The sequence below is a fragment of the Massilia violaceinigra genome, from assembly GCF_002752675.1.
In the GTDB taxonomy this organism is placed as follows: Bacteria; Pseudomonadota; Gammaproteobacteria; order Burkholderiales; family Burkholderiaceae_D; genus Telluria_A; species Telluria_A violaceinigra.
Map to the genome: position 1 here is coordinate 4,136,844 of NZ_CP024608.1, position 57,671 is coordinate 4,194,514.

At 64.5% G+C, this 57,671-nt stretch carries 44 protein-coding genes, 6 tRNA genes and 1 pseudogene (1 of these 51 only partly in view); 26 read left to right on the plus strand and 25 right to left on the minus strand.

What is annotated here, in order from left to right; all coding sequences use genetic code 11:
* The first annotated feature begins 289 nt into the window (after positions 1–289).
* Together CR152_RS18520 and CR152_RS18525 are read left to right on the plus strand one after the other, a co-directional pair.
* Positions 290–1,552, plus strand: coding sequence for a metallophosphoesterase family protein (locus CR152_RS18520; protein WP_099876923.1), 1,263 nt, complete (start codon positions 290–292; stop codon positions 1,550–1,552).
* Positions 1,549–5,004, plus strand: a complete 3,456-nt coding sequence (locus CR152_RS18525) for an ATP-binding protein (protein WP_099876926.1) — start codon at positions 1,549–1,551, stop codon at positions 5,002–5,004. The genes CR152_RS18520 and CR152_RS18525 overlap by 4 nt, the downstream gene beginning before the upstream one ends.
* A 170-nt stretch (positions 5,005–5,174) precedes the next feature.
* Here CR152_RS18525 and CR152_RS18530 read toward each other — a convergent pair whose 3' ends face one another.
* A complete protein-coding gene (locus CR152_RS18530; protein WP_099875410.1) occupies positions 5,175–6,485 on the minus strand; it encodes an IS1380 family transposase in 1,311 nt (436 codons plus the stop codon).
* A gap of 186 nt (positions 6,486–6,671) precedes the next feature.
* On the opposite strand from CR152_RS18530, the gene gltX reads away from it, so the two are divergent.
* From gltX to CR152_RS18570, 8 genes are all read left to right on the plus strand, one after another.
* Complete coding sequence (gene gltX, locus CR152_RS18535; protein WP_099876929.1) at positions 6,672–8,066, plus strand: glutamate--tRNA ligase; 1,395 nt, start codon at positions 6,672–6,674, stop codon at positions 8,064–8,066.
* Between the two features lie 64 nt (positions 8,067–8,130).
* Positions 8,131–8,206, plus strand: a tRNA-Ala gene (locus CR152_RS18540).
* A gap of 62 nt (positions 8,207–8,268) precedes the next feature.
* Positions 8,269–8,344 (plus strand) — tRNA-Glu (locus tag CR152_RS18545).
* 139 nt (positions 8,345–8,483) lie between these two features.
* Positions 8,484–8,559 (plus strand) — tRNA-Glu (locus CR152_RS18550).
* 65 nt (positions 8,560–8,624) lie between these two features.
* A tRNA-Ala gene (locus CR152_RS18555) sits at positions 8,625–8,700 on the plus strand.
* A gap of 56 nt (positions 8,701–8,756) precedes the next feature.
* Positions 8,757–8,832, plus strand: a tRNA-Glu gene (locus tag CR152_RS18560).
* A gap of 188 nt (positions 8,833–9,020) precedes the next feature.
* Positions 9,021–10,196, plus strand: coding sequence for an elongation factor P maturation arginine rhamnosyltransferase EarP (earP, locus tag CR152_RS18565; RefSeq protein WP_099876932.1), 1,176 nt, complete (start codon positions 9,021–9,023; stop codon positions 10,194–10,196).
* Positions 10,197–10,314: 118 nt separating this feature from the next.
* The gene (locus tag CR152_RS18570) at positions 10,315–10,890 is read left to right on the plus strand and encodes an elongation factor P (RefSeq protein ID WP_099876935.1); all 576 of its coding nucleotides are present in this window, start codon (positions 10,315–10,317) and stop codon (positions 10,888–10,890) included.
* Positions 10,891–10,955: 65 nt separating this feature from the next.
* Here CR152_RS18570 and CR152_RS18575 read toward each other — a convergent pair whose 3' ends face one another.
* The 7 genes from CR152_RS18575 to CR152_RS18605 all read right to left on the minus strand — a co-directional run bounded on the left by CR152_RS18575 (position 10,956) and on the right by CR152_RS18605 (position 16,737).
* On the minus strand, positions 10,956–11,420 hold the full coding sequence (locus tag CR152_RS18575; protein ID WP_099876938.1) for a TssQ family T6SS-associated lipoprotein: 465 nt from the start codon (positions 11,418–11,420) through the stop codon (positions 10,956–10,958).
* Between the two features lie 18 nt (positions 11,421–11,438).
* Positions 11,439–13,136 carry a serine/threonine-protein kinase gene (locus CR152_RS18580; protein ID WP_167399913.1) on the minus strand — a complete coding sequence of 566 codons (1,698 nt, stop codon included), beginning with the start codon at positions 13,134–13,136 and terminating at the stop codon, positions 11,439–11,441.
* Entirely contained in the window at positions 13,133–13,906 is a 774-nt protein-coding gene (locus tag CR152_RS18585; protein ID WP_157778580.1) for a PP2C family protein-serine/threonine phosphatase, read from the minus strand. The genes CR152_RS18580 and CR152_RS18585 overlap by 4 nt, the downstream gene beginning before the upstream one ends.
* Complete coding sequence (gene tagH / locus CR152_RS18590; protein ID WP_099876946.1) at positions 13,899–14,531, minus strand: type VI secretion system-associated FHA domain protein TagH; 633 nt, start codon at positions 14,529–14,531, stop codon at positions 13,899–13,901. Before tagH ends, CR152_RS18585 begins: the two co-directional genes overlap by 8 nt.
* 296 nt (positions 14,532–14,827) lie before the next feature.
* The gene (dbpA, locus tag CR152_RS18595) at positions 14,828–16,237 is read right to left on the minus strand and encodes an ATP-dependent RNA helicase DbpA (RefSeq protein WP_099876949.1); all 1,410 of its coding nucleotides are present in this window, start codon (positions 16,235–16,237) and stop codon (positions 14,828–14,830) included.
* 95 nt (positions 16,238–16,332) lie between these two features.
* Positions 16,333–16,566 carry a hypothetical protein gene (locus CR152_RS18600; protein ID WP_099876952.1) on the minus strand — a complete coding sequence of 78 codons (234 nt, stop codon included), beginning with the start codon at positions 16,564–16,566 and terminating at the stop codon, positions 16,333–16,335.
* 94 nt (positions 16,567–16,660) lie between these two features.
* Positions 16,661–16,737, minus strand: a tRNA-Met gene (locus CR152_RS18605).
* An 87-nt stretch (positions 16,738–16,824) separates the two neighbouring features.
* Between CR152_RS18605 and CR152_RS18610 the strand changes: the two genes are divergently transcribed.
* Positions 16,825–17,403 (plus strand): GNAT family N-acetyltransferase, encoded by a 579-nt coding sequence (locus CR152_RS18610; protein WP_229413448.1) that lies wholly within the window; start codon positions 16,825–16,827, stop codon positions 17,401–17,403.
* A gap of 35 nt (positions 17,404–17,438) precedes the next feature.
* On the opposite strand, the gene CR152_RS18615 is transcribed toward CR152_RS18610, so the two are convergent.
* The 4 genes from CR152_RS18615 to CR152_RS34245 form a co-directional block, all read right to left on the minus strand.
* A complete protein-coding gene (locus CR152_RS18615) occupies positions 17,439–18,212 on the minus strand; it encodes a substrate-binding periplasmic protein (protein ID WP_099876955.1) in 774 nt (257 codons plus the stop codon).
* On the minus strand, positions 18,191–19,348 hold the full coding sequence (locus CR152_RS18620) for a methyltransferase (protein WP_099876958.1): 1,158 nt from the start codon (positions 19,346–19,348) through the stop codon (positions 18,191–18,193). The genes CR152_RS18615 and CR152_RS18620 overlap by 22 nt, the downstream gene beginning before the upstream one ends.
* A 111-nt stretch (positions 19,349–19,459) precedes the next feature.
* Complete coding sequence (locus tag CR152_RS18625; RefSeq protein ID WP_099876961.1) at positions 19,460–20,299, minus strand: hypothetical protein; 840 nt, start codon at positions 20,297–20,299, stop codon at positions 19,460–19,462.
* Positions 20,300–20,403: 104 nt separating this feature from the next.
* Complete coding sequence (locus CR152_RS34245) at positions 20,404–20,616, minus strand: hypothetical protein (protein WP_099882488.1); 213 nt, start codon at positions 20,614–20,616, stop codon at positions 20,404–20,406.
* 122 nt (positions 20,617–20,738) lie between these two features.
* Here CR152_RS34245 and CR152_RS33075 point away from each other — a divergent pair, with 122 nt between their 5' ends.
* Positions 20,739–20,900 (plus strand): hypothetical protein, encoded by a 162-nt coding sequence (locus CR152_RS33075; protein WP_157778581.1) that lies wholly within the window; start codon positions 20,739–20,741, stop codon positions 20,898–20,900.
* A 12-nt stretch (positions 20,901–20,912) separates the two neighbouring features.
* Here CR152_RS33075 and CR152_RS34250 read toward each other — a convergent pair.
* Together CR152_RS34250 and CR152_RS18640 are read right to left on the minus strand one after the other, a co-directional pair.
* Positions 20,913–21,146: pseudogene (locus tag CR152_RS34250) on the minus strand (hypothetical protein); the annotation flags it as partial.
* Positions 21,147–21,195: 49 nt separating this feature from the next.
* Complete coding sequence (locus CR152_RS18640; protein WP_099876964.1) at positions 21,196–21,735, minus strand: hypothetical protein; 540 nt, start codon at positions 21,733–21,735, stop codon at positions 21,196–21,198.
* A 207-nt stretch (positions 21,736–21,942) separates the two neighbouring features.
* Here CR152_RS18640 and CR152_RS18645 point away from each other — a divergent pair, with 207 nt between their 5' ends.
* The gene (locus CR152_RS18645; protein WP_157778582.1) at positions 21,943–22,953 is read left to right on the plus strand and encodes a metallophosphoesterase; all 1,011 of its coding nucleotides are present in this window, start codon (positions 21,943–21,945) and stop codon (positions 22,951–22,953) included.
* A 3-nt stretch (positions 22,954–22,956) separates the two neighbouring features.
* Here CR152_RS18645 and CR152_RS18650 read toward each other — a convergent pair whose 3' ends face one another.
* Positions 22,957–25,941 (minus strand): PAS domain S-box protein, encoded by a 2,985-nt coding sequence (locus CR152_RS18650; RefSeq protein ID WP_229413449.1) that lies wholly within the window; start codon positions 25,939–25,941, stop codon positions 22,957–22,959.
* A 63-nt stretch (positions 25,942–26,004) separates the two neighbouring features.
* Here CR152_RS18650 and CR152_RS33080 point away from each other — a divergent pair, with 63 nt between their 5' ends.
* The 6 genes from CR152_RS33080 to yiaA all read left to right on the plus strand — a co-directional run bounded on the left by CR152_RS33080 (position 26,005) and on the right by yiaA (position 31,109).
* Entirely contained in the window at positions 26,005–26,406 is a 402-nt protein-coding gene (locus CR152_RS33080; protein ID WP_157778583.1) for a hypothetical protein, read from the plus strand.
* 9 nt (positions 26,407–26,415) lie between these two features.
* A complete protein-coding gene (locus tag CR152_RS18655; RefSeq protein WP_099876970.1) occupies positions 26,416–27,030 on the plus strand; it encodes a hypothetical protein in 615 nt (204 codons plus the stop codon).
* 232 nt (positions 27,031–27,262) lie between these two features.
* On the plus strand, positions 27,263–29,812 hold the full coding sequence (locus CR152_RS18660; RefSeq protein WP_099876973.1) for a DUF349 domain-containing protein: 2,550 nt from the start codon (positions 27,263–27,265) through the stop codon (positions 29,810–29,812).
* The gene (gene moaE, locus CR152_RS18665) at positions 29,812–30,279 is read left to right on the plus strand and encodes a molybdopterin synthase catalytic subunit MoaE (RefSeq protein ID WP_099882491.1); all 468 of its coding nucleotides are present in this window, start codon (positions 29,812–29,814) and stop codon (positions 30,277–30,279) included. Before CR152_RS18660 ends, moaE begins: the two co-directional genes overlap by 1 nt.
* Positions 30,276–30,650 carry a fluoride efflux transporter CrcB gene (gene crcB, locus CR152_RS18670; RefSeq protein ID WP_099876974.1) on the plus strand — a complete coding sequence of 125 codons (375 nt, stop codon included), beginning with the start codon at positions 30,276–30,278 and terminating at the stop codon, positions 30,648–30,650. The genes moaE and crcB overlap by 4 nt, the downstream gene beginning before the upstream one ends.
* A 21-nt stretch (positions 30,651–30,671) precedes the next feature.
* A complete protein-coding gene (gene yiaA, locus CR152_RS18675; RefSeq protein WP_099876977.1) occupies positions 30,672–31,109 on the plus strand; it encodes an inner membrane protein YiaA in 438 nt (145 codons plus the stop codon).
* 39 nt (positions 31,110–31,148) lie between these two features.
* On the opposite strand, the gene pepN is transcribed toward yiaA, so the two are convergent.
* Positions 31,149–33,788, minus strand: coding sequence for an aminopeptidase N (pepN, locus tag CR152_RS18680; protein ID WP_229413450.1), 2,640 nt, complete (start codon positions 33,786–33,788; stop codon positions 31,149–31,151).
* Between the two features lie 137 nt (positions 33,789–33,925).
* Between pepN and clpB the strand changes: the two genes are divergently transcribed.
* Positions 33,926–36,508: an ATP-dependent chaperone ClpB gene (gene clpB / locus CR152_RS18685; RefSeq protein ID WP_099876980.1), complete on the plus strand. Its 2,583-nt coding sequence runs from the start codon at positions 33,926–33,928 to the stop codon at positions 36,506–36,508.
* 61 nt (positions 36,509–36,569) lie between these two features.
* On the opposite strand, the gene CR152_RS18690 is transcribed toward clpB, so the two are convergent.
* The 3 genes from CR152_RS18690 to CR152_RS18700 form a co-directional block, all read right to left on the minus strand.
* Positions 36,570–37,616, minus strand: coding sequence for an NF038122 family metalloprotease (locus CR152_RS18690; protein ID WP_099876982.1), 1,047 nt, complete (start codon positions 37,614–37,616; stop codon positions 36,570–36,572).
* Positions 37,617–37,956: 340 nt separating this feature from the next.
* Positions 37,957–39,756 (minus strand): response regulator, encoded by a 1,800-nt coding sequence (locus tag CR152_RS34840; protein ID WP_099876985.1) that lies wholly within the window; start codon positions 39,754–39,756, stop codon positions 37,957–37,959.
* A 438-nt stretch (positions 39,757–40,194) separates the two neighbouring features.
* Positions 40,195–42,609 (minus strand): catalase, encoded by a 2,415-nt coding sequence (locus tag CR152_RS18700; RefSeq protein ID WP_099876987.1) that lies wholly within the window; start codon positions 42,607–42,609, stop codon positions 40,195–40,197.
* A 182-nt stretch (positions 42,610–42,791) separates the two neighbouring features.
* Here CR152_RS18700 and CR152_RS18705 point away from each other — a divergent pair, with 182 nt between their 5' ends.
* Entirely contained in the window at positions 42,792–43,760 is a 969-nt protein-coding gene (locus CR152_RS18705; protein ID WP_099876990.1) for a questin oxidase family protein, read from the plus strand.
* Between the two features lie 66 nt (positions 43,761–43,826).
* Here the strand turns inward: CR152_RS18705 and CR152_RS18710 are convergent, their stop codons facing one another.
* Positions 43,827–45,092, minus strand: a complete 1,266-nt coding sequence (locus CR152_RS18710) for a TolB-like translocation protein (protein WP_099876993.1) — start codon at positions 45,090–45,092, stop codon at positions 43,827–43,829.
* Between the two features lie 89 nt (positions 45,093–45,181).
* Complete coding sequence (locus CR152_RS18715; RefSeq protein WP_099876996.1) at positions 45,182–45,973, minus strand: helix-turn-helix transcriptional regulator; 792 nt, start codon at positions 45,971–45,973, stop codon at positions 45,182–45,184.
* A 97-nt stretch (positions 45,974–46,070) separates the two neighbouring features.
* Here CR152_RS18715 and CR152_RS18720 point away from each other — a divergent pair, with 97 nt between their 5' ends.
* Together CR152_RS18720 and rraA are read left to right on the plus strand one after the other, a co-directional pair.
* Entirely contained in the window at positions 46,071–47,279 is a 1,209-nt protein-coding gene (locus tag CR152_RS18720; RefSeq protein WP_099876998.1) for an MFS transporter, read from the plus strand.
* 966 nt (positions 47,280–48,245) lie between these two features.
* Positions 48,246–48,740 (plus strand): ribonuclease E activity regulator RraA, encoded by a 495-nt coding sequence (rraA, locus tag CR152_RS18730; protein WP_099877001.1) that lies wholly within the window; start codon positions 48,246–48,248, stop codon positions 48,738–48,740.
* A gap of 69 nt (positions 48,741–48,809) precedes the next feature.
* Here the strand turns inward: rraA and CR152_RS18735 are convergent, their stop codons facing one another.
* The 3 genes from CR152_RS18735 to CR152_RS18745 form a co-directional block, all read right to left on the minus strand.
* Positions 48,810–49,382: a DUF8082 domain-containing protein gene (locus CR152_RS18735; RefSeq protein ID WP_099877004.1), complete on the minus strand. Its 573-nt coding sequence runs from the start codon at positions 49,380–49,382 to the stop codon at positions 48,810–48,812.
* A gap of 39 nt (positions 49,383–49,421) precedes the next feature.
* Positions 49,422–50,498: a cache domain-containing protein gene (locus CR152_RS18740; RefSeq protein ID WP_099877007.1), complete on the minus strand. Its 1,077-nt coding sequence runs from the start codon at positions 50,496–50,498 to the stop codon at positions 49,422–49,424.
* A gap of 492 nt (positions 50,499–50,990) precedes the next feature.
* Positions 50,991–52,067, minus strand: a complete 1,077-nt coding sequence (locus CR152_RS18745) for a cache domain-containing protein (RefSeq protein WP_167399917.1) — start codon at positions 52,065–52,067, stop codon at positions 50,991–50,993.
* 672 nt (positions 52,068–52,739) lie between these two features.
* On the opposite strand from CR152_RS18745, the gene aceA reads away from it, so the two are divergent.
* The 3 genes from aceA to CR152_RS18760 all read left to right on the plus strand — a co-directional run bounded on the left by aceA (position 52,740) and on the right by CR152_RS18760 (position 56,805).
* Positions 52,740–54,038, plus strand: a complete 1,299-nt coding sequence (aceA, locus tag CR152_RS18750) for an isocitrate lyase (RefSeq protein ID WP_099877013.1) — start codon at positions 52,740–52,742, stop codon at positions 54,036–54,038.
* 237 nt (positions 54,039–54,275) lie between these two features.
* Entirely contained in the window at positions 54,276–55,487 is a 1,212-nt protein-coding gene (locus CR152_RS18755) for a 23S rRNA (adenine(2030)-N(6))-methyltransferase RlmJ (RefSeq protein WP_099877016.1), read from the plus strand.
* Positions 55,488–55,554: 67 nt separating this feature from the next.
* The gene (locus CR152_RS18760; RefSeq protein WP_099877019.1) at positions 55,555–56,805 is read left to right on the plus strand and encodes an EAL and HDOD domain-containing protein; all 1,251 of its coding nucleotides are present in this window, start codon (positions 55,555–55,557) and stop codon (positions 56,803–56,805) included.
* A gap of 484 nt (positions 56,806–57,289) precedes the next feature.
* On the opposite strand, the gene CR152_RS18765 is transcribed toward CR152_RS18760, so the two are convergent.
* Positions 57,290–57,671, minus strand: partial view of an SAM-dependent methyltransferase gene (locus CR152_RS18765; RefSeq protein ID WP_099877022.1) — the 3' portion only. 362 nt of this gene lie beyond the right edge of the window; only the last 382 of its 744 coding nucleotides appear in the window; its start codon lies beyond the right edge, outside the window; the stop codon is at positions 57,290–57,292.

Here is a 57,671-nt window from a genome sequence, read left to right on the forward strand (position 1 = left end):
AGGTCGCTTCCGGCCGGGAAGCGCGGGGATGCCTGGCGGCACGGCCATCGATGAGGGTGGCTTACGTGGCGACGATAGCCCGCCGCCGCCACGCTGATCTTGAGCCGACGCAGCCGCAGTACCGCAGCAAAAACAGGAGTCGTCGCATGGCCGGACACCGTTGCGTGGATGTGCGGCGGTGTGCGGCAGGCGGGCGCCTGTCCCGCAGTTCGCAAGAGTCAGCAAATCCTTGCCAGTAGCCACTACAATACGGCTGCCGTTTGTCGAGGTCACTTACCGAGGTCAGATCATGAAATTTATTCACGCCGCCGATTTGCATATCGACAGTCCCTTGCGCGGGCTGAACGGCTACGAGGGCGCGCCGGTGCAGGAGCTGCGCGGCGCCACGCGCCGGGCCTTGTCGGCCCTGGTCGACCTCGCGATTGAGCAGACGGTCGATTTCGTCATCCTGGCGGGCGATATTTACGACGGCAACTGGGCCGACTTCCGCACTGGCCTGTTTTTCCGCGACCAGATGGTGCGCATGACGCGCGAGGGCATCCGCGTCTACATCGTCAAGGGCAATCACGACGCCGAAAGCCAGATCACCAAACAGCTTCCGCCGGTCGATGGCGTGCATACGTTCAAGTCCAGCGCAGTCGAGACGTTCACGATCGACGGGCTCGGCGTGGCCTTGCACGGACGCAGCTTCCCGAACCGCGCCGTGCCGGAAGACCTGGTCGAGCACTATCCCGACGCCATCGCCAATATGTTCAACATCGGTGTGCTGCACACCAGCCTGAACGGACGGGGCGGGCACGACGTGTATGCGCCGACCACGGTCGACGCGCTGTGCGCCAGGGGTTACGATTATTTCGCGCTGGGCCACGTGCACGCGCGCGAGGTTGTGCGCGAGGCCCATCCGCGCATCGTTTATCCCGGCAATCTGCAGGGTCGCCACGCCAAGGAGACCGGGCCCAAGGGCTGTGAACTGGTGACGGTGGACGGCGGCGCCATCACCAGCGCCCAGTTCGTGCCGCTGGACGTGGTGCGCTGGCACCGCCTGCAACTGGACGCCGGCGGCGCACCCGACCTGAATGCCTTGCGCCAGCGATTCATGAAGGCGGCTGGTGAACTGGTGGCCGGCGAACACGGGCGCCTGCACGCGCTGCGGGTGATCGTCAGCGGCCAGACCGAGCTGCACCGGGTCGAGGCCGAGCAGCCCGGCACCATTGCCGCCGCCATCCAGGCCGGCACCCAGGACTTCGAAGGCGCCGACCTGTGGGTCGAGGAAGTCAAGCTCGACCTGCGCTCGCCGCTCGACCGTGATGCTGCCTTGAAGCGCGAGGACGCGGTCGGCGAGGTGGTGCAGCTGGTCGACGAGATCGCATCCAGCGAGGAACACCTGCGCGCATGGGCGCTCGCGCAGCTCGGCGCCCTGGGGACCTTGCCGCCCGGGCTGGCAGATTGCGACCCTGCGGCGCTGCCGCCGGAAGCACTGCGCGCGCTGCTGGCCGACGCCGAGGCGACCGTCCTTGCGCACTTGGGCGGCATGGAAGGAATCGCACGATGAAGCTGCGCGAACTGCACCTGACCGCCTTCGGTCCCTTCACCGACCGCAAGCTCGATTTCGGCAGCGCCGGACAGAACGTGGTGTTCGTCCATGGTCCCAACGAAGCGGGCAAGTCGTCGACCCTGCGCGCGATCTCGGACCTGCGCTTCGGCATACCGCAGCTGAGCCGCGATAATTTCGTGCACGAGCACCGCAACATGCTGCTGGGCGGGGTGCTGGTGGACCGCAACGGCAAGTCCTATCACATCATGCGCCGCAAGGGCCGCACCAACACCCTGCAGTATGCCGACGGCAGCCCGGTCACGCCCGATGTCGAGGCGCTGATCACCTGCGGCTTGTCGAAGGAGGATTACGAAGCCATGTTCGGCCTGGACCACGACCGCCTGCGCAACGGCGGCGAGGCGCTGCTGGCCGGCCACGGCGAGATCGGCGCGGCCTTGTTCGAGGCCAGCGCCGGGGTGCGCAGCATTCCGTCGGTGCTGGAGCGGCTCGACCAGTCGGCCCGCACCTACTTCATGCCCGGTGCGCGCGCAAAGAATGGGCGCATCAACGAGGCGCTGCGCAGCTACGGCGAACATCATGCCGAATTGAAGACCGCGCAGATCAAGCCGGCATGGTGGGCGGAACGCTTCAAGGAGCACCAGGCGGCGGCCAAGCGGCTGTCCGAACTGGAGGTGCGCCACGAGGAGGCCAACCGCCGGCAGCTGCGCCTGTCCGAATTGCGCGGCGTGGCGCCGCTGATCCGCACCCAGGACGAGGCGGGCGCCATGCTGTCGGAACTCGACGACGTGCCGCTGCTGGCGGAAAACGCCGCCACCGAACGGGCCGCCGCGCAAGCGGGATTGGCCGCCGCATGCCAGAACGCGCAAGCGGCGCAGGACGCAGTACAGCGTTTGTCCACCCAGCTCAAGGCCCTGGCGCCGGACCATGCTGCGCTCGACGCGGCCGCCCGCATCGAGCGCCTGGCCGCCAGCGCCGAATCGTTCGAGAGCCTGCGTAACACGATTGCCGACGCCGCGGACCAGGTGGCCGAGGCGCGCCGCCTGCTGGACGAACGCGCCGGCGCCATCGTGCCCGGCGTGGCGGCGCACGCCGTGCTGGCAATGGCGCCGGCGCCGGCCGCGCGCGCCCGGATCGAAGAGGTGCTTGGCGACTTCAAAGTGGCGCAACAGCGGCTGCACCAGCATCTGGAATCGGCACTGCCGCTGGAGGACGATGAAGAGCAGGCCGCCGACGCGCTGCCGGCGCCCGCACTGGTGAGCGCCCTGCATGCGGTGCGCGACGAAGCGAGGCGCAAGGAAGTACTGATGAAGCGCAAGGAGCAGCTTCCGGCCGACATCCGGCAGCTGGAGCGGCAGGTCGCCGCCGACGTGGCGGCACTGGGGCTGGCGGACGAGATGGCGCTCATCAAAGTGCGAGCCTTGCTCGACAGTGAAATCGATGCCGCGCGCAGCGAGTTCGATATGGCTGACAGCGAGTTGGCGGCGCTGCGCAAGCAGCTCGCGCAGCTCAAAACCGAGCACGCGGGGGCCGCGGCCAGATGCGAGCAGTTGCTGGCCGCCGGCGCGGTACCGACGATGACGCAGGTGCGCGCCGCGCGTGGCCAGCGCGACGGCCACTGGGCGCAGGTGCGCGAGGCGAACGCCGGCGGCAATCCGGCGCCCGGCGCACTGCTCGACAGCTTCGAGGCCGATGTTCGCGACGCCGACCGGCTGGTCGACGAACTGGCACGCGACACCGAACGCGCGACGCAGCTGCAGGGCAGCCAGGACGAGCTGGCGCGCCTTGCGCAGCAGTTGGCCGACATCGAACACGAACGTGCGGCGACCGGGCAGCGCAGCGCGGCAGCGCAGGAGCGCTGGAACGCCACGCTGGCGGCGCGCGGTCTGCCGCAGCTGGCGCCGAAAGCGCTGCGCGAATGGCAGTCCCGGCTTGCCGAGGCGCGCGAGCAGAGCGCCAACCTGCAATCGCTGACCGATGAGCTGGACATGGCGCGCGCAACCGAACGCGCGTTGGTGGACGATCTGTGCGATGCGATATCGGCGGTTGGCGTGGCAGCGCCGGCCAACGGCTCGCTGGCCACCCTGTGGTCGCTGGTGGGAGAGATTCAGAACGACATTGAGCGGCGCCAGCATGCGCTCAGCACCGCGCTGGGCAAGCGCACCGAGCGCGAACAGCACCAGCGCCGCTTCAAGGCGCAGCAGAAGACCCTGGAAGAGCAACTGGCCGGCGCGGCGGCGGCGGTGTCGTCGGGCGTGTACGGCGCGCTGCACCTCGATCCGCAGGCCGGTGTCGCCGCGGCGGGTGCGCGCCTGCTCGAATTCGGGCGCCTGGGCGAGGCCAAGGCGGAACTCGACAGCGTCAGCGCGCGCGAGCTGCGCGCGCAGCAGGCATTCGAGCGGCTGCTGGGGCAGGGTCACGAGCTGGCGCAGGCGCTGGGCGATACGCCGGCCGCCGACTTGCGGCATTACGTCGAACAGCTCAAGGCAAGGCTGGCGCAGGCAAGGCGGATCGACAGCGAACGCGCGCTCAAGCAGCAGGCGCTGGAAGAGGCGCAGGAACGCCAGCGCGAACAGGAAAGCCTGGCGCTGCGCCATGAAGCGGTACTGGAGCGGCTGTGCCGCGCGGCCGACGTCGATTCGCCCGAGGCGCTGCCGGCGGCGGAGGCGCAATCGCAGCGCAAGCGCCAGGCCCAGGCCGAGGCGGACCGGGTGCGCAGGGACCTCGCCACGGCATCCTCACGGCCGGTGGACGAACTGCGCGCGCTCCTGCGCGACTACGACGCCGAGCGCATGAACGACGAGCAAAACCAGGTTTCGGCCGAGCTGGCGACACTGGAGGAGGGCTTGCGCAGCGCGCGCCAGGCCGAAGAAACGGCGCGCCGCGCTCTGGAAGCGGTCGATTCGGCCGATACCGCGGCCGTGGCGCGCGAGCTCATGGAGCGCGATGCGGCCGGGGTACGGCTGGCGATCGCGCCGTGGATGCGCTCGCGGCTGGCGCATGCCTTGCTCGACGAGGCGCTCAAGCGTTTCCGCGAGCGCGCCCAGGGACCGATGCTGCTGGCGGCCTCGCGCTACTTCCAGCAGATGACCGACGGCCTGTTCGTGCGGCTGGTCAGCGACGATGCCGGTGCCAAGCCGGTCTTGCTGGCGCAGCGCGACAATGGCGGCCAGGTGCGTGTCGAGGGCTTGAGCGAAGGCACGCGCGACCAGCTCTACCTGGCGCTGCGGCTGGCCGCGCTGGAAATCCGGCGCGACGCCGGCTACGACCTGCCGGTGGTGCTCGACGACGTGTTGATGACCTCCGACGACGGCCGCGCGGCGCTGGCCTTGCGTGCGATCGCCGATTTCGCCAAGGACCATCAGGTGATCGTGTTCACTCACCATGCCCACCTGCTCGGCGTGGCCGAGCGCAGCGTGCCGGCCCCGATGCTGCAGGTCGTCAGCCTCTAGCCCGGATATTTCATGAGTCTGCCAATCTGAGGGCCGGGGTGCGCCGAACATGGCTGCGGCATGTTGATTGCTCGCTTCCTGGTGTCGGTTCTGCCGCGCGGCCTGATTGCAGACGTAACTCCCCCTACCCCCGTTGCTTTATAGCGTGCCGGGGACAGCACTTGGCGGGCTTATGGTGCCAGCGCGCGGGCGGCAGTGAGGAAGACGTGCTTGAGTGGATGTTGGGATGCGAGCATGACGCGCACGCGCCGCGTGTTGCGCACGACGGCCGCGCCGATCTTGAGCAGTTTGATGCGGATCGTCGCCGTGCAGGCGCGTGCCAGTTCCGTGCCAACCAAAGCCAGGCGGCGCAAATTGATCATCAGGGTATAGGCGAACGCTGCCAGTAGCAGCCGCAGTTGGTTGGCCTGGAATTTATGGCAGCTCGCACGGCGTCCGAACAAATCGAGCTGCGCCTCCTTGATACGGTTCTCTGCTTCGCCACGGGCGCAATACACGCGTTCGTACAGTGCCTTGGGACCCCCAGTCAGGTTGGTGACGATGAAACGCGGGTTGGCGCCGCGCGCATCGTGTTCCAGCCGCGCGATGACGCGCCGTTGCCGATCCCACGTCCCCGCCGCATAAGTGAATTCTCCGATCATGCGCTGCTTGGAACCGGCCTTCTGATACATCTCGGCCAGTGCCAGTTCGGCCAACTCTACTCGTTGCAGCAACGCTGAGTTCTTTTGCAAGCCGACGATATAGTGCAGCCCCCATTTCTCGAAGCGGCGCAGAGCTTGATGACGGCAGAACCCGGAATCGCCGCGCACGATGATGCGGATGCGTGGCCAAGCCTGGCGCAAGCGCCGGGAGATCAATTTGATTAATGCGCTGAGGATACCGGCCGGATCGCGGCTGCTGGGCCGCAAGACGCAGGCGAGGATATCCTGGCCACAGAAGACGTACAGCGGCAAGTAACAGTAATTGTCGTAGTAGCGGTGGAAGTGGGACTTCTCTTGCTCTCCATGCAGCGGCATGTGGGTGGCATCGATGTCGAGCACCAGTTCCTTGGGCCGCTTAGCTTTGCTGGCGATGAACTGATCGAGCAGAACGCCATGCAGGGCGGCCGCCTGCGCGCGCGTGGAGGACGTTTCAAGCCGGCTCAGCGTCGGCGCCGAGGCCAAGTCATCGGCCCGGCCCACTGCCGTTTGCATGGCCAAGTCGCGGCGCAGCACATTGTGGTCACAGACGTCCTCCCAGCCACAGCACAGGCCGTACACGCGCTGCGCGAGCAAGTCGCGCATGCTGTGCGAAACGCTGGCACGACGGCGTCGATCCTCGAATACGCGCGCAATCGCTTTGCTTAAGCCGATGCGCTGATCCACTTGGCGCAGCAGCAGAACCCCGCCGTCGCTGACGATGTCGCCGCCGTCGAATGACGCCTCAACGACGCGCCGTCCAACCCTCCCCAACTTGATCGGTTCATTGGTACAATTTGGCATCGGCGGTCCCCGGTTGTGATTGGCGTCAGATACCAGTAACAACGCGCTTCGGCACGGGATCGCCGACCTCTACTCACGAAATATCCGGGCTAGGCCGCATCTTTGTTTCGCCGCCGCGCCGCCGCCGATGGGCGGCGCGGCGGCGACGCTGTAAAATACTTCTCTTTATCTCAGCATACCGATCCCATGACCGTCGTCCGCACCCGTTTTGCCCCCAGCCCAACCGGCTACCTCCACCTTGGCGGCGCCCGCACCGCGCTCTACAGCTGGGCGTACGCCCGCCATTTCGGCGGCACCTTCGTGCTGCGCATCGAAGACACCGACGTCGAGCGTTCCACGCCGGAAGCGGTGCAGGCCATCATCGAGGGCATGCAGTGGCTGGGCCTGATGCACGACGAAGGCCCGTTCTATCAGATGCAGCGCATGGACCGCTACCGCGAGGTGCTGGCCCAGATGCTGGAAGCGGGCACCGCCTACCACTGCTATTCGTCCAAGGAAGAAGTGGACGCCATGCGCGAGCGCTTTACGGCGGCGGGCGAAAAGCCGCGCTATGACGGTACCTGGCGTCCGGAGCCGGGCAAGACCCTGCCTGCGGTACCGGCCGACCGCGAGCCGGTGGTGCGCTTCAAGAACCCGCTCGACGGCGACGTCAGCTGGGACGATGTGGTCAAGGGCACGATCACAATTTCCAACAAGGAACTGGACGACCTCGTCATCGCCCGCCCGGGCGGCGTGCCGACCTATAACTTCTGCGTGGCGGTCGACGACTGGGACATGCAGATCACGCACGTGCTGCGCGGCGACGACCACGTCAATAACACGCCACGCCAGATTAACATCCTGCGCGCGATCGGTGCGCCGTTGCCGAAGTACGGCCACCTGCCGATGATCCTCGATCATGAAGGCAAGAAGCTGTCCAAGCGCACCTCCGCCGTCAGCGTCATGGATTATCCGGCCAAGGGCATCCTGCCGGAAGCGATGTTGAACTACCTGGCGCGCCTGGGCTGGAGCCACGGCGATGACGAAATCTTTTCGATGGAGCAGTTCTGCGAGTGGTTCAATACGGATCACCTGACCAGTTCAGCTGCCCAGTTCGACCTGGAAAAGCTGGCCTGGCTGAACAATCACTACATCAAGCAGGCCGACAACACCCGCCTGGCGGCGCTGGCGCGTCCGCAGATGGAAGCGCAGGGCGCCCAGTTCGACGGCGCGCCCGATCTGGCCGCCGCGCTGGCGCTGATGAAGGATCGCACCAATACCATCAACGAACTGGCCGATGCGGCGATGCTGTTTTACCGCACCCCGCAGCCGGACGCGGCACTGATGACCCAGCACCTGACCGACGCCGTCAAGCCTGTCGTGGCCCAGTTCGCCGAGCGCTGCGCCACGGTCGAGTGGACGCGCGAAGCGCTGGCCGCGATGATCAAGGAAGTGCTGGCTGCTAACGGCATCAAGATGCCGGTGCTGGCCATGCCGCTGCGCCTCCTGCTGACCGGCCAGTTGCAGACCCCGGCAATCGATGCCGTGCTGGTGCTGCTGGGCCGCGAACTGGTTCTCTCGCGTCTGAAAGTCGAAGTTTAAATTGTTGGCCTCGGGGCTTTGCATATTGCAAGCCCTAGTATATAATTCTGCTTCTTCGACGGACGGGGGTATAGCTCAGCTGGGAGAGCGCTTGCATGGCATGCAAGAGGTCAGCGGTTCGATCCCGCTTACCTCCACCACTAATCGAAGAAGTTGTTGTAGTAGATTGCAGGTAGATGCCACTACCTGATTGCAGTACCGGGTCCCCATCGTCTAGAGGCCTAGGACATCACCCTTTCACGGTGAGTACAGGGGTTCGAATCCCCTTGGGGACGCCAGGATTCGAGTAGTAAAAAGCAGTACGAAGTAGTACAATGTAGTCGCAGTTTAGTACCACTAAACGCCCTGACTAGTCAGGGTTTTTTGTTGGTGCGGTAAGTAAGGTCAGGATGTAGAATACGTCCAGGACAGATTTCTGTCCCCATCGTCTAGAGGCCTAGGACATCACCCTTTCACGGTGAGTACAGGGGTTCGAATCCCCTTGGGGACGCCAGTATTACCAGAGAGTCGATGAATCGGTTCTTTGTTATTCCAGCGCAGAGTAGTTCGCGTTACATGGGGGGTATAGCTCAGCTGGGAGAGCGCTTGCATGGCATGCAAGAGGTCAGCGGTTCGATCCCGCTTACCTCCACCAAGTTTTGATGTAGTTTGTACATTGCGGGTAGTTGCCACTACCTGACAACAGTTCAGGTCCCCATCGTCTAGAGGCCTAGGACATCACCCTTTCACGGTGAGTACAGGGGTTCGAATCCCCTTGGGGACGCCAGTTAGTGCAAAAGCCGCCTTGTGCGGCTTTTTGCATTGTGCGAGCCCACCGTCGTGCCCGCGCAGGCGGGCACCCAAGTTTGTAGCGCAGTCGACGGCTCACTGGACTTGGGTCCCCGCCTGCGCGGGGACGACGGTTTGTGGGTTAACGGTACTTTTCGCCGAACCAAACCGAACCAAAAAAACCCTATGTCCCTTGCTAACGATCCCGCCCCAACCCTCGCCCTGTTCTGCCGGGTCGTCGACAACTACGGCGACATCGGCATCTGCTGGCGCCTCGCGCGCCAACTCCAGCGCGAACACGGCATTCTGGTCACCTTGTGGGTGGACGACCTGCCCAGTTTCCACCGCATCTGCCCCGACGTCGATCCCGGCGCCGCCCTGCAGCAGGTCGACGGCGTGACCGTGCGCCACTGGGCGGGCCAGGATGGCATGTTCACACCCGCCGACATCGCCGACATCGTCATCGAATTTTTCGCCTGCGACATCCCGCCCGGCTACATCACGGCCATGGCCCAGTGCGATCCGCGTCCGGTCTGGTTCAACCTCGAAGGCTTGACGGCCGAAGAATGGGTCGAAGGCTGCCACACGCTGCCGTCGTCCCATCCGCGCCTGCCGCTGACGAAGCACTTCTTTTTCCCCGGCTTCACCGCCAAAACCGGCGGCCTCATGCGCGAGGCGGCGCTCGATGACGAACGCCGTCAGTTCCAGGCAGATGCGCCCAAGATGGCAGCTTTTCTAGGACAGTTCGGCGTGACGGCGCAGGAAATGGCATCGACCAAAGTCTCGCTGTTTTGCTACCCGCACGCGCCAGTGGCTGCCTTGTTCGATGCCTGGCAGAGTGGGGCGCAGGCGATGACCTGCCTGGTGCCGGAAGGCGTGGCGGCGGAAGCGGTCGAGGCCTTCCTCGAAGCCCCGGCCAGCACCGGCGCGGCGCGCACCCGTGGCGCGCTGACGGTGCGCGTGCTGCCCTTCGTGCCGCAGCCCGACTACGACCGCCTGCTGTGGGCTTGCGACCTCAATTTCGTGCGCGGGGAAGACTCCTTCGTGCGCGCCCAGTGGGCCGGCCGCCCGTTCATCTGGCATATCTACCCGCAAGATGAAAACCTGCACCACAAGAAACTGCGCGCCTTCCTGCAGCGCTACGCAGCCGGGCTGGAAAGCCTGTCCGCGCTGTCGCTGTGCTGGAATGGCGCCACGCCGGCCGATCCCGATCCGGCGCCGCTGTGGCCCGCATTTGAAGCCGCGCTGCCCGAATTGCATGCGCGCGCCGACGATTGGCAGCGCCAGATGTTGGCAAACGGCGATCTCACCAGTAATTTGCTGAACTTTGCCGCTTCGCTTAGGTCATCGCGGCCTGGATAAGGTACAATATTCGGTTAATTTCTAACGTATTTTTACCTCGATCAAACGTGAGCTTCCGGCGTCATGCCAGCAGGCGACAGATGATTTTTATGCAACCCTCTTTTTACGTACACTCTTTATGAAACCTGCAAAAGAAATTCGTGTTGGCAACATTATTATGGTTGACAGCAAGCCTATGATCGTGTTGCGTTCCGATGTCAACGGCTCGAGCCGCACGGGCTTCACCTACAAATGGAAGATGAAGAATCTTCTGACCAACAGCCCACTGGAAAACGTATTCCGTGGCGACGACAAGTTCGACGTCATCGTGCTGGACAAGAAGCCGGTGACCTACTCGTACTTCGCCGATCCGCTGTTCGTCTTCATGGACACCGAGTACAACCAGTACGAAATCGAAGAAGAAAACCTGGGCGATGCACTGCATTACCTGAAAGACGGTATGGAATGCGAAGCCGTGTTCTACGACGGCAAGGCCATCTCGGTCGAGCTGCCAACCACGATCGCACGCAAGGTTGCTTACTCCGAGCCAGCAGTCAAGGGCAACACGTCGGGTAACGTCCTGAAAGAAGCCAAGCTGGAAAACGCCATCGAAGCGCACAGCCACTCGGTTCAGGTGCCACTGTTCGTCAGCACCGACGACGTCATCGAAATCGATACCCGCACCAACGAATACAAGCGCGTCGTTCGTAACTGATCACGTTGCCGTTCAAAAAAAACGCTGCCTCATGGGCAGCGTTTTTTTTCGTCCGTACGGCGCGATTACTTCGATTTTTTCGCCTTGGCGAACACCGGCCCCCACAGCGGGTGGCCGCTTTCGCCGGGCGCGAGCGCGAATGCCGGATCGAGCTTGAAGGCTTTTTCGAAATGCTGGCGGCACGGGGCCGGACGCGAGGTCACGCAGTAGCTGAAAGCCATGTACTTGTGCGCGCTGACCTGGGTGGCCTTGGAGCCGCCAGTAACGTCGGCCGCGCCGAGGCGCTTGATGGCCTCGTTGTACGAGCCCTGGTTATAAAGTTCGATGCCTTCGTTGAGCGCCACCTGGTCGGCGCTGACGGTCGGCGTGGACGGCACGACCGGCGGCGGTGGACGCGGGGTGGGCGGACGCGGCGCCGTCGGGCGGGGAGTCGCGCTCGTCTTGGGCTGCGGTTCGGTGGTGGCGCAGCCGGACAGCGCGAGGCCAGCGGCCACGACGGCGAAGATCAGGAAGTGTTGGGATCGGTTCATGCCTCGATCTTAATGCGTTTATTTGGGCTGCGCTGTGAAATCATGTTCAATCGTGCGTGACTTGTTTTTGCTGGTGTCGAGACTCAGCTGGAAATCCTGGAAGCCGGGATTGGCGATCCGGATCTTGTGTTTGCCTGCCGGCAGCGTCAGCTTTTTCAGGGGCGGCGTGACGCCAGCCTCCTTGCCGTCGACATAGATCGTGCCCCATGGCTTGATCGACAATTTATAGTTGAATGTCTCAGGTGCCGCATCGCGCGCCGCATCGGTGACCGGATCGGCCAGCACATCGGTGGCGGCAACGGCCTCGCCCGGAACGGCAGGGGTGGCAACGACGGTCTCGCCTGGCACTGGCGTCTCGGCCGGGGTGGCGGCCACGGGCACGGGTGCCGGCGGGGGCGGCGGCAGGGCGGAGGCGTCGGCGATCGCCGGCTGGGCCGGCGCCACCATGATCGTGTCGGACGGCTTGGACAGCAGCGAATACAGGCCGACCGCGATCGCGGCCACCATCACCACGCCGGAGGCGGCAATCCCGGTCCACGGCGGCAAGCCCTTGCCGGCCGGCTTGGCCGATTTGGCTGGCTTGTCGGCCGTTTCCGGTTTCGGACGGCGCGAGGACCTCGCCTGCGGGTCTTGGCGCGACGAGCCGCCGGCGGACTTGGACAGGTTCGGCTTGACCGGATCGGTCACGGGCGCTTTCGCGGCAGAAGCGGCGGCAGCACCAGCCGGCGCCGCAGCGGTGGCGGCAACCGCCGCATCCGGCAGGCGGTCGACCGTGGCAAAGCGCTGGGCCGGGCCGGTAGGACGGGCGCGCGGCGCTTCGCCGCCGGTTTCGATGCCGAGCAGGGCGCGGAAGGCGTCGATGGTCTGCGGACGGTCCTGGGCCAGCACGGCCAGGCCTTTGTCGATGGCCGCCAGAAATTCCAGGCTGTAGCCGGGCAGGCCGCGTTCGGCCAGCGGCTTGACCGGATCGCGCACCATGCGCGCGATCGAAGTCGCGGGCGGTTCCTTGATGATGGCAAAAAACATCACCGCGGCCAGCGCGTAGATGTCGGTGTACGGGCCCTGGTCGAGCGAGGCGTCGCCGGCGTACTGTTCCACCGGCGCGTAGCCCGGTTTCAGGATCACGGTCAGGCCGCGCGTGCGGTCGCCAATGATCTGGCGCGCCGAGCCGAAGTCGAGCAGCACGGCGTCGCCGCTTTCCTGCACGATGATGTTGTCCGGTGACACATCGCGGTGCAGGATTTTCATGGTGTACAGCATCTCGAGGGCGTCGAGAATCTGCTTCATCACCTTCTTGCACCACACTTCCGTCACCAGTTCCGGACTCTGGGTGACGATATCCTTGATGGTGCGGCCATCGTAATACTGCATGGCCGTGTAGGCGGTGCGGTTCTGTTCCCAGAAACGGTGCACTTTGACCAGCGACGGGTGGTCGAACTGGGCCAGGAAGCGCGCTTCGTTGATGAAGCTTTTCAGCCCCACGTTGAAGGTTTCCTGATGCCGTTCGGCGCGCACCAGGATGCTGTTGTCGCTGGCGCGCGTGGCCAGCACGCCCGGCATGTATTCTTTCAGGGCCACGCTGCGCTGCAGCGAATGGTCGAACGCCATGTAGACGATGCCGAAGCCGCCTTCACCGAGCACGCCGGTGATTTCAAAGTCGGCCAGCCTGGTGCCGATCGGCAGGCAGTTCTCGGAGCCGGGGGCGAGCGCGTTCATACGATCTCTCTCTCGACGCGGATGGCGTACGCGGAGAAATTGTCGCGTACCTTGTCGGTGCCTTCCATGGCCGCCTCGGCCAGCGCGCACATGGCGGTCAGCCATTGCTCGCTGTTGCCCGATTCGGCCAGGGTGCGTTCCATCTCGTCTTCGTGCACCCATTCCCACAAGCCATCGCTGCACACCAGCAAGGCGTCGCCGTCGAGCAGCTGGACCGGGCCGTCGCCGAGCGCGACCGGGGTTTCGCCTTCCGCGCCAACGGCGGCGAACAGGATGTTGCGCTGGGGATGGCTGCGCAGCTGGTCGGCGCGCGCGTAGCCGGCGTCGATCAGTTGCTGGGTCAGGCTGTGGTCGCGCGTGACGCTGACCAGCTTGGCGTCGCGGAACAGGTAGATGCGCGTATCGCCCAGATGCGCCCATAAAGCATGGGCATTGGCCTGGTCCACCAGCAAGGCGGCCACGGTGGCGCTCATGTCATGGTTTTGCGCTTGAATCTGTTTGTTTTTCGCAACACTTGCGATGGCATGGGCCGTGTAGGACAGCAAAGCATGGGCGCCGAAAGCCGGCACGCTGGCAAATTTCTCCAGCATCGACTCGACCACGATGTTCGCGGCGACCTCGCCGCCCTCGTGTCCGCCGGCGCCATCGGCAATGATGAAGCAGGAAATATCGCCGTGCTGGGCCTCGCCGACGGCGTCCTGATTGCTGGCCCGCATGCCGATTTCGCTGATGCGGGTCCAGGCCAGGCGGATCGGATTGCGCTCAACCATTGCTGATGCCGGCGGCATTCGAACGCTCGACTTCTTTCTCATACGCTGCCAGGAAAGCGGGGCCGAAGATGGTCTTGAACTGGTCTTTCGCTTCCGCTTCGGCCGTGTGGTAAGCCTGCTTGTACGTCTTCCAGATCTCGGCCTGGCGGCGCGAGGGAATCAGGGTTCCCATCATGCCGCCGCCCGACACTTCCGCCTCGAACAGCTCGGGCTTCAGGCGCGCCATCATGGCGCCCATGCTGGCGCGGGTGCCGGCCACCATGCCTTTCTGGTGGCTGCGCAGGTCGTTATAAGCATCGTCGATCGATTCGAGCGGCTCCATGAAGCCGGGCATTTTCTTGCGCAGCATCTGGGTCAGCACGGTCTGGCTGTCCGGGAAAAACTTGAGCGGATTATTGTTGCGCATCACAACCATCGTGACATCGGCCTTGACCTCTTGCTTGACCAGCGAGCGCAGGGCCAGCAAGTCGATGGTGCCTTGCAGCGAGCTGGCCATCAGCTTGCCCATCAGTTCCATCAACTCCGGCGTCAGGCCGGAACCGAGCGCATCGGCGGGTATGCCGGCGCCACGCAGGAAAGCCTGCTTCAGTGTTTCAATGTCATCAAGCACGACGTTAGTATTCATGAGTGCGGGGCCGCGGGGAGCGTCGATGTTTATCTCAAGCAATCATGCCAGATTTAACGATTAAGCGCATCAATCGGATGAACCTAATTTACGCATTTTGCCTCAGGACAACGCAATTTGCCGTCTCTTCCGGCATGAACACCGTTCTGGGTGGTCATGCGACGGCCCTGCTGCTTATTTGCTGGGCAGCCGGGCGCGTGACACGTTTAGTGTAGCTGCATAACTGCCCCGCCGCAAAGTCCAGCTCATCGGTCGCGCAACAGGATGCCGTACGGCATCGCCTGGGCTTGGCTCTTTCAGGCGTCGATAAAGCGCATCTTGAAGCTGCGGCCCTTGATATTGCCGAAGTCGCGCCCGAGCTTGTTGCCGGCGTTGAGGCGCTGGAATGCCTGCTCGGCCACGTGGCGGTCGAGCGCGACATAGGTCATGAACTCGAACACATTGATCTTGCCGACCTGTTCCTTGGTCAGTCCGGCGTCGCCGGTCAGCGCGCCCAGCAGGTCGCCCGGGCGCAGCTTGTCTTTCTTGCCGCCCATGATGACCAGGGTGACCATCGGCGCCGGCGCGGCCGCTTCGCCATCGTCGGCCAGTTCCGACAGCGGATGCCAGCTGACCGGTGCGTGCTGGTATTCCTCGATCAGCTTCACCCATTTCTTTTCGTTCGGTGCGCACAGGGTCAGCGCCAGGCCCGATTCGCCGGCGCGGCCGGTGCGCCCGACGCGGTGGATGTGCACTTCGGTGTCTTTCGACACGTCGGCATTGATCACCGCGCCCAGGTTGGCGATGTCGAGGCCGCGCGCGGCCACGTCGGTTGCCACCAGCACCGAGCAGCTGCGGTTGGAAAACAACACCAGGATCTCGTCGCGCTCGCGCTGTTCCAGTTCGCCGTACAGCGCCAGCGCCGAAAAGCCCTGCGCGCGCAGTTCGTCGGCCAGTTCGCGGCAATGGACCTTGGTGTTGCAAAAGGCCAGGGCCGAGACCGGCTTGAAATGCTTGAGCAGGCGCCCGACCGCCTGGTCGCGGTTGTCGAAGCCGACTTCATAGAAGCGCTGCTCGATCTGGTCGCCGCTGTGCTGGGCTTCGACCACCACTTCCACCGGGTTCCTCAGGAACGATTCGGTGGCGCGGCGGATATCGTCCGGATAGGTGGCCGAAAACAGCAGGGTCTGGCGGCGCGACGGGCAGGCGCTGACAATGCCGGCGATCTCGTCGTAGAAACCCATGTCGGTCATGCGGTCCGCTTCGTCCAGCACCAGGGTCTGCACCTTGGACAGGTCGATGCTGCCGCGGCCGAGGTGGTCGCGGATGCGGCCTGGCGTGCCGACCACGATGTGGGCGCCGTGTTCGAGCGAGGCGATCTGCGGGCGCATGGGCGCGCCGCCGGTGAGCGTGAGCACCTTGATATTGCCTTCGCCGCGCGCCAGGCGGCGCAATTCATTGGCCACCTGGTCGGCCAGTTCGCGCGTGGGGCACAGCACCAGGCCCTGCACCGCGAACCAGGCGGGGTTCAGCTTGTGCAAAATGCCGATGCCGAAGGCGGCGGTCTTGCCGCTGCCGGTCTTGGCCTGGGCGATCAGGTCGCGCCCGTCGAGCACGTGCGGCAGGCTCTTGGTCTGGATGTCGGTCATCTCGCGATAGCCGAGCGAGTCCAGATTGGCCAGGAAGGTGGCGGTGAGCGGCAGGGTGGCGAAGGCGTTTGGATTCATGGTGGTGCTCGGGCAAAAGGGGATGGCCTCAGTCTAACAGGCGACCGGAGATGGATGTACTGCGATGGCGCGGCACGGCTGCCGCGCCGGGGATGTTACGCGGCAGCCCAGTTGGGCAGGCCGGTCAGGTCGGTATTGTCGTCGCGCCGCCACACCGGCAGGCCGCTGGCATCGGTTTCGTCGAGCAGTTCGAGCTGTTGCTGGCGGATAGTGGCTTTGCGCTGGCGCGGCACCGTGGTGCGGCGCGCTTCGGCAGGGGGGTGAACGAGCGGCGCAGCCGCGCCGAACCCCGGCAGATCGAAGGTCGCGTTATCTTTTTTGTCTCTCATGGGAAGCGCGGTGGACTGGCTTGAAGGCAGCTAGTCCCTTTCTAAAAACAAAAGCCCGGCTGTGTGAAGAGTCGGGCTCAGTTCAAAATGTGTTTGGTTGCGGGGACAGGATTTGAACCTGTGACCTTCGGGTTATGAGCCCGACGAGCTGCCAGACTGCTCCACCCCGCGTCTGAGCGGCGAATTGTACAGGGGTTCTCGCACAAGTGCAATGGCCGGAAATGACTTGGGCTTTCCGGCGCACTGGCGCTGGCTGTCATGACGGCCATGCTACAGTTTGCAGACATCGCTTACTCATTCCATTTGCCCATGCATATTCCGACTTTGCACACCGAACGACTTGTCCTGCTGCCGCTGTCGGCCGCATGCGAGGATTTGTACGCCTCCTTTTATACCGATGCCGACGCATCCGGCCCTTACGGCGGTCCGCTCACCAGCGCCGGCGCCTGGTCCCGGCTCGCGGCCGATCTGGGCGCCTGGCATTTGCAGGGTTTTGGTGTCTGGGCGATTGCGCGGCGGGAGGGTGGCGACTTGCTTGGGGTATGCGGTTTCTGGCAGGGCAAAGGTTGGCCGCGTGAGCTGACCTGGTGGCTGCTGCCGAAGGCACGCGGCGCCGGTATCGCCCAGGAAGCGTCGCGCGCCGTGATCGAGCATGCGTTTCAGGTGTTTCGGTGGGAGTCGGTCGACACGTACATGAATGACGATAACCACGCGGCGCGCGCGCTGGTGCTGCGCCTTGGCGCAACGTTGACAGGGCGTTCCCGCTTTCCGGATGGTCTGGAGCGTGACGTTTTTCGTCTTCCCCGGCCGAACCCGATGGCCGCTTCCGAAGAATAAGGGCAGGCCGTGCTTGCGGGCGCCTGACGCGACTGTCAGCGCAAGCCGTAACGCTCGCGCAGCGCTTGCAGGGTGCCGTTCTTTTCCAGCCGCGCGATGGCGGCGTTCACGCGCGCCAGGTCGTCCGGCGTGGTGCTGGCCCGGCTGAGCATCAGGTGCACCGGCGCCTGCTGCACCACAAAGGGCAGCTGGCGCAGCACCAGCTTCTGGCGCTGCGCCTCATACAGCACGGCGGCGCGGTCGCCCATGATCAGCGGCGCGCGTCCGGCGCCGAGCATGCGCATGCCCTGATCGAACGAGGCGAAATCGAACAGGCGGCCGCTGGCGCGCAGCGTTGGCGCGGCCTGCGCGAATCCGGACCCGTACCAGCCGATGCGCGGCGCCAGCAGGGCGGCCTGTCCGCGCGCCAGCGCCGGCATGCCATTGATGCCCGCGTAGCGCGCATAGTCGCGCGCCAGTGCGAACAGCGCCACCGTCTCGTGGCGGTAGGCGTTGGAAAAGCGCGCGAAACGGCGCCGTTCGGGCGTGTCGGTGGCGGCCAGCATCAGGTCGAATTCGCCGCGCTCGAACAGCAGCATGCGGCGCACGGTCGGCATCGGCGGCGCCGTCACCAGGGTGCAGCCGGCTTCCTTGAAGATGGCCTTGGCCATGTCCATATCGAGGCCGGTCTGGACGTTTTCCTCATTGGTGAAGGAGTAGGGCGGCCACTCCTCGCTGACCATGTTCAGCGGCCGGCTGCAGGCGAGCGCCTGCCCGCTCGCCAGAACGGCGGCGGCCAGCAGCGCCGTTACAGTGCGCGCAGACGCCATAGCGATGTCAGTTCGGCGGCGCGTGCGGCATGCTGCGGGTCGGTGGGGTCGCTGGCGCGCGGGTGGGTGGGGCGTACGTCGTGGCGCTCGACCACCTGCAGGCCGCCGGCCGCGATCAGCGCCAGCAACTGCTCGCGCGGACGCAGGCCGAGGTGCTCGGCCAGGTCGGACAGGATCAGCCAGCCCTCGCCGCCGGGCGCCAGATGGGCCGCCAAGCCTTTCAAAAAGCCCTTGAGCATGCGGCTGTCCGGATCGTACACCGCGTATTCGATCGAGGAACTCGGGCGCCCCGGCAGCCAGGGAGGATTGCACACCACCAGGTTAGCGCGTCCCTCGGGGAACAGGTCGGCCTGGACCACCTCGACCTTGCCCGACACGCCCAGGCGCTGCAGGTTTTCGCTCGCGCAGGAGAGGGCGCGCGCATCCATGTCGGTAGCGACCACGCGCCCGACGCCGCGCTGCGCCAGCAGGGCCGCCAGCACGCCGGTGCCGGTGCCGATATCGAAGGCCAGCGCGCACGCGGGCGGCAGCGGGGCGTCGGCCACCAGCGCCACGTACTCGCCGCGGATTGGCGAAAACACGCCGTAGTGGGGGTGGATGCGCGCTTCCAGCGCCGGAATCTCGACGCCGTTCTTGCGCCACTCGTGGGCGCCGATCAGGCCAAGCAGTTCGCGCATCGATGCCACGAACGGTTCGTCGCCGCGTCCGTAGGCTTCGTTGCAGGCTTGCTTGACGTCCGGCGCGCGGCGCAGCGGCACGCTGTAGTCGGCCTCGAACGGCAGCAGCAGCATGGCCAGCGTGCGCGCGCGCTGCGACTGGGCCTGGCGGTGCAGGTGGAACGCGTCGGCCGGCGAGGCAGGTACCTTGGCTGGCTTGGCGCGTCCGCCTTTATGGTCGGCGCGCCGCGCCAGCGCCTGCAGCAGCTGGCGCGCGTTGTGAAAGTCGCCGCGCCAGAGCAGGGCGGTGCCTTCGCAGGCCAGGCGATAGGCCACATCGGCCGGGGTTTTGTCATCGGCGATGACCACCTTTTTGGGCGGCGGCATGCCGCTCTCGGAGCGCCAGCGCGCACTGCGCGGCTGGCCCTCTTCGGTCCAGTGGATGCGCGCCGGGGCGTCGGCAGTGTGTTCAGGTTGCATGGGGGCGATCGGTCAGTGGTGCAAAAACGGAAAACGGCAAGCGCCCCGTGCGGGCGCGGGGCGTCAATATGACTATTATACGTGGGCCGGGCGTGCCGTCAGGCCGCGCCCTCAGGCGCTGGCGAAGATGCTGGCGGCGGAGGCGCCGCCGTAAGAGTTGGCCAGCGCCTTGCTGCGGTCCAGTGGGGCCGCGGCCGGTTCTTCCGCACGCGGACGGGGCGCGAGCAGGGCGGCGCGGTCGACCAGGCGCAGCAGCCGCAGGCTCAGATTGCCGCCCAGGCTGTCGCCATTCTCGCCCGACGATCCCTTGACGGGCGCCTGCAGCTCGCGTCCGAGCAGTTTGAACAGTTCGTTCAGGCTGCCGGGGAACTTGACGGGCGGCAGCGGTTTGCCGGTCAGCACCAATACATCGGGCGCATCGAGCTGGGCCGGGCGGCTGGCGGGCGCCGCCGCTTCGGTGGCGGCGCTGGCGCTGGCCTCGTATTTGACCTCCAGCTCGAAATCGAAAGTCTGGCCGTCGGCCGTGACCAGCTGGCCGGTGCCGATGAAGCTGGCGCTCTCGTTGAGGGAAAAGGCGCTGCCGCGCACGCTGCCGCTCTGGCTGGCCGAGGCTGAAAACGCCGACTGGGCCTGCACCGATACCGCATCGAACCTGACGCTGGCGCCCTTGGCGGCGTCGCCGAACAGTTTGCCGACGAAAGTATCGAGAAATTTCTGGGCTACATCGACGGTCGACGTGGCCAGCTCGTTCACGCGGTTCGTCAGGCTCTGCGAGGACAGGCTGACGTTATCGTTGTACAGGGAGACCGGATCGACCACCGGCAGGCGCGCGGCGACATTGCCGCTGGCGGGCGCCAGCTGCGCGCCGACACCCCTGCCGCCAGCCTGCGCGGGGGCAGGAAGAATGGTGGAGGCGGGCGGGCGGGCGCTCAGGGCGGACAAGAAAGACATGGCGGTCAGACAATAAAAAAGTTGCGTTACTGACCATAACGGCAGCCATGCCGATTACTTTAGTTATTTTTCTATTATTTTTTTATTGCCTTGAGGAATCTCAATCAATGGTGATGGGACCATTGCCCTTCTGGCGATGCGAGATAGGATTCAACAGCGTCCTTGTTTCCGGTGGCATGGCGTTTCAGGACCCCGCACCCGCACACGCCCTGGTAGGGCTGGATGTGGGAACAGGCGGAGACTTTCTGCAGGAATACTTTGACAGGTTTCTCGCAGTTGGCGCATTTGAAAGTGAGCACGCGGGCGGGTTTTGACATAGGGAAGATCCGGACGTAAAAAACGCGCATTTTATCACCGGGGTGCGCGCACGCAGTCAACTGCTGGCCTGGCACAGCGTTAACGGATCAGGCCCCCGGGCGAAGTGATCGAGACAGGATGCATGATGAACATCGACAAGCAACCAAGCAAGGAAAGCGTGCGCCAGTGGCTGCGCGCGCAAATCGCCCAGCGCCGCCCGCCGCCCGACCCGCAGGAAATCCGGCGCGAACTGGGATGGGAGCTGGCGAAGGTGCGCCCGGCCAAGCCGAAACGCCAGGATTGACGTCTGCCGTTTTTGGACGGCCACAGTACTGCTGCCGCCGCCGTCCGGTTGCACCAAGATGCGCGTTGCAATGCGCTTGGTCACCTCCTGCACCTGCGAGATCACGCCGGCCTCGTGGCCTATCGCCTACAGCCCGTCCAGCGCATCCATGGCTGCCCTGAGGGTGCCGCTATCGAGGCTGCCCAAACCTTCGTCGATGAATAACGACTCGACCTTTACCCGGTTCGATGACAGCGATACCACTCCGGCGCCAGCGCCTTTCAGAGCGTCGACAGTATGTTGGTATCGAATAAGACTAGCGCCATTCCTCCCTCATTTCTTTTTGAAATTGAAGACCGTCTTTGGGTGTGTCGCCGCGATCTTTCCACATGCCGAACATCGAATTGAGTGCCGCAGTGCGCCTGGCACGGGCGCTCTTCAATGCCTCCTCGCCCGACTCCTGCTCGTTCGGCGGATGATTGACCGAAGACGGCGAACCAAGCCCGGCTTCCGACGCGCTTGTGTCTACGTCCAAGCGCAATTGCTCGCTTTCACCTTTGACGTCGATATTGCAGCTGACTGAAGTGTGCGCCAGCGGGACGCACAGGTTCACCCCCGCCCCAGCGCTGCTGGACCAGGTGAATCGAAGAACATTCTTGCCTTCAACGCTTTTCCCTTTTTCACCAAAAGCGGTGACGTAGTTCAGGTGAAAATGCGTCGAGTACGATAACTTGGAAGATGTGCCGGGCTCGCTGCCCGTCAGCGCATCCTGGTCATTGCCAGGCAACGCGTCCTCGGCAGAGGGATGCTCCGGGTCCGGTGTGAAGGTGCCGCATTTCTCATAAAGTGAGCTCATCTTTTGCTCCCGTTGGTCGATTCATGCCGTCTCAGGCTAGCTCACTTCAGCCGTGACGACCCGGCGCTTCGGTACAAAAAATGACATGGTCGCCGGCGGGAAATACCGCTGCCGCCAATGCCCCGCATGAATGGCTGTTGTGCCCGCTCAGCGGTCATCCGGTCGCCGCTGCTACAGTCAAAGCGGACGGTCAAACCGGAGAACGCCATGCTTGCTCGACTTCGTTTTTTGCTGTGCGCGTCGCTGTGCGCCGCGCTCGCCATGCCGGCAACGGCGGCGGTGCGTTTCCTGGCGCTGGGCGACGCCGGCGAAGGCAATCCGGCCCAGTACGCGATGGGCAAGGCCATGACGGCGCTGTGCGCGCGCAAGGGTTGCGACTTCGTGATTTATCTCGGCGACAATTTCTACGGGCAAGGAATCACCCGCCCCGACGATCCCCAGTTCCAGCAAAAATTCGAGCTGCCCTACGCCGGCCTCGACCTGCCGTTCTACGCCATGCTGGGCAACCACGACTACGGCGATCCGCCCCTGGACTACTGGAAGCCGCAGTTCCAGATTGCCTACACCTGGCGCTCGGCGCGCTGGAAAATGCCGCACCCGTTCTACCTGGTCCAGAAAGGCGAGGTGGCCCTGTTCGCGCTCGACACCACCGGCTATCTGCAGGGCGTCAACACCGATGTACAGCGCGCGTGGCTGGCCGGCGCCCTGGCCATTTCCCGGGCAAAGTGGAATATCGTGGCCGGCCACCATTCCTACCTGTCCAATGGTGAGCATGGCAACGCGGGTAACTATGAAGGATGCGGCAATTTTTGCCCGGCGATCGTCAACGGCGCGCCTCTCAAGGATCTGTTCGAGGACATTATTTGTGGCAACGCCGACATTGTCCTCAGCGCTCACGACCACAACCTGCAGTGGCCCAAGTCGCGCTGCGGCACCGAATTCATCGTCTCCGGCGCCGGCTCGAAAACCACCCGCCTGGTGCGGCGCGACGCCAATCCGGTGCATTTTGAACATGACCGCACGCCCGGCTTCCTGTGGGCCAGCATCGAGGGCGAGCGGTTCAGCGCCGAGCTCTACGACCTCAATGGCAAGCTGCTGTACAAGCGCAGCATCACCAAGGCCGCGCGGCCCGCCTGGCGCTGCACCCGGCCGTGGCCCGGTTACGCCGGCTGCCTGCCGGCGCAGCTCCAGCCCGAGGCAGGCGGCGCCGGCGACTGACCCTCAGGCCGCGGCGCGCCAGGTATTGCGCCCGGCCTGCTTGGCCTGGTACAGCTGCATGTCGGCCTGCTGCAGCAGCGCGTCTGGATCGGGCGTCCCATCGGGCGTCCCATCGGGCGTGCCGCCGCTGAAGTAGGCCAGGCCGATGCTGGCCGACACCGACACCGTGACCATGCCCAGCTCGAACGGCGCCTGCATCGCGCTGACGATCTTGGCCGCGATGGCCGCCGCGTCTTCCGGGCGCGCCAGCTTTTCCATGATGATCGTGAATTCGTCGCCGCCCAGGCGCGCCACGGTATCGCTGGCGCGCAGGGTTTGCGTCAGGCGCGCGGAAAACGCCTTGAGCAGGGCGTCGCCCACATGGTGGCCATAGGTATCGTTGACCGGCTTGAAATGGTCGACGTCCATGTACATCAGCGCCATCAGATGGCCATCGTCGGCGCTCTCGCGCATGGCCACGCTGAGCTTGTGCAGGAAGCCGGCGCGGTTGGCCAGCCCGGTCAGGGCGTCGACCTGGGCCAGTTTGAGCAGGCGTTTCTTCTCGCGCTTTTGCGAGGTGATGTCCTGGCGCATGACGTGAAAGCCGACCACCGTCACGCCATCTTCGCCCAGTTGCGGGATATAGGTCACTTCCAGCGCCCGTTCGGCGCCTTCGGGCCCGTCGTGCTCCTCGAAGACCAGGGTCTCGCCCTTGAGCGCGCGCAGGATGTACGGTTCGAGCGTGGCGAAACGCTTTTCGCCCACGGTCTGGCGCACCGTCATGCCCGGCACGTCGGCGCCATCGCGCCCGAACTCGCGGTGATAGGCCAGGTTGTGGAAGCGGTAGACCTGGTTGGCGTCGATGTAGGCCACCATGGCCGGCAGCGTATCGGCGATGGTGCGCAGGCGCGCCTCGCTTTCGCGCAGCGCCAGTTCGGCTTCGCGCAGGGTGGTGATGTCGTCGATGGTGCCCACAAAACCTTCGATCCGTTCGCCGATGCGCACCGCCGCCACCTTGACGGAGGCCCATACCACGCTGCCGTCCGGACGCCGGCAGCGCACCACTTTCTTGAACGGCTCCGGGTTCCTGCGCTGGTGCTGGAAGATGGCATTGAGGCTGTCGCGTTCCTCCGGGTGGAGCGCGCCGGTCCAGCCGCGGCCCAGGGCCTGTTCGCGCGTCAGGCCGGTGATGATCTCGAACATGCGGTTGACGTAGGTACAGTTGCCGCGCAGGTCGGCGCGGATCAGGCCGAGCGGGGAAGCGTTGGTGATCGCGGTCAGCTGCGCTTCGCTGTTGCGCAGGTTCTGTTCCTGCTCATGGCGTCGCGTCACGTCTTCGGCGATGCACAAAATGTATTCGATGGCGCCGGCGCTGTCGAACAGCGGCACCGACACCGTGTGCAGGTAGCGCAGTTCGCCGTCGGGACGGCGCAGCGGTTTTTCGGGCAGGTCCACCGCCGCCGGACAGGCCAGCATGGCGCGGTCTTCCTCCGGGCTGCAGAGGGCGAAATCGGGGGCGAAGGCGATGCGGTCGATCTTGCCGATGACATCGTCGGCGGCGTAGCCGGTGGCCGCTTCGGCGGCCTTGTTCCACACGACCATGGTGCCGAAGCTGGCCGGGCGCACGCTCTTGACGTAAATGAGCAGCGGAAGGTGCTCGATGAGCGATTGCAGAAACCCGCGGTTGCCGCTGATTTCGAGTTCGGCCAGCTTGCGCGCGCTGATGTCGCGCCAGCTCACCGCCACCCCGCCTGGAATCGGCACGATCTGATGGCGGATCCACACCGCCCGCTCGCCGGGGGCGCGCAGCTCGACTTCTTCTTCGAGCGGCTGCGATTCGAGCAGCACCCGGGCGTAGCGTTCGAGGAACGGCGGGTCGACGTCGCACGGCAGCAGCGGCAGGATGCCCTGTCCGGTGACGGCGCCGCGCGTATGCCCCAGCATGGCCGCGCCCTTGTCGTTGATGTCGGCCACGACGAAGTCGACGATCTTGCCGTCGGCGTCGCGGCGCGCCTTGAGGAACATGACGCCATCGAGGCTGCCCTCGGCCGCCGCGCGCGAGGTGGCCTGGGCGTCGCGCGCGGCGCGCATGCTGGCGCGCAGGCGCGCGCTCTGGCGCATCAGCAGCGCCGTCACCGCGACGATGGCCAGGGTCGCGGCCAGCGCCATCCACAGGTAACGGATGCGGTGGCGCTCGAATTTTTCCATCGCGGCGCGCTCGGTGATGCCCACCACCGCCACCAGCGCGTAGCGGTCCATGTCGCTGTAGCTGTAGATGCGCGCGATGCGGTCCGGCGGCGCGGTCGCTTCCAGTTCCTCGGTGGGCACGCCGCCCACTTTGCGCGCACTGAAGCCCAGGCCTTCGCCGACGAACAGGCGCTCGCCCACGCGCCCGATGGTCAGCCGGGCGTCGTGCGCCCACAGGAACAGGGCCGCCTCGTCGTCGACGTTGACGCGGTCGTAGTCGTCGACGAAGTAGAGCGGATCGATCATGATCACGATGGCGCCGGCGAACTTGCCGTCGCCATCGTTGAGGCGGCGCGCGATCTGGATCAGCCACTTGCCGCTGCGCGGCTCGATCACCGGGGTCGAGAACTGGGAGGCGTCGCCGGCGCCGCCCGCAAGTGCCAGGAACCACGACGTGCCGGCGGTGGGGCCGGGACCGGCGCTGAAGCCATTGGCACTGTCGAGTACCTTGCCGTGGCGGTCGATCAGGGCCATCGGCAGGTTGAGCTTGGCCGGCAGTACGCTGTCGAGCAGGCCGTTGCGCTGGGCGAATTCGGCCAGGCGCAGGCCGCCGTCGGTTTCCTCGAATTTGAGCTTGAAAAGCTGGGTCGCGTGGTCGCTCTGGCGCAGGATGTGGCTGACATGTTCGGACAGCACGCGCGCCAGTGCCTGGCTGGACAGTACCGCATCGTGATGGGCGGCGGCGCGCTCGACCCCCATCTGGTGAAACAGGGTGATCCAGATGGCGGCCAACATCGACAGCGCAAAGCACGGGAGCAGCATGACCCGGAACAGGCGCCTGGCTGATCGTCGAAATACGCTGGCGGAAGGAATAGGCGTCCCCTGATGGTTGGTTGGCATCAAAAGAAATGGCGCGGCCAAAAATGCTTGAAATCGGGCCCCGCCCTAACTTACATTCTGCGCGCAAATACCGGCGATGTGGTTGGCAGACTCAAAAAAATCTTGGGCGCAGGAACAATGCATGACGTTTTGCCATTAAACGGAGGTGTCGCCAGCCCGCTGCCCCCGAACGGCGCAACATTGCGTTGCCTATGTGCTCACAAGAAACCGATTGATGGCGTGCCGCTTGCGCTAGATCAAACGTCTGGTGTCGGAGTTCCTTACACTGGTTTCTCCGGGCTGACGCAAGAGTTCATAAAGAACAACTTCAAGCCTGCCAAAACACACGACTCCAGCCAGGCTCCCGCGCACCAGCGTCCGGATCTTGAGTATGCGGGCAACTTTTGAGGAGACCGAATGTTAACGGCGACATATACCCTGGTTGCACTGTCTGTCGAGCAAGCCAAGCTTCGCGCGCAGGTACAGGCTTTGCAAAAGCTGCTTCATTCCACGTTCGCGCATCAGAACGCGCTCGCCGCAGGGCAGGTGGGGGCCGCTTGCGAGACCGTCAAGCGCCTGTACGAAAATTGCCACTGGCGCAAGATCGACATGTTCCTGGTGCCGGCGATCCGCAAAGCCAGTCCCGCCGCCGACCGGCTGCTGCTCGACCTGGAAGAACTGGGCCGGGCCGCTGCCGATGCCGTCGGCGTGCTGGTGGTGCGGCTCGGCTTCCAGGCGCTCGACACCTATGCCAGCGTGGCCCAGTTCTGCGCCGCGCTCGAAGCGTTTTGCAGCGCCACGCTCAAGCGCCTGGAGCGCGAGGAGCACGAGCTGTTTCCAGTGGCACGGGCCGTGATTTCCGGCGAGGCGTGGTTTTCCATTGCCAACGAAATGCTGGCTCAAGATGCTTACGTGCAAGAACGCAAACCGTCGCGCCAGGCCATCGTACTGTCGCGCCGCGGAAATGACGGCGAGCACGAGCGCATGGACGGCGGCGTCGAACGCCGCTTCTCGCCGCATTTCGCCCATTAAACGCCGTCCACCCGGCTGGCGCGGGGTGTGGATTTCTGGCCGGGCGGGGGCTCAACGCGCCTGCGCCGGGCCAGGATGGCCCGAATGGCCGCAAGATGGCCCGGCCCGCGCCGATAAGCCTGCCCGGGCGGCGCAAGCCACCCGCGGTATCAACCATTAATACTCCTTCCTATCGCGTGCTTTCCGCGCCATTCTTGCTATGATGGTGGTTTTGAATGGTTGATATCACGTCATGTTCGAATTCCTTTTCAAGCGACCGGCCGACAAGTCCGACACCCCTGCCGGAAAGTCCGCGCAGGCGAGCCCGAATCCAGCTCCGGCGGCCGCGCAGACCAGCGCGCTGCGTGCCCAGCAGGCCGAAAAGGTAGCCGCGCTGGCCGGCGATGAAGCCGCCGCCGTCGAGTTCATCCTGCAATCCGATTTTTCCGAGCTGCGCCTGACCGCCGCCGAGCAAGTGCATTCAGCCGCCGCGCTCGAACGCGTACACGCCGCCATGCGCAATACCGACCGCCGCGTCGCCAAGCTGATGCAGTCGCGCCTGGACGCGCTGCGCCACCACCAGGCCGAGCTTGCGCGCGGCCAGGCCTGCATCGAGCAAGCGCAGACGCTGCTCAAGGACGAGAAGCTCTCGCCCAACCAGGTTGCCGAGCTGGACCGCCGCTGGTCGGTGATTGCCGCGCCGGAACTGGCCGCCGAGTTCGATGCCATCCGCACCCAGCTGGCGCAGCGCCTGGAAGCCCAGGTGAGCTTGCAGCGCGCCATGATTGACAGCCTGACCGCCTTGCGCGCCCTCGGCAACAGCGACCTGCGCGCCGCCGAGCTGGCCGAGCGCCTGGAACAGATGGCGCAAACCCACGCCGCCGCGCTGGCCGCACCGGAACACGCTTCGCTGCCGCGCAGCCTGACCAACGAATTCGCCTCCGAGCACGCGCGCCTGAGCGCCTCGCTGGGCGCGCTGGAGCAGGGCCAGTCGGCCGTGATCGCACGCGAAACCGCGCTGGCCGAATGGCGCGCCACGCCGCCCGGCGCGTTCAACCAGGATCAATTGAAAAAAGCCTGGCAGCAGTTGCCACCGGCGCCGCCGGATGCCGCCGCCGACCTGCAGCAGCGCTTCGAGGTGTTGCTTGCCTCGGTGCCGGCGCCGGCTCCCTCGGCCCACAAGCCGAAAGAGGCGCGCAAGAACGCCCCCGTGCAGGCGCCCGACCAGCATTTCATCGACACGCTCGACGCCATGGAAGCGGCGCTGCAGCAAGGCTCCCTCGGCAGCGCGGCCGACATGGACAAGATCCTCAAGGACAGCAAGGGCACGCGCCTGACGCCGGCCCTGGCCGACCGCCTGGCGCACGCGCGCGCCGAACTCAAACGCCTGTCGGACTGGGCGCGCTGGGGCGGCAATGTCTCGCGCGAGGAACTGATCAAGGCGGTCGAGCAGCTCACCACGCAAAAACTGGCGATGAGCGAACTGGCCAAGAAAGTCGGCAGCATGCGCGAACGCTGGAAGGCGCTCGATACCTTGTCGGGTGCCGCGCCCAAGAGCCTGTGGGAGCGCTTTGACGCCGCCTGCAGCGCCGCCTACGCGCCAGCCGCCGCGCACTTCAAGCACCTGGCCGACGAACGCCACACCAATGCGGCCAAGGCGCAGGCCCTGATCGCCGAAGCGGCGCTGGAAACCGCCAAGCTGGCCGAGGGCGAGAGCGTCGACTGGAAGCACATGGCGGCCACCGTGCAGCGCATGCGCCTGGCGTGGAGCCACCTCGGCGCGATCGACCGCAAGGAAAAGAAGCGCCTCGATCACGAATTCACCGATGCGCTCAACACCCTGCAGGCGCCGCTGGAACAGCAGCGCAAGAACGAAGTAGCCGAACGCGAAGCGATGATCGCCCAGGTGGCCGCGCTCGACGCGCACGACCGCCACGCGCTCGACACCCTGCGCTCGCTGCAGGAACGCTGGCAGGAGCACGCGCGCGCGGTGCCGCTCGAACGCAAGGCCGAGCAGGCGCTGTGGCAGAAATTCCGCGCCGCCTGCGATGCCGTTTTCGCGCGCCGCAAGGAAAGCGCCAACGCGGCCGATGCCGAACGGCGCAGCCACCAGGAAGCGAAGGACGCTATCAGCGCGCGCCTGGAACAAGCCGCCGGCGCGCCTGACGCCGCCGCCCACGCCGCAAAACTGCTGCGCGAAGCGGCCGCCGAATGGAACGCCATCGGCGCGGTCCCGCGCGCCAACGAAGCGAAGGTCGAGAAGCGCTATCACGCCGCCATCGCCGCGCTGCAGCACCATGTCGACGCTGCCAAACGCGACGCCAGCCGCGCCCAGGCCAGCGCGCTGCGCGACAAGCTGCGCCTGTGCCAGGAACTCGAAGCTCAGGTTGCCGCCGGCGGGGCTGACGCCGACAGCATCGACTGGAGTGCGCGCTGGAGCGCCTTGCCGGCGCTGGACGCCAGTCACGAACGTACGCTCAAGGCACGCTTCGATGCGGCGCTGGCGGCACGCGGCGAGGGCCGGGCGGCGTTTGCCGCGCTGCTCGAGAAAAACCGCGAGCCGCTGCTGCACGAAATCCTGCGCCTCGAAATCGCGGCCGGCATCGACAGCGGCAGCGAATTCGCGCGCGAACGCCTGAAGCTGCAGGTCGAGACCTTGCAGTCATCGCTCAAGTCGGGCCAGAAGCCGGGCAACCAGGCAGCCCAGTTCCTGCAGCTGTGCGCCATGCCGGCGCTGGTGGATGACCGTACCGCGTCGCGCATCGAACACCTGTTCACGCGCATCGCCAGGGACGGCAAATGATGGCGGTGCGGGTCCAGACCGCCGACTTCGACCTGAGCACCGAAATGGCGGCCCTGCGCGCGCAGGATGCGCGCATCGGTGCAGTGGTCAGCTTTGTCGGCACCGTGCGCGACATGAATGACGGCGCCAGCGTGGCCGCCATGGAGCTCGAACATTATCCCGGCATGACCGAGCAGGCGCTCGAACAGATCGTGGCGCAGGCCGGTGAACGCTGGCCTTTGTTTGGCGCGCTGGTGGTGCACCGGGTCGGGCCGCTCGCGCCGCTCGACCAGATCGTGCTGGTGGCGTGCACCGCGGCGCACCGTGGCGAGGCCTTCGCCGCCTGCGAATTCATCATCGATTACCTCAAGACCGACGCCCCGTTCTGGAAGAAGGAGCAGACGCCGGACGGCGCGCGCTGGGTCGACGCGCGCGTGACCGACGACGCCGCGCTGGCCAAGTGGACCGCGAACTGGGCCGATAAATGAATTTTGTCGCCGTCGGCGTGGGAGCCGCGCTCGGTGCGTGGCTGCGCTGGGGGCTGGGACTGTGGCTCGGTGCCCTGCACCCGAAACTGCAGCTCGGCACCCTGGCCGTGAACCTCGGCGGCGGCTACCTGATCGGCGTGGCACTGGGCTTTTTCGCGGCGCATCCGCTGCTGCCGCCCGAATGGCGCCTGTTCGCGGTGACCGGTTTCCTGGGCGGCCTGACGACATTTTCCACTTTTTCCGGCGAAGCCATGGTGCTGCTCGAGCGCGGCGACCATGGCTGGGCGCTGGCGCATTCGGCCCTGCACCTGGCCGGATCGATTATCTGCTGTATCGCCGGCCATGCAAGCTGGCGCGCACTATCCACATGATGTCAAACCAAGGAGAATTCAATGTCCAAGCAACTGCCGCAACGTCCTACCGGTGCCTTTATCGGCGCATCCTGGGCGGCCATCTTCATCGGCGCCGGTACCTTCCTCATCGGACTGTGGAACTCGGCGATGCAGCTCAATGAGCGCGGCTATTACTTCACCTTGCTGATGTACGGCCTGTTCGCCGCCGTGTCGCTGCAAAAGTCGGTACGCGACCGCCTTGAAGGCGTGAGGGTCACGGGCATCTACTTTGCGCTGTGCTGGGTGTCTTTGCTGCTGTCGATGCTGCTGCTGACGGTGGGCCTGTGGAACGCCACGCTGGCGCCGAGCGAAAAGGGCTTCTATGCGATGTCGTTCGTGCTCAGCCTGTTCGCCGCGGTCGCCGTGCAAAAGAACGTGCGCGACGTCGCGCTGGCGGAAGACCCGAAAGACACGTTCGTCGATTCGGGCAAGCAGTAAAAACGGCAGCGGGCCGCCAGGCGCGGCCCGCCAAGCGCATCACTGCTGCGGGAACTTCATCGCCTTCCTGACCGCCAGGCAGCGCCGCTCGTTTTCATGCTGGTCGCGCAGCGCGCGCATGGTCCCTTCCGATAATCCCTTCAATTGCTTGTCGGCCCTTGCCAGGCGCTGCACGCTGGCCGGCGTGCAGTCCTTCGGTATCAGGGTCGCGGCCCATGCGCGCATGTAGACCGGACCGGCGGCCTTGTCGAGTGCCGGCAGCTGGCGCAGGCGCTGCGCCGCGCTCATTTCGCTCAAGGCGCGCTGCGTGGGCGGATACAGGTTTTCCATCGCCGTGCGCACGCGCGAAAACGGCAGCGTGGTTTTCAGGTCCATGATCGTCGCCAGCCATTGCTGCTTGACGGCGGGATCGGGCCGGATCACGGCGGCGCGCAGCGCGGCCGTCTGGCCGGCGTCGGATTTGTCGCGTGCCTGTTCGGCCTCGCTCAAGGCCGCGCTGCCGGCGTACCCGGCGCGGCTCAGGGCTTCGACGATCTTCCAGCGCAGGTCCTGGTCCAGCGGCACGCCGTCGAGCACGGTGGCGCCATTCAGGACCGATACCAGCCGCTCCTGCGCTTGCGGGGTGGTGGCGGCGTTCAGGTAGGCGTCCATCCAGCGGTGCGTGAAGTTGGCGTTGCCCTTGCTGGCGAGGACGCCGCTCCATGCCATGTGTTCCAGCGCGGCGATGGTCTTTTGCGCGTAGCGCGGCGGCGCGTGCATCACATCGATGTAGTATTTTGCGCTCGCCACCTTGGTCAGCACGTCGCCGAGCAGGTTGTAGTTTTTTTCGAGCGGCGCGTAGGTCAGCGCGGTCTGGATGAAGCTTTCCAGCGGCAGTTCGCCATCGCGCACGCCGTCCCACAGGCTTTGCCACATCATCGCGCGCAGCAGCGGCTCGTCGATGGCGCCCAGGTGGCTGCTGACGGTGGCGAACGAGCGCTTGTCCAGCTTGACCTTGACGTAGCCCCAGTCCTGGTAGTTCGGATACACCAGGTCGGGACAGGCGCTGCCCACCAGCGCCGGCACCGCCGTCGTTGCGCCGCTATAGGTGACCGCTACGGTCGTCCCGCCAGTGAGCTTGCCGTCCACCAGAACGAAGGTGGCGACCTGCACGCGCTGCTCGCGCAGGGTCGGCAGCGCGGGCGTGGCGCCCTGGCGCAAGGTGAAGCTGGCCACTTTGCCGGCGCTGCAGCGGTACTCGGCCGCCAGCGTGTTCACGCCGGCCTTGTACAGCCATTGCTTTGTCCACGGCTTGAGGTCGCGCCCCGCGGCGTCGCCCAGGCTGCCGATGAAATCATCGAGCTGCGCGTTCTTGTACTGGTACTTCACGAGGTAGTTGTGCACGCCCTTGCGGAAAACCTCTTCGCCGAGCAAATGGCGCAGCTGCTTGAGGGTCGACGCGCCTTTCGAATAGGTGATCGCGTCGATGTTGTCGAACGCGTTCGCGGTCGACGCCACCGGCACCTCGATCGGGTGCGTGGCCGGGCTCTGGTCCTGCACGTAGGCTTCCTGCTTGCCCTCGGAATAAAAGGTTTGCCAGGCGCCGGTGAACTCGGTCGATTCGGCCGTCGCCATGGTCGCCATGAAGGAGGCGAAGCTTTCGTTGAGCCACAGGCCGTTCCACCATTTCATGGTCACCAGGTCGCCGAACCACTGGTGCGCCATTTCGTGCAGGATCACTTCGGCCAGGCTTTCGCGCTGGGCGTCCGTCATGGCCGCCTTGTAGAGAAACCCGTCTTCGGCGAAGGTGACCGCGGCCGCGTTTTCCATGGCGCCGTACAGGAAGTCGGGGACCATCAGCTGGTCGTATTTTTCGAACTGGTAGGGGATGCCGAAATAATTGTCGAAGTAGGCCAGGCCCTGTTTGGTGTACTTGAACCAGTCGCCCGGGGACACTTGCGCGGCGACCGACTGGCGCGCGAACAGGCGCATCGGATACGGGCCGCTGTTGTCTTCCCAGACCTTGTACGGCCCCGCGTGCATCGAAAAATTGTAGGCGCTCAGTTGTTTGGTGGCCGGGAAGGTCCAGCGCCGCGCGGCGCCGCGCTCCTCGATGGCGCTTTCGCGTTTGGTGGAGACCACCTGCCAATTGGCCGGGGCGGTGACGCTGAGCTGATAGGTCGCCTTCAGGTCGGGCTGGTCGAACAGGGCGAACATCTGGTGCGCCGCCGCCGGCTCGAAGTGCGAGTAGGTGTAGACCTTGCCGTCGACCGGGTCGACCATGCGGTGCAGCCCTTCGCCATTGGTGCTGTGGGCGCGCTGGTAGCTGACGGTCACGCTATTGCGGCCCGTCTTGAGGTGGCGCGCCGCAATCGTGATGTAGGCCTTGTTGTACTGCGGCGCGACCGCCACGCCGTTGACGCTGAGGGCAGTGATGGTGGCCTTGTCCAGATCGACGGTGATGGGCAAGCCGGTGTCGGCCAGGTCGAACTGCAGGGTGCTGGTGCCGCTGAAAGTGTCGGTGCCGTTCAGCGTGAAGTCGAGTATATAAGCCACGTTGGCGATGCGCTTCGATCGCGCCGCTGCCTCGGCCTGGGTGAGGGCGTCGGCGCGCACGGGCGCCGGGGCGGCGGCGCTGGCGGTGCAGGCGGCGCCGGCGAGAAGGAGGGCGCCGAGGGCGCGCAGGCGAGGAATAGACAAGGCGGCATCCCAATAAAAGTTTCAATAACGCAAGAATATCATGCGTGACACCTGCATCGGGCTGCATGCCTTGAAAAAGTCGGTCACGGCCCAATCTTTCATTCAAGTTAAATCACACTCTTTTGTGGAGCTCGACCATGCGCCAAGACAAAATGACCACCAAGCTGCAGGAAGCGCTGTCCGATGCGCAAAGCCTGGCGGTGGGCAATGACAATCAGTATATCGAACCGGTCCACCTGCTGTCCGCCCTGTTGAACCAGGACGATGGCGCCGCGCGTTCGCTGCTGCAGCGCGCCGGCGTGAACGTGGGCAGCCTGACCACGGCCCTGCGCAGTTCCCTGGAGCGCTTGCCGAAAGTGTCGGGCAACGGCGGCCAGGTGCAGGCGGGGCGTGAACTCGTGGGCGTCCTCAATCTGGCCGACAAGGAAGCGCAGAAGCGTGGCGACCAGTTCCTTTCCAGCGAAATGGTGCTGCTGGCGCTGACCGAAGACAAGTCCGACGCCGGCACCCTGGCGCGCGAAAGCGGGCTGACACGCAAGGCGCTGGAGACTGCGATCCAGGCCGTGCGCGGCGGCGAAGGCGTGAAGTCGGCCGACGCCGAAGGCCAGCGCGAATCGCTGAAAAAATACACGCTCGACCTGACCGAGCGCGCCCGCCTGGGCAAGCTCGATCCGGTGATCGGGCGCGACGACGAGATCCGGCGCGCGATCCAGGTGCTGCAGCGGCGCACCAAGAACAACCCGGTGCTGATCGGCGAACCTGGCGTGGGCAAGACCGCCATCGTCGAGGGCCTGGCGCAGCGCATCATCAACGGCGAGGTGCCCGACTCGCTCAAGGGCAAGCGCGTGCTCTCGCTCGACATGGCGGCCCTGCTGGCGGGCGCCAAGTTCCGCGGCGAGTTCGAGGAACGCCTCAAATCCGTGCTCAAGGAACTGGCGCAGGATGAAGGCCAGACCATCGTCTTCATCGACGAGATGCACACCATGGTCGGTGCCGGCAAGGCCGAAGGCGCCATGGATGCGGGCAATATGCTCAAACCCGCGCTGGCGCGCGGCGAACTCCATTGCGTCGGCGCGACCACGCTCGACGAGTACCGCAAATACATCGAGAAGGATGCCGCGCTGGAGCGCCGCTTCCAGAAAATCCTGGTCGACGAGCCGACCGTGGAAGCGACCATCGCAATCCTGCGCGGCCTGCAGGACAAGTACGAGCTGCATCACAAGGTGGAAATCACCGACGCCGCCATCATCGCCGCGGCCGAACTGTCGCACCGCTACATCACCGACCGCTTCTTGCCCGACAAGGCGATCGACCTGATCGACGAAGCGGCCTCGAAGATCAAGATCGAGATCGATTCCAAGCCGGAGGTGATGGACAAGCTGGAACGCCGCATCATCCAGCTGAAAATCGAACGCGAAGCGGTCAAGAAGGAAAAGGATGAAGCCTCGCGCAAGCGCCTGGACCTGATCGACGATGAAATCGCGCGCCTGGAACGCGAGTACAACGACTTCGAGGAAATTCTCAAGTCTGAAAAAGCCATGGTGCAGGGCACCACCCACATCAAGGAAGAAATCGAGCGCGTGCGCCTGCAGATGGAAGAGGCGACGCGCAGCAGCAACTGGCAGAAAGTGTCGGAACTCCAGTACGGCAAGCTGCCCGAACTCGAAGCGCAGTTGAAGCACGCCGAGGCCGATACCACCAAGCCCGTCGAAAACGCCAAGCCCAAGCTGCTGCGCACCCAGGTCGGCGCCGAGGAAATCGCCGAAGTGGTCTCGCGCGCGACCGGCATTCCGGTCTCGCGCATGATGCAGGGCGAGCGTGACAAGCTGCTGCACATCGAAGAAAAGCTGCACGAGCGCGTGGTGGGGCAGGACGAGGCGATCGTCGCCGTGGCCGATGCGATCCGGCGCTCGCGCGCGGGCCTGTCGGACCCGAACCGTCCGTACGGCTCCTTCATGTTCCTGGGCCCCACGGGCGTCGGCAAGACCGAGTTGTGCAAGGCGCTGGCGGGCTTCCTGTTCGATACCGAGGAGTCGATGATCCGTATCGACATGAGCGAATTCATGGAGAAGCATTCGGTGGCCCGCCTGATCGGCGCGCCGCCAGGCTACGTGGGCTACGACGAAGGCGGTTACCTGACCGAAGCCGTGCGGCGCAAACCGTACAGCGTGATCCTGCTCGATGAAGTCGAAAAGGCGCACAGCGATGTCTTCAACGTGCTGCTGCAGGTGCTCGACGACGGCCGCATGACCGACGGACAGGGACGCACGGTGGACTTCAAGAACACGGTGATCGTGATGACCTCGAACCTGGGCTCGCACAAGATCCAGTCGATGGACAGCGACGATCCGGGCGTGGTTAAGCTTGCGGTGATGGCGGAGGTGCGTTCGCACTTCCGGCCGGAGTTCATCAACCGGATCGACGAGATCGTGGTGTTCCATGCGCTCGATGAGAAGAACATCGGCGCGATCGCCAAGATCCAGCTCAAGCATCTGGAACAGCGCCTGGCGAAGATGGAAATGACGCTCGATATCTCGGAAGAAGCCTTGCAGAAGATCGCGGAGGCGGGCTACGACCCGGTGTATGGCGCGCGGCCGCTCAAGCGGGCCATCCAGCAGCAGATCGAAAATCCGCTGTCGAAGCTGATTTTGTCGGGACGTTTCGGGCCGAAGGACCAGATCCCGGTGCGGGTCAAAAACGGCAGTTTGACGTTCGAGTAAGCACGGATCGCATAGTCAAACTGGCGCAGGCGGGCACGCAGCCCGTCTGCGCCACGTTGGATCAACGCTTGCGGCGTACGCCCACCAGGCCAGCCAGGCCAAGCATGAAGAGCGCAATCGCGCCCGGCTCGGGAACCACGTTCCAGCCGATCACGTCAAAATACTGCACGTCCAGCGGCGACAGGCCGAGCTTTTCGCCACGGTCCGCGGTCGGGTCGAGCAGACCCAGATGCAGTTCATCCTGCCAGTGGCTGGCCTGCTGGCCGTCGCCATGGGTCGCGCCGGTGGAGAAGGTCGCCAGCTTGTTCTGGCATTTATCGAGCGAGAAGAACTTGGTGCGCGTGTCGGCCGACCAGTCCAGGTCCGCCGCTTTTTTCTTGCTATGGTCCGAGCAGCGATACAGGTCGCCCGGGGCGATGTAGGTGAATTCCGCGTCGGCATAGTCGCCGGTGAGGTTGTAATCGAGGATGTCGACGCCGCTGATGAAGCCGAGCGCGTGGCCGATTTCGTGCGCGGCCACGCCGATGAAGTCGTAGGCCTTGCCGTCGACGCCATTGCTCGGATCGAAGTCCCAGTTGAACAGGCTGCTGAAATTGATTTCGCCGTCAGAGACGTCATCCTTGGCGCCGGCCAGGCCGAGCGCGCGTGCGTTGGCGCGGGTCATGCGGATGTTGCTGTTGTTGTCGTCGCAGTTATCGTCCAGAAAGGGCGTGGCGCTGCCGACGCCCGACGGGTTGGTGCCGGTGCCGTTCATGATCACATTCAGGCAGCTGCTTTTCGACAGGTTCGACACGGCGGTCTTGTCGCTGATGCTCCAGGCATCCTTGGCGAGTGCCTTGCGGTAGTCATCGTAGCTGAACAGTTCCCGGGTCGAGCCGGTCGAGCCGAGCACGCCCGGCTCGAGCGCCATGAAGCCGATGTTCAGGTTGACCTGGACGTTGTCATGCAGGACGTTGGTCCAGCGCGTGGCAGCGGCCTGAAAGCCGGCCAGCGCCAGCGGATCCATGCCGGGCGCCGGGGTGAAGTTGATGACGAGTGCCTGGGCCGAGCCCGCGTAAGCGCACAGGAGGACCGGCGCGATCTTCAGTAAACGTTTTAAAGTTTTCATTTCCGCTTTTCAAGGTGTCGCTGATTAAAATCAGACTATTAATATATTTTTCATCACGCTTCATGCTGAGAAGCATTGGGTGCGTGAATTTCTCTTAAAAACGTATGCTAAAGAGCAAGTTTCGCGCCAGAATGTTAAGCCCTTGTTACTAAAGATTAAATTTTGGACAAGGCGAGATTTGACAGTTCAACTGTAAAGATTTCCGACAGTCGTGAGATGGGGAGGGTGCGGAGCGAGTCGCAGGCAATGACGCGCCCGCAAAGCAAAAAACCGTCCTTTCCGCAGCTGCAGGAAGGACGGTTTTTGATCGGGGCCAGGCCCCGGGTCTAGAGCAGAAAGATCAGCCGCGGCCCTGGCGCATGAAGCGCTGGATGTGATCGATCATGACCGTATCCGAATACGGCTTGCCAAGCAACACATCGACGCCGGCGTCAGCGGCCTTGGTCTGGTAGCTTTCCTCGGCACTGATCATGATCACCGGAATATGCGCCGTCAGCGGGTTCTCGCGCACGTGCCGGGTCAGTTCAAATCCATTCATGCCGGGCATTTCCACGTCGGTGATCAGGACGTCGGGCATGCGCTCGGCGATCTGTTTCATGGCATCGAGGCCATCTTCCGCCATAGCGACCTGGAACTGATTGTTGACCAGCAAGCGGTTGGTTTTCACGCGCACGACCTTGGAGTCGTCCGCGATCATGACGACCGTGTCCGCCGCGGCTTTCGGCTCGATCACGCGTGCCGGGGCGATCGGGGCGGCGGGAGCGGCAGGCTGCTGCTGTTTGGCCGCTGCTTCCTCGGCCAGGCGGGCAGCGGCGATGCGCTGCGCTTCCGCTTGTGCAGCCTGTTCGGCGGCGGCGCGTTCGGCCTCGAGCCGTATGGCCTCGAGCCGTACGGTTTCCGCGCGTGCTGCCTGCTCCGCCGCAATACGTTCCGCCTCGATGCGTTCGGCTGCAATGCGCGCAGCCTGCTCGGCGGCGACGCGTTCCGCCTCAAGGCGGGCGGCTTCTTCAGCGGCAATGCGTTCCGCTTCCGCCTTGGCGGCCTGTTCGGCTTGCAGGCGCGCCGCCTCGGCCTCGGCGAGGCGCTGTGCTTCGAGACGGGCGGCCTCTTCGGCAGCAAGGCGGTCGGCTTCGATGCGGGCGGCCTCTTCGGCAGCCACACGCTCGGCTTCGATGCGCTCGGCTTCTACGGCGGCAAGACGCTCGGCTTCGATGCGTTCGGCCTCTTCGGCCGCAAGACGCTCGGCTTCGCGCCGCGCCGCATCCTCGGCGGCGATGCGGTTGGCTTCGCGCTCGGCCGCTTCAATCGCGGCAATGCGTTCGGCTTCGAGCTGCGCGGCATGTTCGTCGGCCAGGCGTTTCGCTTCCAGCTGCGCCGCCTGTTCGTCGGCGATGCGCTGCGCTTCCAGTTGCGCGGCATGCTCGTCGGCGATACGTTTCGCCTCCAGCTGTGCGGCCTGCTCATCGGCGAGGCGTTGCGCTTCCTGGCGCGCCGCTTCTTCGGCGGCCTGACGTTCCGCTTCCAGGCGCGCGGCGTCGGCGGCGGCAATCCGTTCGGCTTCCACACGGACCGCTTCGGCGGCAGCGATGCGCTCCGCTTCCAGACGGGCCGCTTCGGCAGCGGCAATGCGTTCGGCTTCCAGACGCGCCGCTTCGGCCGCGGCAAGGCGTTCGGCTTCCAGGCGGGCAGCTTCGGCAGCGGCAACCCGCTCGGCTTCCAGACGCGCCGCCTCCGCTGCGGCAATCCGCTCGGCTTCGACGCGTGCCGCTTCGGCGGCGGCAATGCGTTCGCCTTCGATGCGTTCGGCTTCGATCACCGCACGGCGCTCGGATTCAAGGCGCTCGGCTTCCTCGGCAGCGGCAAGGCGTTCCAGGTCGAGGCGGGCGGCCTCGATGACGGCTTCGAGGCGTTCCGCTTCGGCGTCCGCGGCACGCTGCTCCGCTTCGGCTACCGCCGCGAGGCGCTCGGCTTCCAGGCGTTCTCTTTCCAGCCCGGCCAAACGGTCCAGTTTGGCCTGCTCCGCCGCGGCGCGCTCGGCGGCGGCGAGGCGTTCCGCTTCCACCCGTTCAGCTTCCTCGGCGGCATCCTTCTCAGCCTGGATGCGTGCGAATTCCTTGGCCTGATCGGTATCCTCGAGCATGGTCGGTTCATCACGCTGTTGCAGCCCTTTGATTTCCCGTTCGCGCAATACGTGCACGACGACACGGTAAGCCACGTAGAGGAGCACTAATATCAAAACGCCAATGCCGACATTTGTTTCGTAACTTGAAGTAAACACGCGAACAGCTCTCCGTCGTTACCTTTTTTCAAGGCAATTGGTTAATAAAAGGCGATCTTGGTTGTAGGCAACAATGATACACCGGCGCGCGGCAGAACACGATGGATGGTTGTAAGCATTCGTGTGTTCTTGTTGTGCGACAGACCGGCTGCGAGCGCGCTGAACGGCGATTTGGTATCGATTTTTACTACTTCCATAGCGCTTTTCATAAAGTGTATGGGCAAAGCGCGTATCACGCCACCTTTTTGCAGGACACAAAAAAAGCCGGCGGATTGCCGGCTTTACCACACCAACTGTCTCTTATACGGTCGGCGGATCGGTTTCCCTTGCAAAAGTGCGGTGCCGCGCTAGCGCCGTCTTGAACTGATGGAGCGCTTGCGCCGTCACGCCGGCGTTGGCATTGACGATGCCGGGATCGTCGCAGCCGTCCGGCAGGCTCTGAGGGATCGCGGCGTGGGCCAGCACGTCGGCACCGGTGCCGATGGCAAGGATCGGCTTGCCGTGGCGATACTGTTCGCGTACGAAGTCGAGCACGCGCGGGTCGCGCCCGAGCACGATGGCGGCATCTTCCCCGCCGGGCAGCACCCTCGCGTCGTACATGACCGAGGGACTGGCTTCGAAGGTGATTTCCACATGCAGGGACTGGCCGTCGAGCGAGCTGACCTGGCCGAGCCGCTGCCCCACCAGGCGCGGCACGGCGCCTTCTTCCAGCAAGGCGGTGTAGATGGCGCGCACCATTGCCCCGTCCGTGCCGGACGCCACCAGGATGGCCACCTGGCGCGTGCGGATGCCGGCCACGCCCGGTCGGCTGAGCAGCGAGAGGGCGGGCGAGGGCGCATACGCCGGCAGCGGCAGCGTGGTGGCCAGCGGCAGCGGCGGCGGCACGGCGATGCCCAGGCCCGCCGCGACGGCGCGCGCCAGGGTCGCATCCACATTGACCAGCCCGGCCACCATGCGCACCCGGATCGCCAGCGTTTCCACGCGCGTCAGCTCGAAGCGGAAGGCGTCGATGATGTGGGCTTGCTCCGGCGCGCTCTGGCTGATCCAGAACAGGCGCGCCTGCGAGTAGTGGTCGGCAAACAGTTCCGGCTTGCCGCGCACCTTGTTGCCGATCACCGCTTCGGGCACGCTGACAAAACCGGCGCGGCCGGCCTGGAACGGGCAGCCGCCGGCCAGCGAATTGGGCTCGTAGTTCACCCGCCCGCGATTGACCGACTGCCTGTGAAAGCCTTCGCGCTGGTTGTTGTGCACCTTGGCCAGCGGCGCGTTGATGGGGATTTCGTGGAAGTTGGGGCCGCCCAGGCGGGTGATCTGGGTATCCGGATAGGAATGGTTGCGGCCTTGCAGGATCGGGTCGTTGGTGAAGTCGATGCCGGGAACAATGTGCTGCGTGCAAAACGCCACTTGCTCGGTCTCGGCAAAGAAATTGTCCGGGTTGCGGTTCAGGACCAGTTTGCCAACCGGGAACACCGGGATCAATTCCTCGGGGATCAGCTTGGTCGGGTCGAGGATGTCGAAGGGGAAGGTGGCGGCCTCCTCTTCGGTGAATACCTGCAAGCCCAGTTCGTACTCGGGGAAATTGCCGGCCTCGATGGCTTCCCACAGGTCGCGCCGGTGATAGTCGGAATCGATGCCGCGCAGCTTGAACGCTTCATCCCACACCAGCGAGTGGGTGCCCTGCAGCGGGGTCCAGTGGAATTTGCACAGGCGCACGTCGCCGTTGGCGTTGATCAGCTTGAAGGTGTGCACGCCGAAGCCTTGCATCATGCGGTAGCTGCGCGGAATGGCGCGGTCGGACATGATCCACATGAGCATGTGGGTGATTTCGGGGCTGAGCGAGGCGAAGTCCCAGAACGTGTCGTGCGCGCTGGACGCCTGCGGCATGCCGTGGTGCGGTTCGGGCTTGATGGCGTGGGCCACGTCGGGGAACTTCATCGGGTCCTGGATGAAGAAGACGGGAATGTTGTTCGCCATCAGGTCCCAGTTGCCTTCGTCCGTGTAGAACTTGACGGCAAAGCCGCGCACGTCGCGCGCCGTGTCGGGCGAGCCGCGCTCGCCGGTGGCGGTGGAGAAACGCGCGAACACCGGGGTTCGCTTGCCGGCCTGGGCAAAGGGCGCGGCGCGCGTCAGCGTGGACAGATCCTGATACGACTCGAAGTAGCCGTGCGCGGCCGAACCGCGCGCGTGCACCACCCGTTCCGGGATGCGTTCGTGGTCGAAGTGCGTGATTTTTTCGCGCATCACGAAGTCTTCCAGCGCGATCGGGCCGCGCAGGCCGATCTTGAGCGAGTCCTGGTTGTTCGATATGGAAATGGCCTGGTTGGTGGTCAGGCGCTGCTCGGTATCGTCGGCGCGCACCCGGTCCAGCGAGCTGTTCAGGGCGTTGTCGCCCAGACGAGCAATGCCGGCGCCGACCTTGGGCGAAGCGACGTTTTCGGTGCTGGTGCTGGCCGTGGCCAGCGGGGTCGACGAGGCATAGGCTTCGCCGGTGTGGGGCGTGCGCGCCGCATCGCCATATTCGAGCGGTTTGGTGGCGTTGAAGGCGCGTTCGTCGGCCAGGTCCGCTTCGCCGCCGGCTTTGTCGAGCAAGCGCTCCGCGGTGGGATTGGTGGTGCCCAGGCTGCCGGGCAGGGTCGGGTCCGAGGGACCCGCGACGGTGCTGAGGATGGAACCCGCGCCGTCGGTGGACGGTCCGTTTTTTTTACGTGTGACCATGAAATACCTCTTAGAAAGAGTGGGGCCGGCGCCCCTGGCCTGTCGAGTTTGCATCGCTGCCGCAGCGCGGGATTGATCGCGAGCAGGTGAAAGGGCGCGGGAGATCACGGCGCTTTCACGGCGTGCGGGCGATGGCGGCCGGTGGTAGTCTGTCGGGCTGGTGAACCACGTGGAGAACATACATGGCGACATTGTCGGATACTTGCCGGGACTTGCTGACGCGCAGCCGGCGCTACGGGCCGCTGTATGGCGACCGGCTTGCCAATCACTTGCCGATGACGCTCATTGCGCTCGAGCGCATGGGCGCGTCGGGCGAGGCCATGGAGCGCGCGTTCGACGTCAATGCGCGCCGCTTGCAGCCGCACGATGGCGAGATCGGCGCGGTTGCGGATGCGCTTGATTGGCTGGGCGAGGGGCGCAATGCCGGCGGCCTGGAACGCTTTTTCCAGGAGAGTGTGCGGCGCGATGGCCTCGACGCCGTATTGCGTGACTGGGTGCCGCGGCTGTTGCCGGGCGTGTCGGCGTCGGCCTTTCATTGCCTGATCCGCCTCGCGTACGCCATCGATGCCGGCGATGTGGACGAGACCTGCGCCGCCCTGGCGTACTGGGTCATGGAATATGCGGCGCTCGATCTGGCGCCGGACGCGGTGGACGAGGCGCCGGCCGACATAGCGGCGCGCCTGGCAAGCGTTGTGGCCGGCCATGCGCCGTGGGACGGCATCATTATCGACCGCATGCGCCAGGCAGCGCGCCATCCGGGCGTGGCGGGCACGGCGATCCAGCCGGCCACGCTCGACCTGCGGCAGGTGGCGCAGTTCGCGCTCGCGGCCTACCATGCGCAGGAAGATTTCACGCTCTTGCATACCGTCACGGCATGCCATGCTTTTCGGGTGGTAGCGCCATACGCGGGCGACCCACGGCGCGCGCTGCGCTATCTGTGGGAAGCGGTGCTGGTTGCGAGCCTGACCGTGGAGCCATCAACAGCGCCCGCGCCGACGCCCGTTGCGGAGATTGACTGGCACGCCTGCATGGCGCAAGCTGCGCGGGCCACCGATGCGCATGTCGTCAAGCTGTGCTATTCGGCCTGGTGCGAGTCGCTCGTCTACGGCGACCCGCGCTATCTGGCGATTGCCGCGCGCAAGCTGGCCTGACTCATTAAACAGAAATCGCCATGTGACACTGAACGCGAGGAGCCGTGTTCGACCCGGCGACCCGGCTCAACGCGCGATGATGTCGCCCACCAGGTCGCCTTTCAGCACCAGGGTCGAGCGGCCGTCGTCGCCCAGCAGAAACACGCCGCGGCCGTTCGAGTAAAGGATCTGGCCGGCCGGCGTGATGTCGTAGGACGCCACATTGCTCGCCAGCACGCGATCGTCGCCCTGGCGGCTGCGCTGCACCAGTTGCCAGCTGGCCGGCACCAGCGCAGGCACGCCGGCGACCATGCTTTCGCTGCGCAGGGCTTTCTCGGCATCGATGCGCTTGCCCTTGAGGATGATGGCCTTTACGTCGGCCTGGGTCGCCGGTCCGCTGGCGCCGGTGAGCGGCTTGCGGCTGTACATCATCGAGAAAAAATTCAGATAGTGGAACACCGCGCGCAGCAGGCGGAACGGGAACAGGACGGTATCGAGCAGGATATTGCCGCTGCTGTATTGCGGCACTTCGTACGGGCGGCGGATGAACAGCAGCTCGCCCGTGCGCGTCACGCGCGGGTGCAGGAAGTCGGTGTTGGGGTCGTCCAGTACTGTGTCCAGCTTGCCCGAGCGCAGGTCCAGCTTCTGTATGGTGCTGTGGCCGAGCGCGACGATCATGCCTGCCTTGTCGCGCGCCAGCCCGGCCGATTGGTAGACGATGCTGTCGTCGTCGCACCAGGCCGGCGCGGAATCGGCCGTGTCGCCGCCGGTCAGCTCGCGCAGGTTGTTGCCCTGCACGTCCAGGGTGGCGATGTTGGTGATGCTGTCCTTGGACGAAGAGGTGCAGACCAGCTTGCCTGTCTCGCGGTTCAGGTTCAGGTCGCTTAAATCAAGGTTCTGGCGGTGCACGATGCGCGTTTCGACGCCGGTTTCCAGATTGAAGGAAAACAGCCCGCCGATGCCGGCGTCGCTGAGGAAATACAGGATCGATTGCTGCTGGTCGAACTGGGCCGAGGTGTAGCGGATGGCGTTGGCGTCTTCGCCGAACTGCTTCATCTGGCCGTAGGCGGCCACTTCAAAGCTGGTGTTTTTCTTCCACGCATTGCGCTCGTTGCTGCGCGCCAGGCGGTCTTCGATCTCCTGGATGTAGGGGCTGTGCAACTGGCGCAGCGCGCCGCCGTCGGGCTGGTAAAACAGCTTGCCGTTCGAGAGGTACGCCACCCCGATGCCCGACAGGTTGGCCGAGCCGGCGGCGCTCGCGGTGCCTGAAGCGGGCTCTTTCGGCGCATCCGTCACGCGGTAGAACAGGATGAGCAGGCACACGAGCAGTGCAAAACCGATAAGTAAAACCACCAGATAACTCCTAAAATGGGGACAGCAGGGAAGCGCTCACTATACGTGCTTAATACCCATAAGAAATACGCTATTTGTAACTACGCAGTTCATCGCGCGTTGTCGGGGGCAAAAAAGGCGCTCGGCGAGCTGCCGAAGGTTTTCTTGAACATGGCCGAGAAGGCCGACTGGCTGGCGTAGCCCAGTTCCTCCGCGACCTGCGAGAGTGGCATGCCGCGTGCGATCAGCGGCGCGGCATGCGCCAGGCGCACCTGCTGGCGCCAGTGGCCGAAGGGCATGCCCAGCTCGCGCTCGAACAGGCGCGTCAGGGTGCGCTCGGAGGCGCCGACCTGGGCCGCCCACTGGCCGAGCGTCAGCTGGCAGGCGGGGTCCTCGATCAGGGCCGCGCACAGGGCGCCCAGACGTTTGTCCTGCGGCAGCGGCACGCGCATGGGGCGCGTGGCCGAGCCGGGCAATTCGTCGAGGATCAGCTCGGCCAGCAATTGCTCGCGCGGCCCCGGCCCGGTCTGGCCGAGCGCGATGATCAGCTCGCGCAGCAGCACCGAGACGGTCAAGACCCGGCATTCGTCGCCCTCGAACGGCGCGCGCGCGGCCAGGATGCACAGCGGGCGCAGGCGGGCCGTTTCGAGCACATGGATGGCATGCACCACATTGGGCGCGATCCAGATCGCGCGCAGGGGCGGCACGATCCAGGTGCTGCCGGGCGTGGTCACGCGCAGCACGCCGCTCAGGGCAAAGGTCAGCTGGCCCCAGACATGCTGGTGCGGGTCGAGCCACTGCGTCACGTCGAGGTCGCGGGCGAGGGCGCGTACCGGGCGCGACGGCGTCGGTTCGAGTCCGGGCGGCTGCCAGCGGGTATGGGTCAGGATGGTCAGGGTCATGGGTAATTGGCGGATCTGCGACAAAGTATGGCTTCCTGTCTCAAAACTGTCGATGATTTTTTACTTACACTGGTGTTTGCTCATTCAAGGATGCTTCATGAACACACCTACCCTGCGCGAGGATGCGCGCGTCATCGGGCTCGTTTCCCTGGCCCACGGCGTATCGCACTTCTACCACCTGATCCTGGCCGCCCTGTTTCCATGGTTAAAGCCCGCCTTCGGTCTCTCGTATGCCCAGCTCGGCTTGCTGATGACCCTGTTTTTCGTCGTCTCCGGCATTGGCCAGGCCCTGTCCGGCTTCGTGGTGGACAGGGTCGGCGCGCGCCGCGTGCTGTTTTGCGGGCTGGCGCTGCTCGGCACGGCCGCCCTGGTGCTGGCCGGCGCGCAAACCTACGCCATGCTGGCGGCCGGCTCCATGCTGGCCGGCCTGGGCAATGCCGTGTTCCATCCGGCCGATTACACCTTGCTGAACCAGCGCGTGAGCAAAGCACGCATCGCCCATGCCTTTTCGATGCATGGCATCAGCGGCAACCTGGGCTGGGCGGCCGCGCCCGCGTTTTTGGCCGGGATCGCCGCATTGGCCGGCTGGCGCGTGGCGCTGCTGTCGGCTGCCGCCATTCCCTTCGTCACGCTGGCGCTGCTGTTCGCCCAGCGCGCTCATCTGCGCGCCGATCCCGCCCCGGTGCAGGCCGCCGGCGTGCCGCAGGACAGTTCGTTCGCCTTCATGAAGCTGCCGGCCGTCTGGATGAGCTTTGGCTTCTTTTTCCTGACCGCCATTGCCTTAGGCGGTATCCAGAGCTTTTCGTCGGCCAGCCTGGTGGCGCTGTACGGCATTTCGCTCGCTTCGGCCACCACCGCCTACACGGCTTACATGCTGGCCTCCGCCGGCGGCATGGTGCTGGGCGGTTTCCTGGCCGCGCGCGCCCAGCGCCACGACCGCACGATCGCGATGTCGTTCATCTGCGCCGCGCTGATGGCGCTGCTGGTGGGCGCGGCCGTAGTGCCGGGCTGGATGGCGGTGGTGCTGATGGGCGGCATCGGCCTGGCGGCTGGCGTCGCCGGTCCCTCGCGCGATTTACTGATCCGCGCCGCGGCGCCTAAGAACGCCACCGGGCGCGTCTTCGGCATCGTGTATTCGGGCCTCGACAGCGGCCTCGCGCTTGGCCCGCTCCTGTTCGGCACCCTGATGGATGGCGGCCATCCGGCATGGGTGTTCGGCTGCATCGCCCTGTTCCAGGTGCTGGCGATCGGCACCGCGCTGACCGTGGGCGGCAGCAGCCGCGCGCTGCAGTTCAAGCAGGCCTGAGCCGGCGCACGACCCCTGGCTGGCCTGGTACAGGCGGTTCGCCGGGAGCAGGGTGTAGCGCACCCGGTAAGGCTTGAAGCCGAGGATGGTCTTGAAGCGCCGCAAGCCGTCCGTGGCGCCGAACCAGGTGTCGTACATGGCGTAGCGCACCTTGCGTTCGGCGATCAGCATGCTGACGATTTCGACGATCATGAAGTGCATGATGCCGTCATTGTTGCGGTAGCCGAGCAGGCGCGAGAACAGCGCAAAATTGCCGTAGATACCCAGCTCGCAATACGCGACCAGCTTGCCGGACTTGTCGAGCACGCCGTTGTAGCGGTAATGCGCGCGGTCGGTGTAGTGCGTGGTGCGCTCCTGGTAGCTGGCGGCCATGGGCCGGCCCTGGCGCTCGGGCAGGGACTGGTTGATGGCATGGATGTCGTTGGCGTAGCGGTTGCGCTCGATGCTGGCAAAGCGGTAGCCGCGCGCCTGCGCCCGGCGCGCGAAATACCCGCCCCAGTTGCGTTCGCCGATCGATTCGCGGTAGTGCGCGGACGTGACGAACTGCTCGATGTCGACCAGGGCCGCGCCGATGGTCTTGTTGCCGATGATGCGGTAGCGCGGGTGGCGGCGCGTGAAGTTGCGGTAGGCGGCGCTTACCTCGGCGGGCGCAAGGGCCGCGTCGAACTGCAGGTGGGCGCGCGGCAATGTGGCGATGGCTGTGACGATGTCCCACAAACGCCGGAGCTGTGACAGCGTGCTGAGCATGCGTGCCCCCTTGTCGAGAAAGAGGGACCGATTATGGCGCCGGAGCGCGCGCCCGTCTGCCCTGTTTGCGCCGCGCTTGTGACACATCACGCATGCCGCAGATGCCGTTTCCGAAGGGGAACCGGAACCCGGGTGGCGCGGTCAAAGTCGACTCACACAAGCCGCGCGGCAATCGCTTAGAATCGTTCTCATTTCCATTTCTTTTGCGAGCGAGCCGACATGACCTTTGCCACCACCGATCTGTGCGACGACCACCCTGAACTGCTGGAAGACGGCCGCCTGGCCGTGCTGCCGCCCCTGTTCAGGCATTACGGGCAGCAGGTGCGCTTCTGCGGCAGCGTGACCACTCTCAAGGTGTTCGAGGACAATGCCCTGGTGCGCGCCACGCTCGAAGCGCCGGGTAACGGCAATGTGCTGGTCATCGATGGTGGCGCCAGCCTGCGCCGCGCGCTGGTCGGCGGCCAGCTGGCCTTGCTGGCGCAAAACAATGGCTGGAGCGGCATCGTGGTCGATGGCTGCGTGCGCGACAGTGACGAAATCAACGCCTGCGCCATCGGGGTGCGCGCGCTGGGCACCCATCCGCGCAAAAGCAGCAAGCTGGGCGCGGGCGAACGCAATGTGCGCATCTGCGTCAGCGGGGTCGCGGTGCAGCCGGGCGATTGGTTGTATGCCGATGCCGACGGCATCGTGGTGGCGCAGCAAAAGCTGGCCTGAAGCAAGAGGGGAGAGACAGCAGGAACATCGTGCGCGCGGCGACGGCTGGGCCGCCGCGCGCAGGAGTACCTAGAACGCAGGCATGTCGAGCGCCTTGGCGACGTCGACCTTGAACTTGGCGGCCTGGTCGTCGTTCGGGATTTCCTTGGCCAGCGCCATGACCACGGCGCGCACGTCGGTGGCGCCATCGAAATGGTCGCTGCAGACGATTTCCGCCATCGGTCCCACATACTTCACCAGGCAACGCTGCAAGGTGGTCTTGATGTCGGCCGTGAGGCCCGGCGTGGCGGCAGGGCGCGGCGCGGCGGCGGCGGGACGCGGTGCGGCACCGCCCAGCACGCCGCTGCCAGGCAAGTCGTCCAGGGTACCGTCGAGGTAGCCCAGCACGATCTCGGTCGGCCAGTCCAGGCCGTCAGCATTGACGACGCCGGCCTTGTCCAGCGTCAGGCGCGCGTTCTGCATGGTGCGCATGATGGCCAGGCCGTCGCGGCCGCGGCGGCCACGGCACAGGATGAAGACGATCTTGCCGGCTTGCAGGTGGACCTGGGCCATGCGGTTGTCGTCGCTGATCAGCAACGCCGTGCCGGTGACGCGCTGCGAGCAAAAGCCAGCGATCTGGTCGACCACGTCGATAAATGGCATGAATTCCGGTTGTGACATATCAGTAACCTCTCATCGGTATCAAACCTTTTTACGCAGGCGATCCATTGCCAGCTGGATGCTGACGCCGAGACGTTCGATGGCACGGGCCAGCGAGCCAATTTCATCGCCGCGGGCCGTTTGCGGAATATTGACTTGCAGTTCGCCATTGCTGAGCTGACGGGCAATCGCGGTCAGTTCGTTGATCGGACGGGTCAATGCCTTGCCGAAGAAAATGGCGACGCCGATGACCAGGACCACGGCCGCGGCGATCAGGATGCGCGCTTCGCGTTCCATCTTGTGCATCGTAGCGTATGCTTCATCGTAATCTTGTTCAACCAACAAAGTCCAGCCTTGCGGCAATTTGCGCATGAAACCGATCACTTTGCGCTCTTCCGCAGTGTAGACGACAGGGGCGTCGACGATGCCGGCCACCTTGAGTGCCGGGTAACCGGTGAAATCTTGCAGGGCGGTACGGACCTTGGAAGCGTCGCCGTGGGCGATGACCTTGTTGCTGGCGTCGAGCAGGATGGCGCGGCCGGTGTCGCCGATGCGGATGTCGGTCACGATTTTGGAAATATCGGTCAGGTTCATTGACATGGCCAGCACGCCGACCAGGGCGGCGTTGGCATCGCGGATCGGAGTGGCCACGATCAGCGCCGGCTTGCCGGTCGTTTTGCTGATGGCGACCTGGCGGCCGACGGGCTGGCCCTTCATCACGGCCTGGAAGTACGAACGGTCGCCGTAATTGATCGGGGCGCCGCCGTCGTTACGGGCCGTGTTCGAGCCGTCCGGTGCGATCGTAAACATCAGGAACGACCATTCGTAGGCTTTGCCGGTCGCCTTCAGGATCGGGATCTGGCGCTCCGGAATCATCGAAATCGTATCCGCAAGGCGGCTGGCCTGGTTCATCGCGTGCAGATTGGTGTCGTCCCACGTGTTGATGCCGTTGGCCACGGTGTCCATGGTCAGGATCAGGCTTTGCGACACGTTGTCGGTCAGCTCGCGCTGCGCTGCCCGGTCACTGATGATCCACAGGGTGCACAGGGGGATCAGTGTGACTGCGAGCAAGGTGATGAGTACCTTGTGAAAAATATTCAAACTAAATTTTGGGTTCATGCTGCGCCTTCGTAATAGAGGTCTGCTTGACGTGGCAGATCGGCCAGCGTGTCGGACATCAAGATACCGATTGCTGGGCCGACATTAACTGGGTGTCGGACTTTTGTATCTGGCAATCCCGTGCGCTTGGCGCGCGGCGGGATCGAAAATTCGGAGCTTACTGTTGGCAGGATTGCACTGTCCGTGATGACCCGTGCCGCCATCTTCCGGAAACATCGGGGCGCGGTCTTCGGCAGTGTCTTAAGGTTGCTTGTAAGCACATTATTATACCGGTCTTTACCAAAAGCATGGGTTATCAGCGCCTTCCCGTTGTTTTTAGTAAGAATTCCCTCGGGTTGTGTGTTTACTGCAACAATATCCCGCCTCAAGATAGGTAAAACTGCAACACGGCACCTGCCGCGCGACGGACCGGGTTTTCTGCCTGCTCCCCCATGGCGGCCACGCCATGATGGCTGCGGCGCAGGGGGGAGGGCAGCCGGGCCGCCTTGCGAATTACCCCTTCTTGCGCAGGCGATCCATTGCCAGCTGAATACTCACACCGAGGCGATCGATGGCGCGGGCCAGCGAGCCGATTTCATCGCCGCGATCGATTTGCGCGATCGTGACCTGCAGTTCGCCGTTGCTGAGCTGACGCGCAATCGCGGTCAAATCGTTGATCGGACGGGTCAGGGCCTTGCCGAGGAAAATCGCGATGGCGATGACGAGCGCCACGCTGACGCCGATCAGGACGCGGGCATCCTTTTCCATCCGGTTCATGGTGGCGAATGCTTCGTCGTAATCTTGTTCAACCAGCAAGGTCCAGCCTTGCGGTAATTTACGCATGAAGCCGATCACCTGGCGATCTTCGGAGTTGTAGACGACCGGCGCGTCGGCGATGCCGGCCACTTTCAGTGCCGGATAGGCGCTGAAATCCTGCAGCGCGGTGCGGACCTTGGAGGCGTCGCCGTGGGCGATGACCTTGTTGCTGGCGTCGAGCAGGATGGCGCGGCCGGTTTCGCCGATGCGGATATCGGTAACGATCTTGGAAATATCCGTCAGGTACATCGACATGGCCAGCACGCCGACCAGCGTGGAGCTGGCGTCGCGGATCGGGGTGGCCAAGATCAGCGCCGGCTTGCCGCTGGTTTTGCCGATCACGACCTGGCGGCCGACCGGCGCGCCCTTGATGACTTGCTGGAAGTAGGAGCGGTCGCCGTAGGGGGTCAGGGCGCCGCCGTCGTTGCGGCCGACGTTGGCGCCGTCGGGCGTGATGGTAAACATCAGGTACGACCATTCGTAGGCGGTGCCGGTGACGCTCAGGATCGGATTCTGGCGCTCGGCCTTCATCGAAATCATGTCGTCCAGGCTGGCCGCCTGGGTCATGGCGCGCACGTTGGTGTTATCCCACCCAATAATGCCGTTGGCAACCGTGTTCATGGTCAGGACCAGGTTTTGCGACACGTTGGCGGTCAGCTGGCGCTGGGCTGCCTTGTCGCTGACCAGCCACAATGTACACAGGGGGATCAGCGTGACCGCTAACAGAGTGATGAGTACTTTGTGGAAAATATTAAGAGTAAATTTTGGGTTCATGAGATGCATTCGTAATGTAGGTCTGCTTGACGTGGCAGATCGGCCAGCGTATCGGACATCAAGATACCGATTGCTGGGCCGACACTAAACTGCGTGCCGGACTTTTGTAGCTGGCAACCATCCCGCTCGTCTGCGCAACGGGATTGGATGAGGAATTGTTGTTCGTAGGAGTTGCACTGTCCGCCATGGACCGCTTCGCAAACTGCCTGGAGACGCCGAGCGCGTCGTGCGGCAGTGATTAAGGATTGCCTGAAGGCACATTATCCTACGGCACTGTACGCGAGACATGTGTTTTCGAGCGATTCCGGGCGTTTTGCGTGAGAATTTTAGCATCGTGTGTCTTCTGTGCAACACTCAGCAGCCGATTGCCGCTGCGCGGGGCACCTTGTCCGGTACGCGGCCGTTGGCCGGCGGAAAAACGGCCGCCGGATTTCATCAGGCGGGCACTGCATTTCACAATGCAAAATGCTGCCATCGATTTGCCTTGCCGCGCTCTTCCATTTGGAGAAATTTCATTTCGTATCATGAGATATGAATTTCAAGTAATTGATTTTTAAGGATTTAAATTTAGTTATATGTCTTATATAAGAGTGTTGTTGCAGCGCGCAAAACGGTCTATGATTTCTCTAACGGATTTCGTTACTTAACTCGGCTTTCAATTAGGAGAACACCATGGCAACTCGTGAACAGCAAGTAGCAGAACTGCAAAAAGATTGGGACACCAACCCACGCTGGAAGGGTGTTGTACGTAACTACACCGCAGCCGACGTGGTGCGTCTGCGCGGCTCGCTGAAGATCGAGCACACGCTGGCCAAGCGCGGCGCGGAAAAATTGTGGGATCTGGTGAATAACGAGCCTTTCGTCAACGCCCTCGGCGCCATGACCGGCAACCAGGCCATGCAGCAGGTCAAGGCTGGCCTGAAAGCCATCTACCTGTCCGGCTGGCAAGTCGCAGGCGACGCCAACGTCGCTGGCGAAATGTATCCCGACCAATCGCTGTACCCGGCCAATTCGGTGCCGCTGGTCGTACGCCGCATCAACAACACCTTCCAGCGCGCCGACCAGATCCAGTGGTCCGAAGGCAAGGATGACATCGATTACTTCGCGCCGATCATCGCCGATGCCGAAGCCGGCTTCGGCGGCGTCCTGAATGCCTACGAACTGATGAAGTCGATGATCGATGCGGGCGCCGCCGGCGTTCACTTCGAAGATCAGCTGGCGTCGGTCAAGAAATGCGGCCACATGGGCGGCAAAGTGCTGGTGCCAACCCGTGAAGCGGTCGAAAAGCTGACCGCGGCGCGCCTGGCGGCCGACGTGATGGGCACCTCGACCCTGGTGATCGCCCGTACCGACGCCGAAGCGGCCGACCTGCTGACCTCCGACGTGGATGACAACGACCGTGAATTCTGCACCGGCGAGCGCACCGTGGAAGGCTTCTACAAAGTCCGTCCGGGCATCGAGCAAGCCATTTCGCGCGCCATTGCCTACGCGCCGTTCGCCGACCTGGTGTGGTGCGAAACCGGCAAGCCGGACCTGGCCTTCGCCAAGCAGTTCGCCGACGCCGTGCACGCCAAGTTCCCAGGCAAGATGCTCGCTTACAACTGCTCGCCATCGTTCAACTGGAAAAAGAACCTGGACGATGCCACCATCGCCAAGTTCCAGAAAGAACTGGGCGCCATGGGTTACAAGTTCCAGTTCATCACCCTGGCCGGCTTCCATGCCCTGAACTACGGCATGTTCAACCTGGCGCACGGCTATGCGCGTCGCCAGATGTCGGCCTTCGTCGAGCTGCAGGAAGCCGAATTCGCCGCCGCCGACAAGGGCTTCACGGCCGTCAAGCACCAGCGCGAAGTCGGTACCGGCTATTTTGACGCCGTCACCCAGACCATCCAGCAGAACCAGAGCTCGACCACCGCGCTGCATGGTTCGACCGAAGATGAACAATTCTTCGACGAAAAGAAAGTAGCTTAAACGCTATTGATCCGCGGCGCTTCCACAAGGAGCGCCGCCAGCGGGATGGTCCCGAAACGGGCCATCCCGCGCCCCCACGGGTGGAAACGCACAGCGCCTTCCCCCTTGTCCGCCTCAGGCACATGCCGCGCGGTCAAGGGGGAGGGCGTTGCGCATTTACGCGCTTTTTGCGTCCGAACCGTCTTTATAGAGGATAATGGCGGCTCAGATCCCCCTTTTTTATGGAATACCCACGTTATGTTGAGCTACCGCCACGCCTTTCACGCGGGTAATCACGCCGACGTCCTGAAGCATTTCGTGCAGATTCAGCTGCACGAATACATGAATCAGAAAGACACGGCCTACACCTATATCGACACCCACTCCGGTGCCGGCGTGTATGCGCTCGATGGCGGTTACGCGTCCAAGAACGCCGAATACGAAACCGGCATCGGCCCGCTGTGGGAGCGCAAGGACTTGCCCAAGCCGCTGGCTGAATACGTCAACCTGATCAAGGAACTGAACCCGAGCGGCAAGATGCGCTACTACCCGGGTTCGCCGTATTGCGCCGACAAGGTCATGCGCGAGCACGACCGCCTGCGCCTGTTCGAGCTGCATCCGGCCGACAGCAAGATCCTGGCCGATAACTTCCGCAAGGTCGAAGCGCACGCGGCAGCGCAGGGCGAGCGCCCGAGCGCGCGCGGCCGGCGCGTGCTGATCGAGCGCGGCGATGGTTTCCACGCCCTCAAGACCCTGCTGCCGCCGCCATCGCGCCGCGCCCTGGTCCTGATCGACCCGCCGTACGAAGACAAGCAGGATTACCGCAAGGTGCGCGACGCGCTCGACGATGCGCTGGTGCGTTTCCCGTCCGGCATTTACGCGATCTGGTATCCGGTGCTGCAGCGCATGGAATCGCGCCAGTTCGCCGACAAGCTCAAGCGCCTGGCGGCCAAGGAATGGCTGAACGTCACCCTGACCATCACCACCCCGGGTCCGGATGGCTTCGGCCTGCACAGCAGCGGCATGTTCATTCTCAACCCGCCGTACACCCTGGAGCCGACCTTGCGCCAGGTGATGCCGTACCTGGTGCAGGTGCTGGGCAAGAATGCCGACGCCACCTACGTGATCGAAAAAGGCACCCAGGTGACCGGTACCGCCAGCGGCCGCACCGGTGCCAACGGCGCCGTGCGCATGCCGGTCGGTAACGCCCGCAAGGCCAGCCCGACCGCCGGTGCCGGCAGCCTGCGCCTGCCAGGGCAAGCACCGGCAGGCACGCCCGGCGCGGCTGGCGGCGCACCACGCGCGCCGGTGGCCAAGCGCTCCAGCATTGCCGCTGCCGCGGCTGGCAAGAGCGCGCGCCCCACCGAGGCTGGCGTCACGCGCAAGAGTGCGCGGCCGGCCGAAGGCGGCGCGGCGGGCAAGAGTGCGCGTCCGACCGGTCCACGCAACAGCGGCCCGCGCCGTCCTTAAGTCTGCCGCCGTAGTATAGTCACCGCAGGTGGCGTCGTGGTCGGCGCCCCTGTTTTCCGGATTCCCCATGCCTATTGATACCGTGGCCGAGCTGGCGCTGCCGTCCGACGATTTCTTTCTCGCGCGCCAGCCTATTCTCGGACGCAACCAGCGACTGGTTGCCTTTGAACTCTTGTTTCGCAGCGCAAACGGCGGCGACGCCAATGTGACCGATCACGCCGCCGCCACGGCGGCCGTGATTTCGCACGCGTCCCAACTCGGCATGGCCAAGGTGGTCGGCGAACGCCTGGCGTTCGTCAATGTCGACGAGATCGTCCTCATGAGCGACTTCGTGCGCTTCCTGCCGCACGACAAGGTCATCCTCGAAATCCTCGAAACCGTGCAGGCCACGCCCGCTGTGATCGCGCGCGTGCGCGAGCTCAAGGAGTTCGGCTTCAAGTTCGCCCTTGACGATGTGGTCGACGAGTCCGAGGATGTGCGCAAGCTGGTCGACCTGGTCGACATCATCAAGGTCGATGTGCAGGCCGTGCCGGCGCAGGCCTTGCCGGCGCTGGTGGCCGCCCTGAACGGACGCAACAAGAAGCTGCTGGCCGAAAAGGTCGAGACGGTCGAGGAGTTCGAGGCGTGCATGGCGCTCGGCTTCGAGTATTTCCAGGGCTATTATTTCGCGCGTCCGGCCATTTTGAGCGGCAAGAAAATCGCGCCGTCGGAACTGGTCATCCTGCGCCTGCTCGACCTGATCAATTCGGACGCCGACGACGCCGAGATCGAGCGCGCCGTCAAGCGCGACGCCCTGATCAGCCTGAATCTGCTGCGGCTGGTCAATACCCCGGCGGCCGGCGCGCGCGGGCGCATCGATTCGCTGACCGAGGCGCTGTACGTGCTGGGGCGTCAGCAATTGCAGCGCTGGCTGCAAATCCTGCTGTATGCCAAGCCGGGCGCGGCGGTCGAGCTGAATTCGCCGCTGCTGCAGATGGCCACCACGCGCGGCAAGCTGATGGAACTGATGACGCAGAAAGTGCCGGGCGCCAGCGCCGAGACCGGTTTCACGGTGGGCATCATGTCGCTGATGGATGCGCTGTTTTCGATGTCGATGCAGGAAATTCTCGGCACCGTGGTGGTGGCCGACGAAGTGCGCGCCGCCCTGCTCGAACGCAAGGGCGTGCTGGGCGACATGCTGCGCGTGGTCGAGCTGCTGGATAATCCCAAGCGCGGCCCGGAACTGGCCAGGTCGCTCAAGGCGCTCGGCCTCAGTGCCAAGGTCATGCGCGAGATCGAAATGGAAGCCTTCGGCTGGGTGAACGAGCTGGTGGCCTGAAACACCCATATCCAAAGGCGAGACCATCCCGGGTCGGGCGCTAATGCCGCTAAGTTAAGTCGTTATCTGACCACAAACTCAAAAACCGTCTTTCCCGCCTCTCCAAGAACTGGCCTTTGGATTCGATGGCGTTAGGTCAGCGTTTTTCTCACCACAAACTTCAAAACCGTCATTCCCGCGTAGGCGGGAATCCAAGTTCGTCGAGCCGCCTGTGACTGCGCTACGGAATTGGATTCCCGCCTGCGCGGGAATGACGGAGCTTAAGTTAGCGGCATTAGCCTCTGGACTTGCCTCGTTCCAAGGAATTGGAGGAGTTTCTTGGAAACTGGGACCTGCGCGGGAAGTCATTTCTGCCAATGGCAGGAATGACGGAGCTTAACTTGGCGGCATTGGTGGCGGGCGCTGATTCTGTCAGGCGCACATCCACCGTTGGCTTCTTGTGACTATCTGGCGTGTTTCCGACGCCAAGCGCGCCTGTTGCGTATTACGCCAGCAGCAAAAACACCGTCGGCTTCTTGTGGAAGTCGGGCGCCTTGCCGGCCGCCAGCAATGACTTCCATTTGCCGCCGTTCAAGGTGCGGATCGATTCGGTCGGCAGGCTCAGGTCGGTCGCGACGCAGATCAGCGTGCCCGGCTGGCAGGCGCCGACCAGGGCGTCGAGCATGGCGCCGTTGCGGTAGGGCGTTTCGATCAGCAGCTGGGTCTGCTTTTCCGCGCGTGAACGCGTTTCCAGCTCCTTGATGCGCTTGGTGCGCAGCGCCGCGTCGGTCGGCAGGTAGCCGTTGAAGGCGAAGCTCTGGCCGTTCAAGCCGCTCGCCATCACCGCCAGCAGCAGCGACGAGGGACCGACCAGCGGGCGCACCTGG

Excerpts from the sequence above, each read along its gene's own strand:
- CR152_RS18570 (WP_099876935.1), top strand. The coding sequence starts at position 10,315 with ATGAAACCTGCAAAAGAAATTCGTGTTGGCAACATTATTATGGTTGAC.
- dbpA (WP_099876949.1), bottom strand. The coding sequence starts at position 16,237 with ATGAATCCAAACGCCTTCGCCACCCTGCCGCTCACCGCCACCTTCCTG.
- rraA (WP_099877001.1), top strand. The coding sequence starts at position 48,246 with ATGACCTTTGCCACCACCGATCTGTGCGACGACCACCCTGAACTGCTG.
- CR152_RS18755 (WP_099877016.1), top strand. The coding sequence starts at position 54,276 with ATGTTGAGCTACCGCCACGCCTTTCACGCGGGTAATCACGCCGACGTC.
- CR152_RS18650 (WP_229413449.1), bottom strand. The coding sequence starts at position 25,941 with ATGCTGCTCCCGTGCTTTGCGCTGTCGATGTTGGCCGCCATCTGGATC.
- yiaA (WP_099876977.1), top strand. The coding sequence starts at position 30,672 with ATGTCCAAGCAACTGCCGCAACGTCCTACCGGTGCCTTTATCGGCGCA.
- CR152_RS18580 (WP_167399913.1), bottom strand. The coding sequence starts at position 13,136 with ATGAACGCGCTCGCCCCCGGCTCCGAGAACTGCCTGCCGATCGGCACC.
- gltX (WP_099876929.1), top strand. The coding sequence starts at position 6,672 with ATGACCGTCGTCCGCACCCGTTTTGCCCCCAGCCCAACCGGCTACCTC.
- tagH (WP_099876946.1), bottom strand. The coding sequence starts at position 14,531 with ATGAATACTAACGTCGTGCTTGATGACATTGAAACACTGAAGCAGGCT.
- clpB (WP_099876980.1), top strand. The coding sequence starts at position 33,926 with ATGCGCCAAGACAAAATGACCACCAAGCTGCAGGAAGCGCTGTCCGAT.
- CR152_RS34840 (WP_099876985.1), bottom strand. The coding sequence starts at position 39,756 with ATGCTCGAGGATACCGATCAGGCCAAGGAATTCGCACGCATCCAGGCT.
- CR152_RS18575 (WP_099876938.1), bottom strand. The coding sequence starts at position 11,420 with ATGAACCGATCCCAACACTTCCTGATCTTCGCCGTCGTGGCCGCTGGC.
- CR152_RS18530 (WP_099875410.1), bottom strand. The coding sequence starts at position 6,485 with ATGCCAAATTGTACCAATGAACCGATCAAGTTGGGGAGGGTTGGACGG.
- CR152_RS18660 (WP_099876973.1), top strand. The coding sequence starts at position 27,263 with ATGTTCGAATTCCTTTTCAAGCGACCGGCCGACAAGTCCGACACCCCT.
- CR152_RS18700 (WP_099876987.1), bottom strand. The coding sequence starts at position 42,609 with ATGGTCACACGTAAAAAAAACGGACCGTCCACCGACGGCGCGGGTTCC.
- CR152_RS33080 (WP_157778583.1), top strand. The coding sequence starts at position 26,005 with ATGGTTGGTTGGCATCAAAAGAAATGGCGCGGCCAAAAATGCTTGAAA.
- CR152_RS18745 (WP_167399917.1), bottom strand. The coding sequence starts at position 52,067 with ATGAACCCAAAATTTACTCTTAATATTTTCCACAAAGTACTCATCACT.
- CR152_RS18690 (WP_099876982.1), bottom strand. The coding sequence starts at position 37,616 with ATGAAAACTTTAAAACGTTTACTGAAGATCGCGCCGGTCCTCCTGTGC.
- CR152_RS18640 (WP_099876964.1), bottom strand. The coding sequence starts at position 21,735 with ATGAGCTCACTTTATGAGAAATGCGGCACCTTCACACCGGACCCGGAG.
- CR152_RS18655 (WP_099876970.1), top strand. The coding sequence starts at position 26,416 with ATGTTAACGGCGACATATACCCTGGTTGCACTGTCTGTCGAGCAAGCC.
- moaE (WP_099882491.1), top strand. The coding sequence starts at position 29,812 with ATGGCGGTGCGGGTCCAGACCGCCGACTTCGACCTGAGCACCGAAATG.
- crcB (WP_099876974.1), top strand. The coding sequence starts at position 30,276 with ATGAATTTTGTCGCCGTCGGCGTGGGAGCCGCGCTCGGTGCGTGGCTG.
- CR152_RS18625 (WP_099876961.1), bottom strand. The coding sequence starts at position 20,299 with ATGTCTTTCTTGTCCGCCCTGAGCGCCCGCCCGCCCGCCTCCACCATT.
- CR152_RS18585 (WP_157778580.1), bottom strand. The coding sequence starts at position 13,906 with ATGGTTGAGCGCAATCCGATCCGCCTGGCCTGGACCCGCATCAGCGAA.
- CR152_RS18610 (WP_229413448.1), top strand. The coding sequence starts at position 16,825 with ATGACGGCCATGCTACAGTTTGCAGACATCGCTTACTCATTCCATTTG.
- CR152_RS18740 (WP_099877007.1), bottom strand. The coding sequence starts at position 50,498 with ATGAACCCAAAATTTAGTTTGAATATTTTTCACAAGGTACTCATCACC.
- CR152_RS18600 (WP_099876952.1), bottom strand. The coding sequence starts at position 16,566 with ATGAGAGACAAAAAAGATAACGCGACCTTCGATCTGCCGGGGTTCGGC.
- CR152_RS18760 (WP_099877019.1), top strand. The coding sequence starts at position 55,555 with ATGCCTATTGATACCGTGGCCGAGCTGGCGCTGCCGTCCGACGATTTC.
- earP (WP_099876932.1), top strand. The coding sequence starts at position 9,021 with ATGTCCCTTGCTAACGATCCCGCCCCAACCCTCGCCCTGTTCTGCCGG.
- CR152_RS18645 (WP_157778582.1), top strand. The coding sequence starts at position 21,943 with ATGCTTGCTCGACTTCGTTTTTTGCTGTGCGCGTCGCTGTGCGCCGCG.
- aceA (WP_099877013.1), top strand. The coding sequence starts at position 52,740 with ATGGCAACTCGTGAACAGCAAGTAGCAGAACTGCAAAAAGATTGGGAC.
- CR152_RS18705 (WP_099876990.1), top strand. The coding sequence starts at position 42,792 with ATGGCGACATTGTCGGATACTTGCCGGGACTTGCTGACGCGCAGCCGG.
- CR152_RS33075 (WP_157778581.1), top strand. The coding sequence starts at position 20,739 with ATGATGAACATCGACAAGCAACCAAGCAAGGAAAGCGTGCGCCAGTGG.
- CR152_RS18720 (WP_099876998.1), top strand. The coding sequence starts at position 46,071 with ATGAACACACCTACCCTGCGCGAGGATGCGCGCGTCATCGGGCTCGTT.
- CR152_RS18520 (WP_099876923.1), top strand. The coding sequence starts at position 290 with ATGAAATTTATTCACGCCGCCGATTTGCATATCGACAGTCCCTTGCGC.
- CR152_RS18735 (WP_099877004.1), bottom strand. The coding sequence starts at position 49,382 with ATGCCATTTATCGACGTGGTCGACCAGATCGCTGGCTTTTGCTCGCAG.
- CR152_RS18715 (WP_099876996.1), bottom strand. The coding sequence starts at position 45,973 with ATGACCCTGACCATCCTGACCCATACCCGCTGGCAGCCGCCCGGACTC.
- CR152_RS18615 (WP_099876955.1), bottom strand. The coding sequence starts at position 18,212 with ATGGCGTCTGCGCGCACTGTAACGGCGCTGCTGGCCGCCGCCGTTCTG.
- CR152_RS18620 (WP_099876958.1), bottom strand. The coding sequence starts at position 19,348 with ATGCAACCTGAACACACTGCCGACGCCCCGGCGCGCATCCACTGGACC.
- CR152_RS18525 (WP_099876926.1), top strand. The coding sequence starts at position 1,549 with ATGAAGCTGCGCGAACTGCACCTGACCGCCTTCGGTCCCTTCACCGAC.
- CR152_RS34245 (WP_099882488.1), bottom strand. The coding sequence starts at position 20,616 with ATGTCAAAACCCGCCCGCGTGCTCACTTTCAAATGCGCCAACTGCGAG.